At 66.1% G+C, this 55,857-nt stretch carries 57 protein-coding genes (2 of these 57 running past the window's edge); 28 read left to right on the plus strand and 29 right to left on the minus strand.

Features of this window, described 5'->3' with window-relative positions; all coding sequences use genetic code 11:
* The 3 genes in view from CRM90_RS12360 to CRM90_RS12370 are tightly spaced (at most 27 nt apart) and all read right to left on the minus strand, a layout consistent with a single transcriptional unit that may run on beyond the window.
* Positions 1-1,255, minus strand: the 5' portion of a protein-coding gene (locus CRM90_RS12360) for an acetolactate synthase large subunit (protein ID WP_102807255.1). 302 nt of this gene lie to the left of the window's left edge; 1,255 of the gene's 1,557 nt are visible here — the first part of the coding sequence; it begins with the start codon at positions 1,253-1,255; the stop codon falls past the left edge of the window.
* A gap of 27 nt (positions 1,256-1,282) precedes the next feature.
* The gene (locus CRM90_RS12365) at positions 1,283-2,413 is read right to left on the minus strand and encodes an NAD(P)H-dependent flavin oxidoreductase (RefSeq protein WP_102807256.1); all 1,131 of its coding nucleotides are present in this window, start codon (positions 2,411-2,413) and stop codon (positions 1,283-1,285) included.
* Entirely contained in the window at positions 2,413-4,065 is a 1,653-nt protein-coding gene (locus tag CRM90_RS12370; protein WP_102807257.1) for an acyl-CoA synthetase, read from the minus strand. Before CRM90_RS12370 ends, CRM90_RS12365 begins: the two co-directional genes overlap by 1 nt.
* Positions 4,066-4,133: 68 nt before the next feature.
* Here CRM90_RS12370 and CRM90_RS12375 point away from each other — a divergent pair, with 68 nt between their 5' ends.
* Entirely contained in the window at positions 4,134-4,934 is an 801-nt protein-coding gene (locus CRM90_RS12375) for a crotonase/enoyl-CoA hydratase family protein (protein WP_102807258.1), read from the plus strand.
* On the opposite strand, the gene CRM90_RS12380 is transcribed toward CRM90_RS12375, so the two are convergent.
* Positions 4,921-5,619 (minus strand): cutinase family protein, encoded by a 699-nt coding sequence (locus tag CRM90_RS12380; protein ID WP_199189884.1) that lies wholly within the window; start codon positions 5,617-5,619, stop codon positions 4,921-4,923. The two genes, CRM90_RS12375 and CRM90_RS12380, sit on opposite strands and share 14 nt — an antisense overlap.
* A 226-nt stretch (positions 5,620-5,845) precedes the next feature.
* Entirely contained in the window at positions 5,846-7,057 is a 1,212-nt protein-coding gene (locus tag CRM90_RS12385) for a cytochrome P450 (RefSeq protein WP_102807260.1), read from the minus strand.
* A gap of 59 nt (positions 7,058-7,116) precedes the next feature.
* On the opposite strand from CRM90_RS12385, the gene CRM90_RS12390 reads away from it, so the two are divergent.
* A complete protein-coding gene (locus CRM90_RS12390; protein ID WP_083118716.1) occupies positions 7,117-7,836 on the plus strand; it encodes an acetoacetate decarboxylase family protein in 720 nt (239 codons plus the stop codon).
* A 55-nt stretch (positions 7,837-7,891) separates the two neighbouring features.
* On the opposite strand, the gene CRM90_RS12395 is transcribed toward CRM90_RS12390, so the two are convergent.
* On the minus strand, positions 7,892-8,923 hold the full coding sequence (locus CRM90_RS12395) for an LLM class F420-dependent oxidoreductase (protein WP_102807261.1): 1,032 nt from the start codon (positions 8,921-8,923) through the stop codon (positions 7,892-7,894).
* Positions 8,924-8,990: 67 nt separating this feature from the next.
* Between CRM90_RS12395 and CRM90_RS12400 the strand changes: the two genes are divergently transcribed.
* Genes CRM90_RS12400 through CRM90_RS12420 form a run of 5 tightly spaced genes read left to right on the plus strand, consistent with a single transcriptional unit; the run spans position 8,991 to position 13,530 of the window.
* The gene (locus CRM90_RS12400; protein ID WP_199189874.1) at positions 8,991-9,983 is read left to right on the plus strand and encodes a Zn-ribbon domain-containing OB-fold protein; all 993 of its coding nucleotides are present in this window, start codon (positions 8,991-8,993) and stop codon (positions 9,981-9,983) included.
* 13 nt (positions 9,984-9,996) lie between these two features.
* On the plus strand, positions 9,997-11,058 hold the full coding sequence (locus CRM90_RS12405) for a thiolase family protein (protein ID WP_102807262.1): 1,062 nt from the start codon (positions 9,997-9,999) through the stop codon (positions 11,056-11,058).
* A 2-nt stretch (positions 11,059-11,060) separates the two neighbouring features.
* Positions 11,061-12,245: a thiolase family protein gene (locus tag CRM90_RS12410; protein ID WP_102807263.1), complete on the plus strand. Its 1,185-nt coding sequence runs from the start codon at positions 11,061-11,063 to the stop codon at positions 12,243-12,245.
* A complete protein-coding gene (locus tag CRM90_RS12415) occupies positions 12,245-13,123 on the plus strand; it encodes a TIGR03619 family F420-dependent LLM class oxidoreductase (RefSeq protein WP_102807384.1) in 879 nt (292 codons plus the stop codon). The genes CRM90_RS12410 and CRM90_RS12415 overlap by 1 nt, the downstream gene beginning before the upstream one ends.
* 5 nt (positions 13,124-13,128) lie before the next feature.
* Positions 13,129-13,530 (plus strand): nuclear transport factor 2 family protein, encoded by a 402-nt coding sequence (locus tag CRM90_RS12420; protein WP_102807264.1) that lies wholly within the window; start codon positions 13,129-13,131, stop codon positions 13,528-13,530.
* On the opposite strand, the gene CRM90_RS31320 is transcribed toward CRM90_RS12420, so the two are convergent.
* A complete protein-coding gene (locus CRM90_RS31320) occupies positions 13,527-13,661 on the minus strand; it encodes a hypothetical protein (protein WP_286145630.1) in 135 nt (44 codons plus the stop codon). The genes CRM90_RS12420 and CRM90_RS31320 overlap by 4 nt on opposite strands.
* A gap of 86 nt (positions 13,662-13,747) precedes the next feature.
* The gene (locus CRM90_RS12425) at positions 13,748-14,272 is read right to left on the minus strand and encodes a gamma carbonic anhydrase family protein (protein ID WP_083118720.1); all 525 of its coding nucleotides are present in this window, start codon (positions 14,270-14,272) and stop codon (positions 13,748-13,750) included.
* A gap of 120 nt (positions 14,273-14,392) precedes the next feature.
* Here CRM90_RS12425 and CRM90_RS12430 point away from each other — a divergent pair, with 120 nt between their 5' ends.
* Positions 14,393-15,535, plus strand: coding sequence for a 3-ketosteroid-9-alpha-monooxygenase, oxygenase component (locus CRM90_RS12430; RefSeq protein ID WP_102807265.1), 1,143 nt, complete (start codon positions 14,393-14,395; stop codon positions 15,533-15,535).
* A gap of 2 nt (positions 15,536-15,537) precedes the next feature.
* Complete coding sequence (locus CRM90_RS12435) at positions 15,538-15,996, plus strand: hypothetical protein (protein ID WP_102807266.1); 459 nt, start codon at positions 15,538-15,540, stop codon at positions 15,994-15,996.
* A 75-nt stretch (positions 15,997-16,071) separates the two neighbouring features.
* Here the strand turns inward: CRM90_RS12435 and CRM90_RS12440 are convergent, their stop codons facing one another.
* The 3 genes from CRM90_RS12440 to CRM90_RS12450 are packed head-to-tail and all read right to left on the minus strand — an operon-like array spanning position 16,072 to position 19,125.
* On the minus strand, positions 16,072-17,211 hold the full coding sequence (locus CRM90_RS12440; protein ID WP_102807267.1) for a sulfotransferase family protein: 1,140 nt from the start codon (positions 17,209-17,211) through the stop codon (positions 16,072-16,074).
* Positions 17,211-17,993 (minus strand): SDR family oxidoreductase, encoded by a 783-nt coding sequence (locus CRM90_RS12445; RefSeq protein WP_102807268.1) that lies wholly within the window; start codon positions 17,991-17,993, stop codon positions 17,211-17,213. The genes CRM90_RS12440 and CRM90_RS12445 overlap by 1 nt, the downstream gene beginning before the upstream one ends.
* A gap of 4 nt (positions 17,994-17,997) precedes the next feature.
* Positions 17,998-19,125, minus strand: a complete 1,128-nt coding sequence (locus tag CRM90_RS12450) for a hypothetical protein (RefSeq protein ID WP_102807269.1) — start codon at positions 19,123-19,125, stop codon at positions 17,998-18,000.
* Between the two features lie 123 nt (positions 19,126-19,248).
* Here CRM90_RS12450 and CRM90_RS12455 point away from each other — a divergent pair, with 123 nt between their 5' ends.
* Positions 19,249-20,160 (plus strand): IclR family transcriptional regulator, encoded by a 912-nt coding sequence (locus CRM90_RS12455; protein WP_102807270.1) that lies wholly within the window; start codon positions 19,249-19,251, stop codon positions 20,158-20,160.
* Positions 20,161-20,361: 201 nt separating this feature from the next.
* Here the strand turns inward: CRM90_RS12455 and CRM90_RS12460 are convergent, their stop codons facing one another.
* Positions 20,362-20,757 carry a hemophore-related protein gene (locus tag CRM90_RS12460; protein ID WP_102807271.1) on the minus strand — a complete coding sequence of 132 codons (396 nt, stop codon included), beginning with the start codon at positions 20,755-20,757 and terminating at the stop codon, positions 20,362-20,364.
* Between the two features lie 199 nt (positions 20,758-20,956).
* Between CRM90_RS12460 and CRM90_RS12465 the strand changes: the two genes are divergently transcribed.
* Positions 20,957-23,524 (plus strand): PQQ-dependent sugar dehydrogenase, encoded by a 2,568-nt coding sequence (locus CRM90_RS12465; RefSeq protein ID WP_102807272.1) that lies wholly within the window; start codon positions 20,957-20,959, stop codon positions 23,522-23,524.
* Here the strand turns inward: CRM90_RS12465 and CRM90_RS12470 are convergent.
* From CRM90_RS12470 to CRM90_RS12485, 4 genes are read right to left on the minus strand one after another with little or no spacing between them, the layout of a single operon-like run.
* A complete protein-coding gene (locus tag CRM90_RS12470; RefSeq protein WP_102807273.1) occupies positions 23,521-25,611 on the minus strand; it encodes a RecQ family ATP-dependent DNA helicase in 2,091 nt (696 codons plus the stop codon). The genes CRM90_RS12465 and CRM90_RS12470 overlap by 4 nt on opposite strands.
* 30 nt (positions 25,612-25,641) lie before the next feature.
* On the minus strand, positions 25,642-26,688 hold the full coding sequence (gene dmpG / locus CRM90_RS12475) for a 4-hydroxy-2-oxovalerate aldolase (protein WP_102807274.1): 1,047 nt from the start codon (positions 26,686-26,688) through the stop codon (positions 25,642-25,644).
* Complete coding sequence (locus CRM90_RS12480) at positions 26,685-27,602, minus strand: acetaldehyde dehydrogenase (acetylating) (protein ID WP_083118732.1); 918 nt, start codon at positions 27,600-27,602, stop codon at positions 26,685-26,687. Before CRM90_RS12480 ends, dmpG begins: the two co-directional genes overlap by 4 nt.
* Positions 27,603-27,615: 13 nt before the next feature.
* Positions 27,616-28,401 carry a 2-keto-4-pentenoate hydratase gene (locus CRM90_RS12485; protein ID WP_083118733.1) on the minus strand — a complete coding sequence of 262 codons (786 nt, stop codon included), beginning with the start codon at positions 28,399-28,401 and terminating at the stop codon, positions 27,616-27,618.
* A 154-nt stretch (positions 28,402-28,555) separates the two neighbouring features.
* On the opposite strand from CRM90_RS12485, the gene kstD reads away from it, so the two are divergent.
* From kstD to CRM90_RS12500, 3 genes are all read left to right on the plus strand, one after another.
* Positions 28,556-30,238, plus strand: a complete 1,683-nt coding sequence (gene kstD, locus CRM90_RS12490; RefSeq protein ID WP_102807275.1) for a 3-oxosteroid 1-dehydrogenase — start codon at positions 28,556-28,558, stop codon at positions 30,236-30,238.
* A 1-nt stretch (position 30,239) separates the two neighbouring features.
* On the plus strand, positions 30,240-31,100 hold the full coding sequence (gene chsH3, locus CRM90_RS12495; RefSeq protein WP_102807276.1) for an enoyl-CoA hydratase ChsH3: 861 nt from the start codon (positions 30,240-30,242) through the stop codon (positions 31,098-31,100).
* A gap of 174 nt (positions 31,101-31,274) precedes the next feature.
* Positions 31,275-31,901 (plus strand): hypothetical protein, encoded by a 627-nt coding sequence (locus CRM90_RS12500; protein ID WP_158249013.1) that lies wholly within the window; start codon positions 31,275-31,277, stop codon positions 31,899-31,901.
* Between the two features lie 67 nt (positions 31,902-31,968).
* On the opposite strand, the gene CRM90_RS12505 is transcribed toward CRM90_RS12500, so the two are convergent.
* The 7 genes from CRM90_RS12505 to CRM90_RS12535 all read right to left on the minus strand — a co-directional run bounded on the left by CRM90_RS12505 (position 31,969) and on the right by CRM90_RS12535 (position 38,889).
* Positions 31,969-32,811, minus strand: a complete 843-nt coding sequence (locus tag CRM90_RS12505) for a type IV toxin-antitoxin system AbiEi family antitoxin (RefSeq protein ID WP_102807278.1) — start codon at positions 32,809-32,811, stop codon at positions 31,969-31,971.
* A gap of 100 nt (positions 32,812-32,911) precedes the next feature.
* Positions 32,912-34,078: a 17-hydroxy-3-oxo-4-pregnene-20-carboxyl-CoA lyase gene (gene ltp2, locus CRM90_RS12510; RefSeq protein WP_102807279.1), complete on the minus strand. Its 1,167-nt coding sequence runs from the start codon at positions 34,076-34,078 to the stop codon at positions 32,912-32,914.
* Complete coding sequence (locus tag CRM90_RS12515) at positions 34,078-34,479, minus strand: MaoC family dehydratase (protein ID WP_036346359.1); 402 nt, start codon at positions 34,477-34,479, stop codon at positions 34,078-34,080. The genes ltp2 and CRM90_RS12515 overlap by 1 nt, the downstream gene beginning before the upstream one ends.
* The gene (locus tag CRM90_RS12520; protein ID WP_102807280.1) at positions 34,476-35,447 is read right to left on the minus strand and encodes a bifunctional MaoC family dehydratase N-terminal/OB-fold nucleic acid binding domain-containing protein; all 972 of its coding nucleotides are present in this window, start codon (positions 35,445-35,447) and stop codon (positions 34,476-34,478) included. Before CRM90_RS12520 ends, CRM90_RS12515 begins: the two co-directional genes overlap by 4 nt.
* Entirely contained in the window at positions 35,444-36,607 is a 1,164-nt protein-coding gene (gene fadE29, locus CRM90_RS12525; RefSeq protein WP_102807281.1) for an acyl-CoA dehydrogenase FadE29, read from the minus strand. Before fadE29 ends, CRM90_RS12520 begins: the two co-directional genes overlap by 4 nt.
* Positions 36,608-37,615, minus strand: coding sequence for an acyl-CoA dehydrogenase family protein (locus CRM90_RS12530; protein WP_102807282.1), 1,008 nt, complete (start codon positions 37,613-37,615; stop codon positions 36,608-36,610). It lies immediately after the preceding gene.
* 35 nt (positions 37,616-37,650) lie between these two features.
* Positions 37,651-38,889 carry a cytochrome P450 gene (locus CRM90_RS12535; protein ID WP_102807385.1) on the minus strand — a complete coding sequence of 413 codons (1,239 nt, stop codon included), beginning with the start codon at positions 38,887-38,889 and terminating at the stop codon, positions 37,651-37,653.
* 120 nt (positions 38,890-39,009) lie between these two features.
* Between CRM90_RS12535 and CRM90_RS12540 the strand changes: the two genes are divergently transcribed.
* The 4 genes from CRM90_RS12540 to CRM90_RS12555 all read left to right on the plus strand — a co-directional run bounded on the left by CRM90_RS12540 (position 39,010) and on the right by CRM90_RS12555 (position 41,506).
* Positions 39,010-40,173, plus strand: a complete 1,164-nt coding sequence (locus CRM90_RS12540; protein WP_102807283.1) for a steroid 3-ketoacyl-CoA thiolase — start codon at positions 39,010-39,012, stop codon at positions 40,171-40,173.
* A 6-nt stretch (positions 40,174-40,179) separates the two neighbouring features.
* Positions 40,180-40,560 carry a DUF8021 domain-containing protein gene (locus CRM90_RS12545; protein ID WP_102807284.1) on the plus strand — a complete coding sequence of 127 codons (381 nt, stop codon included), beginning with the start codon at positions 40,180-40,182 and terminating at the stop codon, positions 40,558-40,560.
* A 15-nt stretch (positions 40,561-40,575) separates the two neighbouring features.
* On the plus strand, positions 40,576-41,031 hold the full coding sequence (locus CRM90_RS12550; RefSeq protein WP_158249014.1) for a nitroreductase family deazaflavin-dependent oxidoreductase: 456 nt from the start codon (positions 40,576-40,578) through the stop codon (positions 41,029-41,031).
* A gap of 70 nt (positions 41,032-41,101) precedes the next feature.
* Complete coding sequence (locus CRM90_RS12555) at positions 41,102-41,506, plus strand: nitroreductase family deazaflavin-dependent oxidoreductase (RefSeq protein WP_102807386.1); 405 nt, start codon at positions 41,102-41,104, stop codon at positions 41,504-41,506.
* Between the two features lies 1 nt (position 41,507).
* Here CRM90_RS12555 and CRM90_RS12560 read toward each other — a convergent pair whose 3' ends face one another.
* The gene (locus CRM90_RS12560; RefSeq protein ID WP_102807286.1) at positions 41,508-42,413 is read right to left on the minus strand and encodes an SDR family oxidoreductase; all 906 of its coding nucleotides are present in this window, start codon (positions 42,411-42,413) and stop codon (positions 41,508-41,510) included.
* Positions 42,414-42,426: 13 nt separating this feature from the next.
* Complete coding sequence (locus tag CRM90_RS12565) at positions 42,427-43,242, minus strand: SDR family oxidoreductase (RefSeq protein ID WP_370507893.1); 816 nt, start codon at positions 43,240-43,242, stop codon at positions 42,427-42,429.
* 32 nt (positions 43,243-43,274) lie between these two features.
* Between CRM90_RS12565 and echA20 the strand changes: the two genes are divergently transcribed.
* Genes echA20 through CRM90_RS12600 form a run of 7 tightly spaced genes read left to right on the plus strand, consistent with a single transcriptional unit; the run spans position 43,275 to position 49,298 of the window.
* Positions 43,275-44,030 (plus strand): (7aS)-7a-methyl-1,5-dioxo-2,3,5,6,7,7a-hexahydro-1H-indene-carboxyl-CoA hydrolase, encoded by a 756-nt coding sequence (echA20, locus tag CRM90_RS12570; RefSeq protein WP_102807288.1) that lies wholly within the window; start codon positions 43,275-43,277, stop codon positions 44,028-44,030.
* 1 nt (position 44,031) lies between these two features.
* Entirely contained in the window at positions 44,032-44,919 is an 888-nt protein-coding gene (ipdA, locus tag CRM90_RS12575) for a cholesterol ring-cleaving hydrolase subunit IpdA (RefSeq protein ID WP_102807289.1), read from the plus strand.
* A complete protein-coding gene (gene ipdB, locus CRM90_RS12580) occupies positions 44,916-45,662 on the plus strand; it encodes a cholesterol ring-cleaving hydrolase subunit IpdB (RefSeq protein WP_102807290.1) in 747 nt (248 codons plus the stop codon). Before ipdA ends, ipdB begins: the two co-directional genes overlap by 4 nt.
* Entirely contained in the window at positions 45,662-46,720 is a 1,059-nt protein-coding gene (gene ipdC, locus CRM90_RS12585) for a (3aS,4S,5R,7aS)-5-hydroxy-7a-methyl-1-oxo-octahydro-1H-indene-4-carboxyl-CoA dehydrogenase (RefSeq protein WP_102807291.1), read from the plus strand. The genes ipdB and ipdC overlap by 1 nt, the downstream gene beginning before the upstream one ends.
* A 43-nt stretch (positions 46,721-46,763) precedes the next feature.
* On the plus strand, positions 46,764-47,405 hold the full coding sequence (locus CRM90_RS12590) for a SatD family protein (protein WP_102807292.1): 642 nt from the start codon (positions 46,764-46,766) through the stop codon (positions 47,403-47,405).
* Positions 47,402-48,139, plus strand: a complete 738-nt coding sequence (locus CRM90_RS12595) for a hypothetical protein (RefSeq protein WP_102807293.1) — start codon at positions 47,402-47,404, stop codon at positions 48,137-48,139. The genes CRM90_RS12590 and CRM90_RS12595 overlap by 4 nt, the downstream gene beginning before the upstream one ends.
* A gap of 46 nt (positions 48,140-48,185) precedes the next feature.
* Positions 48,186-49,298: an NDMA-dependent alcohol dehydrogenase gene (locus CRM90_RS12600; RefSeq protein ID WP_102807294.1), complete on the plus strand. Its 1,113-nt coding sequence runs from the start codon at positions 48,186-48,188 to the stop codon at positions 49,296-49,298.
* A gap of 82 nt (positions 49,299-49,380) precedes the next feature.
* Here the strand turns inward: CRM90_RS12600 and fadA6 are convergent, their stop codons facing one another.
* Genes fadA6 through ipdE1 form a run of 4 tightly spaced genes read right to left on the minus strand, consistent with a single transcriptional unit; the run spans position 49,381 to position 53,081 of the window.
* Positions 49,381-50,538 carry a steroid 3-ketoacyl-CoA thiolase FadA6 gene (gene fadA6 / locus CRM90_RS12605; RefSeq protein ID WP_102807295.1) on the minus strand — a complete coding sequence of 386 codons (1,158 nt, stop codon included), beginning with the start codon at positions 50,536-50,538 and terminating at the stop codon, positions 49,381-49,383.
* 10 nt (positions 50,539-50,548) lie between these two features.
* Positions 50,549-51,154: a TetR family transcriptional regulator KstR2 gene (gene kstR2, locus CRM90_RS12610; RefSeq protein WP_370507894.1), complete on the minus strand. Its 606-nt coding sequence runs from the start codon at positions 51,152-51,154 to the stop codon at positions 50,549-50,551.
* Entirely contained in the window at positions 51,136-51,927 is a 792-nt protein-coding gene (ipdF, locus tag CRM90_RS12615; protein WP_102807296.1) for a (5R,7aS)-5-hydroxy-7a-methyl-1-oxo-2,3,5,6,7,7a-hexahydro-1H-indene-carboxyl-CoA reductase, read from the minus strand. Before ipdF ends, kstR2 begins: the two co-directional genes overlap by 19 nt.
* Positions 51,927-53,081 (minus strand): acyl-CoA dehydrogenase IpdE1, encoded by a 1,155-nt coding sequence (gene ipdE1, locus CRM90_RS12620; RefSeq protein ID WP_102807297.1) that lies wholly within the window; start codon positions 53,079-53,081, stop codon positions 51,927-51,929. The genes ipdF and ipdE1 overlap by 1 nt, the downstream gene beginning before the upstream one ends.
* 79 nt (positions 53,082-53,160) lie before the next feature.
* Here ipdE1 and fadD3 point away from each other — a divergent pair, with 79 nt between their 5' ends.
* The 3 genes in view from fadD3 to CRM90_RS12635 are tightly spaced (each overlapping or abutting the next) and all read left to right on the plus strand, a layout consistent with a single transcriptional unit that may run on beyond the window.
* Positions 53,161-54,699 carry a 3-((3aS,4S,7aS)-7a-methyl-1,5-dioxo-octahydro-1H-inden-4-yl)propanoate--CoA ligase FadD3 gene (fadD3, locus tag CRM90_RS12625; protein WP_102807298.1) on the plus strand — a complete coding sequence of 513 codons (1,539 nt, stop codon included), beginning with the start codon at positions 53,161-53,163 and terminating at the stop codon, positions 54,697-54,699.
* Positions 54,699-55,853 (plus strand): acyl-CoA dehydrogenase family protein, encoded by a 1,155-nt coding sequence (locus tag CRM90_RS12630; RefSeq protein WP_102807299.1) that lies wholly within the window; start codon positions 54,699-54,701, stop codon positions 55,851-55,853. Before fadD3 ends, CRM90_RS12630 begins: the two co-directional genes overlap by 1 nt.
* On the plus strand, positions 55,850-55,857 hold the beginning of the coding sequence (locus CRM90_RS12635; RefSeq protein ID WP_102807300.1) for an acyl-CoA dehydrogenase family protein. Its footprint extends 958 nt past the window's final position; the window shows 8 of its 966 coding nt (coding positions 1-8); its start codon is at positions 55,850-55,852; the stop codon falls past the right edge of the window. Before CRM90_RS12630 ends, CRM90_RS12635 begins: the two co-directional genes overlap by 4 nt.

Consider the following 55,857-nt stretch of genomic DNA (forward strand, 5'->3'; position numbering starts at 1 on the left):
TCCAGAGGGCCGAGATGGTGTACATCGCCGAACCGTCGGACTCCAGGCACAGCACCGGCCGATCCGGCGCGGCGATGGCGGCACCGACCGACACCGGCAGCGCATAGCCGATCGCGCCACCGGTCAGGGTGAGCCAGTCATGCGCCGGGGCGCCCGCCGTGGCCTGCGCCAGAAGGACTCCCGATGTGTTCGACTCGTCGACGACGATGGCATGTTCGGGCAGCAGCGCACCGATCACGTCGGCGGAGGTCATCACGTTGAGCGGACCGCTCGGCAACGACGGCCGCGACGCCACGGCGGTGGCGGCGGTCTCGTCCGGTGCGATCCGGTCGGCCAGCGTGCTCAGTGCGGCCCTGGCGCCGACGGGCCCGGCCAGGGTGTGTACCGCACAACCGTCGGGCACCAGATCACTCGGCTTGCCGGGATAGGCGAAGAACGACACCGGATGTGGCGCACCGGCCAGCACCAGATGTCGGGCTCCGGCGAGCTGGGCGGTCGCCGCTTCGGCGAAGTAGGCGAGCCGTTCGACAGCCGGCAGGCCGGCCCCGCGCTCCAGGCGAGTCGGGAAGGTTTCGCACAACACCTGCGCCCCGCACGCCTGCGCGAGCCGGACCGCGGCGGACAGTCCGTCGGCCCCGGTGGCGTCACCCCCGACCATGATCACCGTCGGCTCACCCGAGCGCAGCGCCGACTCGACCTGTTCGGCATCGTGGAGGACCGCAGCCGGCTGTGCCGCAACCTCTTTCACACCGGATGCGCCCTCATCCCACGAGACATCCGCGGGCAGGATCAGGGTGGCGATGTGCCGGTGGGCGCGGGCAGACGCGATCGCGGCTGCGGTATCGGCGGCCACGTCGGCGACGGCCATCGTGCGGCGCACCCAGCCCGACACGGTCTGAGCCACCGAGTCGATATCTGACTCCAGCGGCGCGTCGTATTTCTTGTGATAGGTGGCGTGGTCGCCGACGACCACGACGGCGGGCACATGTGCCCGTCGTGCGTTGTGCAGGTTGGCCAGGCCGTTGCCCAGCCCCGGGCCCAGGTGCAGCAGGACCGCGGCGGGCTCGTCCGCGATGCGGGCGTAACCGTCGGCGGCCCCGGTGGCGACGCCCTCGAAAAGGGTGAGCACACCACGCATCTGCGGCACGGTGTCCAGCGCGGCGACGAAGTGCATCTCCGAGGTGCCGGGGTTGGCGAAGCACACCCGCACACCGTGGTCGACCAGGGTCGAGATCAGTGCCTGTGCGCCGTTCACCCGACCGAGCTTAGTCAGCCCGGCGGGCTAGCTGTCGCGGATCGCGTCCAGTTTCCGCGTCGCGGCCTCGAAGCCCGTGACCAGTTCGGCGATGATGTCGGCGACCGGGCGGATCTCGTTCATCCGGCCCACGATCTGACCGACCGGCATCGCGACGGTGGATGGGTCCTCGGAGGCGCTCATTCGCTGATGCGCCTCGGAGACCAGGATGTTCTGCAGCGGCATCGGCAACGGCTCGGGTGCACCCTCGGCGTCCCACGCCTCGGTCCACCGGCTCTTGAGCAGGCGGGCCGGCTTGCCGGTGTAGATGCGGCGACGCACCGTGTCACTCGAGGTGGCGGCCAGCAGCGCCTCCTGGATCACCGATGCTCCGCCCTCGGTGCGAACACCGAGGTCGTACTCGGCGGCGGTCAGGAACGCCGACCCCATCCAAACACCCTGTGCACCAAGCGCGAGCGCGGCAGCCACCTGGCGGCCAGTGCCGATACCACCCGCTGCGAGCACGGCGACCGGCCGGTCCAGTCCAGCTAACCCATCGGTGACCTCCGGCACGAGCACCATCGAGGCGATCTCACCGGTGTGCCCGCCCGCCTCGTGGCCCTGGGCGATCACGATGTCGACGCCGTTCTCCGCGTGCCGCTGGGCATGCTTGGCGCTTCCGGCCAGCGCGGCCACCGGAACCCCGGCCTCGTGCACCTGGTCGATGACGTCCTTGGGCGGTGAGCCGAGCGCGTTCGCGATGAGCTTGATGGGGTGCCGCAGCGCAACCTCGACGTGGCTGCGGGCCACCGAGTGAAGCCACCCGAGCACGCCTTCGGACTTCGCCTCGTCCTCGGGCAGCGGCGGCACTCCGAGGTCGGCGAGCGTCTTGGCGACGAAGTCCCGATGTGTCTGCGGGATCAGCTTGTTGATGTCGATCGACGAGCCCTCGGTGGGGACCTTCGCCGGCATCACCACGTCGACGCCGTACGGCTTGCCTTCGGTGTTGGCGTCCATCCACTGCAGCACGGCTTCGAGGTCGTCGGGGTCGTTGAACCGCACGCACCCCAGGACACCCATGCCGCCGGCGCGGGTGACCGCGGCGGCCACCTTCTCCGACGGGGTGAAGACGAAGATCGGATACTCGATGCCGAAGCGATCGCAGAGCTCGGTACGCATCAGCTAGCGGCTCCAGCGTGCTTGGCGTGCACCTCGTCGGCGGGGCGCAGCTCGGTCTGGTCCTTGGCCCACTTGTAGTCGGGCTTGCCGGCGGGTGAGCGCTTGACCTCGTCGACGATCCAGAGGCTGCGCGGCACCTTGTAGCCGGCAATCTCCTTGCGCACGAAGACATCCAGATCGGCCAGCGACGGGCGGGCTCCCTTGCGGGGGGCGACGACGGCGGCAACGTGGTTGCCGAAGCGCGGATCGGGCACGCCGACCACCAGGGCGTCGAAGACGTCCGGATGGCCCTTGAGCGCGGCCTCCACCTCTTCGGGGTAGATCTTCTCGCCACCGCTGTTGATCGACACCGAGCCGCGACCCAGCATCGTCACCGACCCGTCCGCCTCGACCTCGGCATAATCGCCGGGGATCGCGTAGCGCACGCCGTTGTAGGTCTTGAAAGTCTCCGCGGTCTTCTTCTCGTCCTTGTAGTACCCGACCGGGATGTTGCCCTTCTTGGCGATCACACCCCGCACGCCGGATCCGGGCTTGACCTCGTTGCCGTCCTCGTCGAGTACGACCGTCCGATGGTCGATGGTGACCCGCGGACCACCGTTGTGGTGTTCGCCCTTGGCCACGATGCTGGTGCCACCGAAGCCGGTCTCCGACGAGCCGATCGAGTCGGTGATGACCCGGTTGGGCAGCAGTTCGAGCAGCTTCTCCTTGAGGCTGGTGGAGAACAGCGCCGCGGTGCTGGCCAGCAGGAACAGCGACGACAGGTCGTATTCGCGGCCACCGTCCAGGGCGGCCTGCAGCGCGTCGAGCAGCGGCCGCGCCATGGCGTCGCCGGTGAAGAACAGCAGGTTCACCTTGTGCTCGTGGATGGTGCGCCACACTTCGTCGGCGTCGAATTCCGGTGACAGCACCGTGGTTTGGCCCGAGAAGATCGACATCCAGGTCGCCGACTGGGTGGCGCCGTGGATCATCGGCGGGATCGCGTAACGCACCATCGGCGGGTTCTCCGCGGCCGCCCGGGACAGATCGTATTCGTCCTTGACGAACTCACCGGTGGCAAAGTCGGTGCCGCCGAACAGAACCCGGTAGATGTCCTCGTGGCGCCACATCACGCCCTTGGGGAAGCCGGTGGTCCCGCCGGTGTACAGCAGGTAGATGTCGTCCTCGCTGCGCTCGCCGAAGTCCCGCTCGGGTGAGGCTTCGGCGAGTGCGGCGTAGAACTCCACGCCGCCGTAGCGGGCGAAGTCCTTGTCGCTGCCGTCTTCGACCACGAGGATCGTCTTGACGTTCGGTGTCTCGGGCAGCACGTTGGCGACCCGGTCGGCGTACTGGCGTTCGTGCACCAACGCGACCATGTCGGAGTTGTCGAACAGGTACCGCAGTTCGCCCTCGACATAGCGGAAGTTGACGTTGACCAGGATTGCGCCCGCCTTGATGGTGCCCAGCATCGCGATGACGATCTCGATGCGGTTGCGGCAGTACAACCCGACCTTGTCGTCCTTCTTGACGCCATGGTCGAGGAGGTAGTGCGCGAAGCGGTTCGCCTTCTCCTCCAACTCGGCGAAGGTGATTTTGTCGTCACCACAAATGAAGGCGACGCGGTCTGGCACGGCGTCGATGGCGTGCTCGGCTAGATCAGCTATGTTCAGGGCCACGGACCCAAATTAGAACGTGTTACATTTCCTGACAAGTCTGTGGCAGTGACGCTGGAAGGCAGGTACCCGTGAGCGAGTCCGAAAAAAGCCCCGATGCCCTCATTGAGCAGCGCGGACACACTCTCATCGTCACGCTGAACCGGCCCGAGGCGCGCAACGCACTTTCCACCGAGATGCTCTCGATCATGGTGGAGGCGTGGGACCGCGTCGACAACGATCCGGAGATCCGCACCTGCATTCTGACGGGCGCCGGCGGCTACTTCTGCGCGGGGATGGACCTCAAGGGCGCGACCAAGGCCCCTCCCGGTGACTCGTTCAAGAGCGGCGCCTTCGACCCGACGAAGATCGAGGGCCTGCTGAAGGGCCGCAGGCTCACCAAGCCGCTCATCGCGGCCGTCGAGGGCCCCGCCATCGCGGGGGGCACCGAGATCCTGCAGGGCACCGACATCCGGGTGGCGGGTGAGAGCGCGAAGTTCGGTATCTCCGAGGCCAAGTGGAGCCTGTATCCGATGGGGGGCTCGGCTGTCCGCCTGCCGCGGCAGATCCCGTACACCATCGCCTGCGACCTGCTGCTGACCGGCAGGCACATCACCGCCGCGGAGGCGCTGTCCTACGGGCTGATCGGGTACGTCGTGCCCGACGGCACGGCTCTGGACAAGGCGCTCGAGATCGCCGAGGTGATCAACAACAACGGCCCGCTCGCCGTACAGGCGATCCTCAAGACCATCCGCGAGGCCGAGGGCATGCACGAACTCGACGCGTTCAAGCCCGACACCGCCAACGGCATCCCGGTGTTCCTGTCCGACGACGCCAAGGAAGGTCCGCTGGCGTTCAAGGAGAAGCGGGCCCCTCAGTTCAAGATGCGCTAGTCGCCTTCGGGGTCGTCGCCATTGCCGCAACGATCTTGTCCGCCGCGAAACCGGCTGCCTGCGCGGTCATTCCGTTGACGGCGTACGCCTGGTGGGCGCCATTGTTTCCGCCGGTCGGTGAGCAGATGGGGTCTTCGGGGACACACTGGTCGATGGTCTTGGCGGCGTAGAGGCTGCCCACCGTGATCGGTGGCGCGCTCCGGTCGATGGTGTTCAAGAACCCGTTGGACGGCTTGCCGAACAACGCGACGGCCGAGACGTGCTTGGCGATCTCCGGCGCCATGGGCCCGGTGATGCCGTCGGGCGGGATGTAGCCATCCGGGATCTTGTCGGCCGTGACATAGCCGGCCACCGCCGCGCCCTGCGAATAGCCACCGAGCACCATCTTGGTGTCCGGACACCGATTCGCCATGTCGCGGACCCGGTTACTCGCGTCGATCACGCCATCGGCTGCGGTCGAAAACTGCAGCGATGCAGGGTAATTCACCGCATACACGTCGACCGACTTACCCGCCAGTTGCGGCTGAGCTCGCAGCTCGTCGACGAACGCCTGCCCGATGCCGCCGACGCCGGGCGGTTCGAAGGTGCCACGGGCGAAGACCACCTCCACGTCGGGACATCCCTCATCGGCCGAGGCGACCGGGATGCCCGCCGGCGCCGTCACCAGCGTCGCGGTGGTCAGCATCGCAGCGACAAAGAAGCGCCGCAGGTAATGGGCCTGGTCAGATTCGGTCACACTCATCTCGCCCCACAACTAGTCACGATGTCGCCCCGGTCCGGCAAGCAACCCCGCTCGCCCCGGGATGGGGTCGTTTTTCCCAGAATCGGGAGTAGTCAAACACCCGAGCGTCACCCCAGCGTCACGCTGGGCGTCGGCCGTGACTCTGGTATGACGGTCGTGCGAGTCGCGCCTAGGCCAGCACCGGCGGCGACGGAGTGAACACCACCGGCATCTGCTCGAGGCCGCTGACGAAGTTGGCGGGCCGCAGCGGGAGCGCGGACTCGTCGGCGAGCCGCAGGTCCGGCAGACGTTCGAGAACCTTGCGCACCATGGTGCTCAACTCCAGCCGGGCCAGCTGATTACCGAGGCAGAAGTGGGTTCCGAAGCCGAAGGCCAAGTGGCTGTTCGGGTTCCGGTCGATTCGAAAGTTCTCCGGGTCGCCGAACACCGACTCGTCGAAGTTGGCGGCCTCGAACATCAAGAGCATCTTCTCGCCTTGGCGCAACTGGGTGCCGTGGAAGTCCACATCGCGCATGGCGGTTCGGGCCATGTTCTTCACCGGCGAGGTCCAGCGCAGCATCTCCTCGATGGCACCGGGTATCAGACTCGGGTCAGAGACCAGACGCTGCCACTGATCCCGATGGCGGACAAGCTGTTCGGTGCCGCCCGACAGCGTGTGCCGAGTGGTCTCGTCGCCGCCGATGAGAATCAGCAGGGTCTCGAAGATGATCTCGTCGTCCGCCATGCGCTGGCCTTCGACCTCGGAGTTGACCAGGATCGAGAACAGATCGTCGGTCGGCTCCGCACGGCGCTTGGCGATGGTCTCGGTGGCGTACGCGGAATAGCCGGCGAACGCATCCATCACCGCCTGCAGTGTTTCGGCGTCAGCAGCCGAGTTCAAGCCACACACCAGGTCGTCGGACCACTTCAACAGTGTCGAGCGTTCCTCGGGCAGCACACCGAGCATGTCGCCGATCACGGCCATCGGCAGCGGCGCGGCGATGTCGCGGACGAAGTCGCACTCCCCCCGCTCGCAGACCGCGTCGATCAACGTGTCGCACAACGTATCGATCCCGGCGACCTTGTCCATCACCCTTTTACGGGTGAAGCCCGCGTTGACGAGCTTGCGCCGCAACAGATGTCCGGGATCGTCCATGTCGATCATGTAGGGCATGCCCGGGTTGTCGGGCCGGATGCCGCCGGTGTTGGAGAAGGTCTCGGGATCGCGCTCGGCGTCGATGACGGCCTGGTAGCTCGTCGCGGCGGCAAGACCGTTGCGGTCGCGAAACACCGGCTCATTGGCCCGCATCCAGCGATACGCCTCGCGCGCCCCGCCGTCGGCATAGAAATTGCCGTCAGTCAGATCAACATTCGGCTTGGCCGGCGCCAGAGTGCCTGTCATTCCGTTCCCTCCACTACTTTTCGTTCACGCTTGGTGTCAAAGCGGTTTACAGTGACCGCATGTCTGATTCGCAGCACACGATTGCCGGCACGGTGCTCACCATGCCGGTACGGGTCCGCAAGGCCGACGTCCACACGGCTATGTTCTCGGTTCCGGCCGATGCCGCGCAGCGACTTGTCGATTACAGCGGACTGAAAGTCTGCGAATTCCGCCCCGGCCGCGCAGTGGTCAACCTGATGCTGGCCCGCTACATCGACGGCGACCTGGGCAAGTACAACGAGTTCGGAACTTGCGTGATGGTCAATCCGCCGGGCTCGAATGCCCGGGGGCTCAAGGCACTCGGCGATGCCGCGGCGTTCATCCACCACCTGCCCGTGGATCAGTCCTTCACACTCGAGGCCGGCCGCACCATCTGGGGCTTCCCCAAGATCATGGCCGACTTCAACGTGCGCGAGGCCAACCCGTTCACCTTCGACGTCAGTGAGAACGGATCGCTGATCGCCGGAATCGAGTTCCACCGGGGCCTGCCAATCCCGTCGCTGCGCCCCCGCACCCAGGTGCTCAAGACCTACACCTTCGCCGACGGCACCACTCGCGAGGTGCCCTGGGAGATGAAGAATTCCGGTGTCCGCTTCCGGCCGGGCGGCGCCACGCTGCGGCTCGGCGACCACCCCTACGCCAAAGAGCTGGCCACCCTGGGGCTGCCGAAGCGCGCGATGGTGTCCGGATCGGTCGCCCACGTCGACATGACGTTCGGCGACGCCCACGTGCTGAGCTGAGCCGAGCGTCATCCGGTCAATCTAAAGCCCCGACTAGACAACTCGCAAGAAGTGTCTACAGCAGGGCTGCGGCCTCGTGGATCTGTTCGGGGGTGCGGGCGCCGATGACCATCATCGTCACGCCGGCGGCTTCCCACGCGACGATCTGTTTGCGCACGTAATCGATGTCGCCCACGATCGCCGAGTCGTCGACCAGCTCGTCCGGGACGGCCTTGGCCGCGTCGTCCTTACGGTCGCTGCGGAACAGTCGGGTGACCTCGTCGACGACCTCGGAGTACCCCATCCGCCGATACACGTCGGCGTGGAAGTTGGTGTCCTCAGCGCCCATTCCGCCCATGTAGAGCGCCAGGTGGGGCTTGATCAGGTCCATGATCGAGGCCCGGTCGTCGGTGACGACCACCTGCGCGGTCGCGCAGATCTCGAAGTCCTCGCGGCTGCGGCGTGCACCCGGCCGGGCGAAGCCCTCATCGAGCCACTCGTTGTACATCGGCGCCAGCCGCGGTGAGTAGAAGATCGGCAGCCACCCGTCGCAGATCTCGGCGGCCAGCGCGACGTTCTTCGGGCCTTCGGCGCCGAGCATGATCGGGATGTCGGCCCGCAGGGGGTGCACGATCGGCTTGAGCGGCTTGCCCAACCCGGTGGTGCCCTCACCGGACAGCGGTAGCGGGTAGTGCGGGCCGGTGCTGGTGACCGGGGCTTCCCGCGCCCAGACCTGCCGGATGATGTCGATGTACTCGCGGGTGCGCGCCAACGGCTTCGGGAACTTCTGCCCGTACCAGCCCTCGACGACCTGGGGACCGGAGACACCCAGCCCCAGGATGTGCCGACCGCCGGAGAGGTGGTCCAGCGTCAGCGACGCCATCGCGCACGCGGTCGGGGTACGCGCCGAGAGCTGCACCACCGAGGTGCCCAACCGCATCCGGGTGGTCTCACGCCCCCACCACGCCAACGGGGTGAACGCATCCGAGCCCCACGCCTCCGCGGTGAACACGGTGTCGAACCCGGCCTCCTCGGCCACGGCCACCAGCTCCGCATGGTTTGTCGGGGGTTGTGCGCTCCAGTATCCGAGTTGCAGACCCAGCTTCATCGGTGCCGCCTTTCTGGCCGGGACACGGTCCTTGCCACGATTCTTAGAACCTGTTCTACTCGATGATGTGACCACCAGCCAAAGCAGCCCGGTGCAGATCGACGCGCATCAGAAGCCCCTTTCGGCACCGCTGAAGCTGTCATTCGACTACACCCGTTCAGTCGGACCACTCCTCGGCCAGTTCTTCACCGCACTGCGTGAGCGACGCATCCTCGGTGTCCGCGGCTCGGACGGGCGAGTGCTCGTACCACCCGCTGAGTATGACCCCGTGACTTACGCGCCGTTGACGGAGGTGGTGCCGGTTGCCGGCGTCGGGACCGTCGAGTCGTGGACCTGGCAGTCCCACCCGCTGGAGGGCCAGCCGCTGGACAAGCCGTTCGCCTGGGCGTTGATCAAGCTCGACGGCGCAGACACCGCCCTGCTGCACGCGGTTGCCGCGGACTCGCCCGACGCGATCAGCACGGGCGCGCGGGTCCACGCGCACTGGATCGACGAGCCCGTCGGCGCGATCACCGATATTGCGTACTTCGCGCTCGGGGACACCGAAGAATCCGCCGAGCCGTCGTCTGACGACCGCGAGCCGGTGACCATCCTGGTGTCGCCGAGCAGCATCGAAATCCAGCACACCGCATCGCTTCCGGAGAGCGCATTCCTGCGCGGCCTGGAAGACGGCAAGCTGCTGGGCGCCCGTACCGGCAGCGACGGCAAGGTCTATTTCCCGCCGAAGGAAGCCGACCCGGCCACCGGCCTCGAGCTGGACAACTTCATCGAGCTGCCCGACAAGGGCACGGTGACGACGTTCGCCATCATCAACATCCCGTTCGCCGGACAGCGCATCAAGCCGCCGTACGTCGCGGCCTACGTGTTGCTCGACGGCGCCGACATCCCGTTCCTGCACCTGATTCAGGAGATCGAGGTCGCTGACGTGCGGATGGGCATGCGAGTTCAGGCGGTGTGGAAGCCCCGCGAGGAGTGGGGTCTGGGCATCGACAACATCGAGTACTTCAAACCGACCGGCGAACCCGACGCCGAATACGACACCTACAAGCACCACCTCTAAAGGGAATCGCCACATGACTTTTCGCGATGTAGCGGTCGTCGGCTTCGCTCATGCTCCGCATGTCCGGCGCACCAACGGCACCACCAACGGCGTCGAGATGCTGATGCCGTGCTTCAAATCGCTCTACGACGAGCTCGGCCTGAAGCAGACCGACATCGGCTTCTGGTGCTCCGGTTCCTCGGATTACCTTGCCGGTCGCGCGTTTTCGTTCATCTCAGCGATCGACTCGATCGGTGCAGTGCCGCCGATCAACGAATCACACGTCGAGATGGACGCGGCCTGGGCGCTGTACGAGGCGTACATCAAGATCCTGACCGGCGAGGTCGAGACCGCGCTGGTGTACGGCTTCGGCAAGTCCTCGGCCGGCACGCTGCGCCGGGTGCTCGCACTGCAGACCGACCCGTACACCGTCGCACCGCTGTGGCCCGATTCGGTGTCGATGGCGGGCCTGCAGGCGCGATTCGGCCTGGACTCCGGCAAGTGGACCGAAGAGCAGATGGCTCAGGTCGCGCTGGATGCGTTCGCCGCAGGCGGCCGCACCGACAAGGTGGCACCGACCGGGTCCATCAGCGAACTGTTGGCTCAGCCATACTTCGCAGATCCGTTGCGACGCCACGACATCGCGCCTATCACCGACGGGGCGTCGGCCATCGTGCTGGCGGCCGGCGACCGGGCGCGCGAGTTGCGGGAGAACCCGGCGTGGATCACCGGTTTCGAGCACCGTATCGAAACGCCGGTGCTCGGTGCCCGCGACCTGACCACCTCACCGTCGACCGCGGCGTCGGCCAAGGCGGCCACCGGCGGCGACACCAGCTCCATCGAGATCGCGGAGCTGTATGCGCCGTTCAGCCACCAGCAGCTGATCCTGACCGAGGCGATCGGCCTGCCGGAGTCGACGAAGATCAACCCGTCGGGCGGCGCGTTGGCCGCCAACCCGATGTTCTCGGCCGGCCTCGAGCGGATCGGGTTCGCCGCCCAGCACATCTTCTCTGGTTCGGCGGGTCGCGTGCTGGCTCACGCCACCAGCGGCCCTGCGCTGCAACAGAATCTCGTCGCCGTGCTGGAGGGGAAGTAGTCATGGCCAAAAAGCTCGCCGCAGTTCTCGGAACGGGACAGACGAAATACGTCGCGAAGCGCAAAGACGTCTCGATGAACGGTCTGGTGCGCGAGGCGATCGACCGGGCGCTGGAGGACTCGGGGTCGACCTTCGACGACATCGACGCCGTCGTCGTCGGCAAGGCGCCCGACTTCTTCGAGGGCGTGATGATGCCCGAGCTGTTCATGGCCGACGCCGTCGGCGCCACCGGCAAGCCGCTGATCCGCGTGCACACCGCGGGTTCGGTGGGCGGGTCGACGGCCATCGTCGCCGCCAGCCTGGTGCAGTCGGGCAAGTACAAGCGCGTGCTGACCATGGCGTGGGAGAAGCAGTCCGAGTCGAATGCCATGTGGGCGTTGAGCATTCCGGTGCCGTTCACCAAGCCCGTTGGCGCGGGCGCGGGTGGCTACTTCGCCCCGCACGTGCGGGCCTACATCCGACGCTCCGGCGCGCCGCTCAACATCGGCGCGATCGTCGCGGTCAAGGATCGGCACAACGGCGCCAAAAACCCCCTGGCACACCTGCACCAGCCCGACATCACCGTCGAGAAGGTGATGGAGTCCCCGATGTTGTGGGATCCCATCCGCTACGACGAGACCTGCCCGTCCTCGGACGGCGCGGCGGCCATGGTGATCGGCGACGAGGAAGCCGCCGACGCCCGCGTGGCCGACGGACATCCGGTCGCCTGGGTGCACGCGACGGCGCTGCGCACCGAACCGCTGGCCTACGCCGGCCGCGACCAGGTCAACCCGCAGGCCAGCCGTGATGCGGCCGCCGCCCTGTGGAAGGCGGCGGGAATCACCAGCCCGATCGACGAGATCGACGTGGCCGAGGTCTACGTGCCGTTCTCCTGGTATGAGCCGATGTGGCTGGAGAGTCTGGGCTTCGCGCCGGAAGGCGGCGGCTGGAAGCTGACCGAGGCCGGCGAGACGGCCATCGGCGGCAAGATCCCGTTCAACCCTTCCGGCGGCGTGCTGAGCTCCAATCCCATTGGGGCATCGGGCATGATCCGGTTCGCCGAGTCGGCGATCCAGGTGATGGGCAAGGCCGGCGAGCATCAGGTCGAGGGTGCGCGCAAGGCGTTGGGCCATGCGTACGGCGGCGGCGCGCAGTACTACTCGATGTGGGTGGTCGGCTCGGAAAAACCAGCTAAGCCGTCCTCATGATGCAGTACACGGTCAGCATCGCGTTCAGTCCGCTTGACCAGCTCATCGAAATTGCCAAGGCGGCAGAGGATCTCGGCTTCGACAACATCGCTCTGCCGGACTCGATTTTCTACTTCGAGAAGCAGTCCGTCGACTATCCCTACACCGCCGACGGCAAGCGGATGTTCGACGAGAACTCGCCCTGGGTCGATCCGTTGATCCTCGCGGGCGCATTGGGTGCGGTGACCTCGAAGCTGCGTTTCTACACCAACGTGATGAAGCTCGGCTCGCGCAACCCGCTACTGCTGGCCCGCCAGGTCGGCTCCGTGGCGAACCTGACCAACAACCGGTTCGGCTTCGGTGTCGGGATCGGCTGGGCGCCTGAGGAATTCGAATGGTGCGGGGTGCCGTATGCCAAGCGCGGCAAACGCGTCGACGAGATGATCGACGTCATCAAGCTCGTCCTCGCCGGCGGCATGGTCGAGCACCACGGCGAGTTCTACGATTTCGACCGGCTGCAGATGAGCCCCGCGCCGTCGGTGCCGGTGCCGTTCTACGTCGGCGGCCACACTGACGTGGCACTCAAGCGTGCGGTCCGGATCGGCGATGGCTGGACCAGCGCGATGATGACCTGCGACGAGCTGGCCGAGACGATCTCCACGCTGAAGCAGCTGCTCGCCGAGGCCGGTCGAGCCGATGACCCCTTCGAGTACCAGGCGGTCTGCATCGACAAGTTCGGCGTCGACGGTCACCGGGACCTGGTCAAGGCCGGCGTCACCGACTACATCGGGATTCCGTGGGTGTTCGAGGGGTTGCCTTTCGACGCGCCGGTGGACAAGAAGATCGACTCGATGAAGCGGTTCGCCGAGACGTACATCCACTCGGGCTGGCAGGACTGAGACCGATGAGCACACCGGCCCACGAAGCGGGGCGGCGATCCCGCGAGGCGGCCATGGCCCGTGACAAGCAGGCGTGGCTTGCGGTGTTCGCCGACGATGCGATCGTCGAAGACCCGATCGGACCGTCGCATTTCGACCCTGAGGGCAAAGGCCACCGGGGCAAGGACGCGATCGCGAAGTTCTACGACATGGCGATCGCCCCCAGCGCGCTGACGTTCAACTTCGAGAAGACGTACCAGTGCGGCAACGAGGAAGCCAACGTCGGCCACATTGTGATCGAGTCCAGCGGGTACCGGGTGATCGCCGAGGGCGTCTTCACCTATCGCGTCGACGACCAGGGCAAGATCGTCGCGCTGCGCGCGTATTGGGAACTGGACAAGGCGACCGCGAGCGCACAGAAGATCTAGGCGGCAGGGGCGGTCGCCTCGGCGTAGGCCAGCGGCCATTGCGCTGGTGCCGGTGCGGCCAAGGAGCAGGCCGCACACACGGCCGCTGCGATGGTGGGATAGCCACACGCCGGGCAGATATCGAGTGCCATCCTCAGTCCTCCACGCGCTACGTCTTGTCAGGTAGCGGGGACATACCCGACGCCGAAATCGGCCAAACGCCGGGGAGACGGGGATCTCAGACTTCGTCGAAGCCGGTCAGGTAGCGCTGAGCCAGATCTTGGTACGCCTTGGGGTTGATGTTCACCCACACCTCGGCCCGCGTTCCGGCGATCGGCCCCTTGACCTTCGCCGGTGATCCGGTGACCAGCACCTCGTCCGGAATGTGGGTGCCGCCGACCACCAGTGAGTGCGCAGCGATCATGCTGCGGGCGCCGATCACCGCGCCGTCGAGGACCGTGCAGTGATTGGCGATCAGCGCCTCGGCCCCGACGTGCACCCCATGGATGGTGCACATGTGCGCAATCGTCGCCCCGGGACCGATGTCCACCGGGATGCCCGGCGGGGCGTGCAGCACCGACCCGTCCTGCACATTGGCGCCCTCCCGGATCACGATCGGCGCGTAGTCCCCCCGCAGCACCGTGTTGAACCACACCGATGCGCCGGCCTCAACGGTCACGTCGCCGATGAGCACCGCAGTGGGCGCGACGAATGCGGTCGGATCCACCCGCGGTGAACGCCCTTCGAACGAATACATCGGCATCGTCCAGATATACCGCACTTCAGATGGGTAATCCGCAGCTAGTGGTGCTCTCATTGCGCGATGAGTCGGAAAAACTGTAACGTGTTCTAGTTAGAACCTACGAGTTGGAGGGGCGCGAGGGTGACAAGCGGCATTCGCGAGATCGACACTGGAACCCTGCCGGACCGGTACGCCCGGGGCTGGCACTGCCTGGGTCCGGTCACTGAGTACCTGGACGGCAAGCCCCACCCGATCAATGCGTTCGGGACCAAACTGGTGGTTTTCGCCGACTCCAACAACGATGTGCACGTCCTGGACGCGTACTGCCGGCACCTGGGCGGTGACCTGTCGCAGGGCACGATCAAGGACGACGCTCTCGCGTGCCCGTTCCACGACTGGCGCTGGGGCGGCGACGGCCGTTGCCGCCTGGTCCCCTACGCCAAGCGGACCCCGCGATTGGCCCGCACCCGGTCCTGGGAGACCGACGTGCGCAGCGGGCTGTTGTTCGTCTGGCACGACCACGAGGGCAACCCACCGCAGCCCGAGGTGCGGATCCCGGAGATCCCGGAGTACGCGGGCGGTGAGTGGACCGAGTGGAAGTGGAACTCGATGCTGATCGAGGGCTCCAACTGCCGCGAGATCGTCGACAACGTCACCGACATGGCGCACTTCTTCTACATCCACTTCGGTTTGCCGACGTACTTCAAGAACGTCTTCGAGGGCCATATCGCCTCGCAGTACCTGCACAACGTCGGCCGGCCCGACGTCACGCTCGGCGGCTCCGCCTACACCGAGTCGCACCTGGATTCCGAGGCGTCGTACTTCGGCCCGTCGTTCATGATCAACTGGCTGCACAACAACTACGGCGGCTTCAAGGCCGAGTCGATCCTGATCAACTGCCATTACCCGGTGACGCAGGATTCGTTCATGCTGCAGTGGGGTGTGATCGTCGAGAAGCCCAAGGGCATGGACGATGCCATGAGCGACAAGCTGTCGGATGCCATGGTCGTCGGCGTCAGCAAGGGCTTCCTCCAGGACGTCGAAATCTGGAAACACAAGACCCGGATCGACAATCCGCTGCTCGTCGAAGAAGACGGCGCCGTCTACCAGATGCGCCGCTGGTATCAGCAGTTCTATGTCGACGTCGCCGACGTGACACCCGACATGACCGACCGCTTCGAGCTCGAAGTGGATACCGCCCCGGCAAACGAGAAGTGGCAGGTTGAGGTTCAGGAGAACCTCCGTAAGCAGGCCGATTCTGAAGGACAGCCGACCCAGGTGTGAATATGAGCCCCGACGAAACGCCTGATGTCGACGATCTGGCGCGGTCCATGCTCGAGTTGCTCGGCGTGCACGAGCACGACGAGCCGCACGAGCACAGCGACGAGGCGTCCGGATCATGGTCCAAGGCACCGGGTTTCGCCGCGGATCCGCAGCGGATGGCTGCCGTCCAGGAATCGACCCGTCAGGACCGGGAACGGTACCTGTCGGCCGGCCTGGTCGAGATCGACTGCCGGTTCTGCCACATCGCGGTGAAGGTCAAGAAGCTCGGGGCCGCGCACACCGCGGTGCAGTGGAGCAGCGAAGCGCAGCAGCGCTGCGCCTATTTCGCCGAGATCCGGGAAGCGGGCGGCAGCAGCGCCCGCACCCGGTCCTGCCCGAAGTTGTCCGACAGCATCAGACATGCTGTGGCAGAAGGATGTCTGGAGGAGTACTCCAGCGCCCCGGCACCGGGCGACGGTTAGGCCGCCCCTCGCCGAAACCGACGCTTCGCCGCGAAAGTGCGAGTAAATCGCGACATTTCGTCGATCTCGGGGCTGCTACAGCCCCTTGAAGCGCTCCTTGACCTGCTCCTCGGTCAGGCCGTAGTCGGCCAGCGAGTAGGTGTGCTTGGGTGCCCGCGGGCCCTGCTTGCTCTCCTCGTCCGTCCGCTGGATCGCCGCCCGCGCCTCATCGGTCAGCTCGATACCGAAGTGTGAGTAGATCTTCTCCACCGTGCTGATCGGTTCGCGAATGAGCTCGAAGTAGTCGACATCGTAGAACTGCGCCGGATTGTGCTTGGCGCGTTCGGTGTTGAACAGCTCCAGCCCGCGCGACCAGGTCTCCAGTGAGTCGGCGCCGATGACGTCGTCTTTGAATGTGTTCGACCAGCCCTCGGTGGTGTGCTGAGCCAGCGAGCACATCGACGCCATGATCGTTTCGGCCGGCCGGTGGCACTGCAGGATCAGCGCATCCGGGTAGACGGCGAACACCGCGTCCAAGGCGAACAGATGGCTGGGATTCTTGAGAACCCAGCGCTTCTCGGGATCGTTGAGTCCGATCAGCTGCAGGTTCTTGCGATGCCGCGCGTACGGCTTGGTCCAGTCCTGCCGAGAAAGCCATTGTGCGTACGTGGGCACGTGCGCGAGCGTCTCGTAGGACACCGAGTGCACCGACTGACGCAGCAGCTGCCAGCACTCCTCCACCTCATCGGCGGTCATGTAGTGCAGGCCGGTGTAATCCGGGTTCTCCTCATGGGCTTTGGTGAACTGCGCGTCGATCTGCTGGAAGACCGGGTTGTCCTTCCAGGATTCCCGCGGCGGCCGGGGTTGCGGGAACTCCGCGAGCCACAGCTCCAACCCCTGGTGCCGCGGATCTCCGCACAGCAGCCGGTGCAATGCGGTGGTGCCGGTGCGCGGCAAGCCGGTGACGAAGATCGGACGCTCGATCGGCACGTCGACGTGCTCCGGATACTGCTTGAAGGCCGCCTCGGAGACAAGCCTGGCCACCAACGCATTTCGGACGAAGAACCGGTGCATCTTGCTGCCGAGCTCGGTCAGATCGGCATCGTTGCGAAACGACTCCAGAAGTACGCTCAGCGCTTCTTGGTAGTTGTCGTCGTCGACGCCGAAGTCGTCCATGCCGGTGGCTTTGACGGCCGAGGCGAGCAGGCTCTCGACCGAAAGGAAGTCTGAGCTCATCAGTTGTGATACTCCCCGCAGTTGACGTCCAGGGTCTGGCCGGTGATGCCGTTGGACAGATCGCTGGCCATGAACAGGATCGCCGAGGCGACCTCGTCCTCGGTGGGTAGCCGCTTGAGATCGCTGTTGACCGCGGCAGCCTTGTAGATCTCGTCGACGGTCGTGCCGTACTTACCGGCCTGATGCTCGAAGTAGCCCTGCAATGTGCCACCCCAGATGTATCCGGGCAGAACGGAATTCACCCGGATGCCCTGGGGTCCCAGTTCACTGGCCAACGACTGGGACATCGACAGCAGCGCCGCTTTGGCCAGCTTGTAGGCACCCTGTTTGGGGTCGGAGTGCCGGAGCACCATCGAGTTCACGTTGACCACCGAGCCCTTGGCCTCGACCAGTGCCGGGGTGAATCCCTGGATCAGCCGCAGGGCACCGAGCACCGTGAGTTCCACCGTCTCGCGGATGTGGTCGAACGAGGTGTTGGCGAAGGGCTTCATCGACGGCACCTTGAACGCGTTGTTGATCAACACGTCGACCTTGCCGTAGGCGGCCAGGGTCTCCTTGACCAGGTTGTCGACCTGAGCCTCGTCGGTGATGTCGGTGCCCACCGACAGCGCGCGGCGGCCGAGGTCGGTGACCTGCTTGGCCACATCGTCAAGACGCCCGACCGTCCGTGCCGCCAACACCAGGTCGGCGCCTTCCTCGGCACATCGGCGCGCCAGCGTGGTGCCCAGCGCGGGACCGACGCCACTGATCACGACGACCTTGTTCTCGAGCAAGCCGGCCATGTGTCTACCCCACCATCCTGTTGCCAATCAGCTTCTGACGCAGTGCAATTCGCTCTCGCCAGTCGTCTTCGGAGATCTTGTTCTGCTCGTAGTAGGGCAGCTTGCCCGCGACCTCGCCGAGATCGACGATCTCCATCGTCGGCCCATCGGCCTCGGTCAACGCGCGCGATACTCGCTGCCAGCGGAACTGCAGGTAACCCTTGCCATGCCCGAGCGTCTCGACCCAGTTGGTCACCCCGGGGCTCTTGTCGGCGACGACGATGCGGATCTTGCCGTCCGGATCGGCCTGCGCCTGAGTTCCATTCAGCGAGGTCTGGTGGTTGATGTAGTCGAGCGAGATGTACCAGAGGCTGCCGAGCTGGAACCCGAGGTACGGGGCGTCAGTGACCGGCAGCGTGATGATGATCGCCTGATCGGGGGTGATGTCATAGTGCCCGACCGATGAGTATTGGGTGGCCAGCCCGCCCGGGGTGAGCCGCGGCGAGGTCAGTGTGTTGACCGGCAGGTTGTCGTAAAACCACTTCGGGAACTGTAGCCACGTCTTGACACGTTGTACGAGCTGCTTTCCTGCTGTCGCCCAGCGTCTTTCGATTAGCTCCTTGCTCAGCGCCGGCGGCGCCGTCCCCGCGGTGTCGGTGCGCGCGATCGCGAAGTGTCCCCGCTGCGCCGACCAGTCGTTGTACACCTCCCGAATGACCAGCTGCGCGTTGCTATCCGGGGTGAACCGCCACTCGAAGGTGCCGTCGGCGGCGATGTCGAGCTTGCGGTCGTCGAATGCCGTTTCACTGTCCGGAACCACTTCGTCGGTGTACTCGCCACCGAGCAGCTGGAAGCTGACGTCGGTGGTGGTCCCGCGCTTACCGGTGACGACGTACTCGTTGCCGGCCACCACCCGGGTGCCGAAGTACATGGTGTCCGGATTGTCCAGGCCCATTTTGGTGAACGGGCCGGTGCCCGAGTGCAGGAAGGGATGGTCGCGGTCGTAGTCGAAGGCGACGTGCGTGCACGCCGCGACACAGCCGGCCAGGTACTGCAGTCCCTCGAGCAGGTCCGCCTCACTCTCGATGAAGTCGGCTTCCTTCACCAGCCGTTCGGACTCGGCAATGGCGTCCACCAAGGGCTGTGTGTACATGACCGCCTCGCGTTTCAAAATTGGACCGCACTGGTACGTTCTTGGGACTGAGACTAGAACGTGTTCTAATCTTCGTCAACCAACACTTGGTCCATATATGGAACACAGAGGTAGGATTTTGCAATGCCGGATGGTTCCGTTTCTGGTCGATCATCGCCCCCCACGCAGCGCGTGGTGGCGATTCTGGACTTCCTCGCCAAACACCCGCAAGAGAAGTTCGGCCTGTCGGAACTCTCTCGGCGATTGCAGCTGGCCAAGCCGACCTGCCTCGGCATCGTCACGACGCTGACCGAGTCGGGCTACCTGGTTCGCGACGCGGCCGACAAGACCTACCGGCTGGGCCCAAGCCTGATCACGCTCGGTCACCTCGCCCAGGAGTCGTTGCGGGTCAATCCGGCAGCACGGGCCGAACTCAGCAGGCTGTCGAAGGCCTTCGAGACCACAGCCGCGCTGGCCGGTGTCGTGGACGACCGGATCACACTGCTCGAGTTGGTCGGGCCGCCCGGTTCCGATGTCGGGGTGCGGGTTGGGGAGAGCTACCCCTTCGCGCCACCGGTGGGCTTGATGTTCGTGCTGTGGGACGACGAAGCGCTGCGCGGCTGGCTCGGCCGCGCGCCGACCATTCCGCTGCGGACCGAGACGGAGCGGCTGGACCGCGTCATCGCCGAATGCCGGACCGCGGGATACCTCGTCGAACGACTCACCCCCGGTGGGCGGCGGCTGTACGCGCTGATGGCGGGCATGTCCACCTCGATGCCCGACGAACTGCGTGCCCTCTTGGGCGAGTTGATCTCCGATATCGGTGAGCGGGTGTACTTGCGAAGCGAAGCCGAGGGGCCGGGGTCACGCCAGCGGCACGACGTCAGCGTCATCTCCGCACCCGTCTATGACCACCACCACCGGCAGGCGATGGTGGTGTCGCTTCAGATCGGTCGCGCTCTCACCGATTCCGAAATCGGCAAGCACGCAAAGGGTTTGGTGGCGACCGCCGACGCCCTCACCACCCAGCTCGGCGGCACTAAACCGCATTGGTGATCTCGCGGGGCCCAGCCCCGACGGCGGCGATCTCGCGGGGCCCAGCCCCGACGGCGGCGATCTCGCGGGGCCCAGCCCCGACGGCGGCGATCTCGCGGGGCCCAGCCCCGACGGCGGCGATCTCGCGGGGCCCAGCCCCGACGGCGGCGATCTCGCGGGGCCCAGCCCCGACGGCGGCGATCTCGCGGAGCCCAGCCCCGACTACAGCTCGCCGATGACGACCAGCGCCTCGGCAGGCTCCACCTGCAGGCCGCACCGGTTCTGGAAATCAACCAGCGGCGCCTTGATGGCCCGGATGTCGCTGGCCTGGTCCGGGTGGTCGTTGAAGTAGGTGTTGAACGCGCCGATCGCGCTGAAGGCCGACTGCCTGGTGGCGTCGAGCAACGCCTCGTTGGCGTCGGGGTGCACGGCGAAGTAGTCGGAAAGATCCTTGGTCACCGAGCTGATCGTGGCTGACAGACCCGCTGCCGAGCACTCGGTTGCCGCGGCAGGTGCAGGCGCGGGCGTGGGGTCGGCCAGGGCGGACGGCATCGAGACAACCGCGCCGACCACACCTGCGGCCAGCACTGCCACAACAACGGCACGACGACTGAACATTGGGTTCTCCCTTCACGGCGCGCAGCAGTACGGCCGCACAGCCACTGAATGGAACGTCGCGCCGGTGCCGCACCGTGTTACCGCCCGCGTTGCGTAGTCCGATCCCGCCGAGCGGAAAAAGCAGTAGTGCGCTACTGCATTCGCCCGGCCTTGCGCGACCGACGATTCCCTTGCACAGCAAGCCTGGGGGGGCAGTTGTATGGCATCGCACGGATACGCGCAGTATGTCGGCCGGGTGGGCACTTTGGCCGTGGCCATGGGGATCGGCGTGGGATTGGGGTACGGCTCGCCCGTCGCGTGGGCCGACGACTCCACGTCGAGTTCACCGTCGCGAACTGACAGCGGAACAGGCCATGGCGCGGGAAGTGCACGCTCCCACGCCACCGGGCCGGCCCGCAGCGGGCCGAGGCACGCCGTCACGTCCACCGGTGTGGTGCCGCCGCGCGTGCGCGCCAGCCAAACAGTCTCGACAGCTACAACTCCGCGGCGCACAACGACCAGTTCGACGCCGGAGGCTGCGCAGACCCGGGAACCCGGCACCGCCTCGTCGGTGTTCGGGCCCGGTCTCGATGACACCGGGCACAGCGGAAAACCGACATCGACACCACCACCGTCACCGTCACCGGGCAACCCCTTGACCAATCTGCTTAAGCCGGTGAAGATTTGCGCCTGCAAGCTCGTCATGAGGGTGCTCGAGACCATCGGCAAGATCGTCGGTGGTGAGCAGAGTGGCGGCGGTCCCGCTTTGCCGCCGGTCGATAATCCGATCTTGGCGGCCGTCGCCGAGTTCGCGCGCCGCAGCATCAACCAGATTCTGGCGACACCGCCGATCGCTCATGCGGTTGCGGTCGTCAACGAACAGCTCGCACTCGCGCTCGACCGACTCACCTTCGCATCGCAGGACCTGATTCGGTGCGCCAACCCCGTTCAATCCCAGCCGCTTCCCGCCGACCTGGACCGGACCACGATCGTCGACGGGCTGGACCAGCCGACTGATTTCCAGTTTCTCCCCGACGGCCGCATCCTGATTCTGCAGCGGGACGGCTCGCTCAAGATCGCCGCCAACGCCGAAGGCGCAACTGCGGTCAAGGTCGGCGAGATCCAGCCCTCGGACGCATTCGAACTGGACCCGGACTTCGCGCACAACGGGTACTTCTACACCACCTACAACTCGACGGACTCCCACGCCCGGCTGTCACGATTCACCATGGTCAACGACACCGTCGATCTCACATCAGAGAAGGTGCTGATCGATTCGGTGCAATCCGGGTCGATGCATCAGGGCAACACCATGGCGTTCGGACCCGACGGCAAGATCTATTTCGCGATGGGCGATGACAGCCTGAACACCAACGGCCAGGACCTGTCGACCATCTTCGGCAAGATACTTCGGATCAATCCCGATGGCACCATCCCGCAAGACAATCCGTTCTACAACACGCCCGGGGCGCGCCAGGAGATCTACGCACTGGGCATGCGCAACCCGTTCCGGATGACGTTCACCCCCACCGGCCAGCTGCTGGTTGGCGACGTGGGTGACGAATCCTGGGAAGAGCTGAACAACGTCGTCGCCGGCGGCAACTACGGCTGGCCGGTCCAGGAAGGGCCTTGTGCGAGTTGCGCCTACGACAATCCGGTCTACTCCTACCCGCACACTCCCCCGCCGGGGCGGGCGGGCTCGATCACCTCGGTGATCGTGTACACCGGCACCGCGTTACCGGCCGAGTACCAGAACAAGGTCTTCGTCGCCGATTACACGCTGCACTGGCTCAAGGCGCTGACTTTCGATTCCACCTACACCAATGTGATCGGCGAACAACTCCTGGACACCGACGCGGGCACGACTGTGCAGATACGGCAGGGGCCGGACGGTAATCTGTATCAGCTCAACATCTATCCCGGCGAGCTGTACCGTATCGCGGCGTCCGGCGGAAACCGTGCTCCCACAGCCGTTCTGACGGCCACCCCGACCAACGGATATTCGCCGCTGAGCGTGCAGTTCTCCTCCGCCGGCTCCAGCGATCCGGACCCGGGAACGACACTGAGCTACAGCTGGGACTTCGGTGACGGCGGCACATCGGTGGCCGCGAACCCGGTCCGCACGTACAACACCGACGGCAGTTACACCGTCACGCTCACAGTCAGTGACGGGCAGCGGACCAACACCGCGAGCCAGAACGTCGTCGTCGGCAGCACGCCGCCGGATGTGCAGATCCTGACCCCGATCAACGACTCTCATTACAACGCCGGCGATGTCATCAGCTTCAGCGCCACGGCCACCGATGCCGAGGATGGCGCTCTGCCAGACAGCGCCTACAACTGGCGGGTGATCTTCCACCACGCCGACCACATCCACCCCTACGTGGACAGCGTCGTCGGCCCCAGCGGCACCGTCTCACTCGCCACCAACGAGCACAACGTGCCCACCACGTGGTACGAGATCAGCCTCACCGTCACCGACAGCAGTGGACTGTCGACGACCAAGACGGTGGACATCAAGCCCAACCTCGTGACGTTGACGTTCAACAGCAACGACCCGAACGCGGTGTACACCGTCGACGGCATTCCGCACACGGGTACGTTCAGCCAGCAGGCGGTCGTCGGTGTGGTCCGGCACCTGGACGCGGGCTCGCCGCAAACCGTCGCCGACGGGCAACTGGTCTTCAACCGGTGGTCGGATGGCCTCACTCAGGAGCACCAGATCTCGACGCCAGGAAGCGATTCCACCTACACGGTGTACTTCGACAAGACGCCCAGCACCGCTTAGCTGACGCCCGCGAGCGCGAATGGCAGTACCTCCGATACGCCCGCCCGGCGCAGGCAGCGCGCCGCGGTGGTCAGCGTCCAGCCGGTGTCGGTGACGTCGTCGACAAGAAGCACCGTACGCGGAACCTGCTGCAGCGCAGTGAAGTCAGGCTCCTGCCAGGCGTCATGCAGTGCCGCGACCCGATAGGCCGAGTTCACTGCCGTGACCGGCCGTCGGGTCGGACGGTAGTGAAGGGTCCCCAGATTCGTCAGGCGGCCCGCCTGGCCGAGACGGTCGACGACGGAGCGGATCAGGATCGGATGCGTCGACGAGTCGAGCCCCATGACGGCCTCCGGTCGCGTCTCCCACGGCCAGTCGGCCAACACCGCGATCGCGGCGCGGACGAACTCGTCGGGGACAGGGCCATCCGGCGCATCCAGCAACCGGCGCAACCGGGTGCCCCAGCCCAGATCCGTGAGCCGTCCGATCGCGCGACCCTCAAGCGGCCCGTCGTCGATACGCCCACTCACGTCGACCCCGAGCTTGGCCATGCCGGTCGGCCATATCCGCCGTGGCGCCACCTCGACACCGCACTGCTGCAGCCGGTCGTTGGTAGCGTCGAGCGCACGCTCGTCGACCTCGGCGGTGAAGCGGGACCCGGAACAGTTGTCGCATCGGCCGCAGCGATCCTGCGCTGACAGCTCCGGATCGTCCAATTGCGCACGGAGAAAGGCCATCCGGCAGCCCGTCGAGTTCTGATAGTCGAGCATGGCCTGCTGTTCACGACGCCGGGCCGCGTCCAGCGTGCGATAGCGCTCTTCGTCATAGGTCCACTGCTGACCGGTGCCGATCCAGCCGCCCTTCACCCGCTGCACCGCGCCATCGACATCGAGCACCTTGAGCACCATCTCCAGCCGGTTGCGGCCAAGGTCGACCAGCGGTTCCAGCGCTGGCGTCGACATTGGACGGTCCGGCTCCAGCACGCTGATCACCTTGCGCACCAACGCTTCCGGCGGGAAGGCGACCGAGGCGAAGTAGCTCCATATCTCGGCGTCCTCGTGTCCCGGAAGCAGGATCACTTCGGCGCGGGCGGTGGCGCGGCCGGCGCGGCCCACCTGCTGGTAGTACGCGATCGGCGACTGTGGCGCCCCGAGGTGGATGACGAAACCCAGATCTGGTTTGTCGAATCCCATCCCGAGCGCGGAGGTGGCCACCAGAGCCTTGACCCGGTTGGCGAGGAGGTCGACCTCCATCTGCTCCCGCTCGGCAGGGTCGGAGGCCCCGGTGTAGGCGGCAACCTGATGGCCCTGCTCTCGCAAGACCGCCGCCAGATCGCGGGCGGCGGCGACGGTCAGGGTGTAGATGATGCCGGACCCCTCCAGCGAATTGAGCTGCGCCGCAATCCAGGCCGCGCGCCCGGCGGCGGTGGGTACCTTCACCACCGACAGATGAAGCGACTCGCGGTCCAGGCCGCCGCGCAGGACCAGCGTGTCGCCACCACCGACGCCGAGTTGAGCCGCCACGTCGCCGACCACGCGGTCATTTGCCGTCGCCGTGGTGGCCAACACCGGTACGCCGGAACCCAATTCGGCAATCAACGTTCGGATGCGGCGGTAGTCCGGCCGGAAGTCATGTCCCCAGTCGGAGACACAGTGCGCCTCGTCCACCACCACCAGGCCGGCGTCGGCGGCCAACGATGGCAGCACCTGGACGCGGAATTCCGGATTGTTCAAGCGCTCCGGACTGACCAGCAGCACGTCGAGATCACCGTCGGCGACCCGGCGGTGGATGTCATCCCACTCGGTGACGTTGCCGGAGTTGATGGTCGCCGCACGCACCCCGGCGCGCTGCGCGGCGCTCACCTGGTTGCGCATGAGCGCCAGCAACGGTGACACGATCACCGTCGGCCCGCGGCCCTGCTCACGCAGCAGCTTGGCGGCGACAAAGTAGACCGCCGACTTGCCCCAGCCGGTGCGCTGCACGACCAGAGCCCGCCGCCGGTGCACCACCAGCGCCTCGATGGCCGTCCACTGGTCGTCGCGCAGCACCGCCTGCGCGCCGGCCAGTTGCTCGAGGATCTTCTGTGCGTCAGCTCGGGTCGCGGTCACGGTCCCATCGTGCCCGGAGGGGACGACAAGCTACTTGGTGGCGGCTTCCTGCTCGCGCTTGATCTCCAGCGCGATGTCGATGAGCTGATCCTCCTGGCCACCGATGAGCTTGCGCTGCCCGGCCCGGTGCAGCAGCTGGTGCGCGGGCACGCCGTAGCGTTCGGACTGGCGGATGGCGTGCTTGAGGAAGCTCGAGTACACCCCGGAGTAGCCCATGATCAGCGCGTTGCGGTCCAGTAGGCATTCGGCCGGCATCGCCGGTGCGACGACCTCCTCGGCGGCGTCGGCGATGTCGAAGAAGTCGATGCCGGTCTTGACGCCGATCTTGTCGAACACCCCGATCAGCGCCTCGACCGGAGCGTTGCCCGCGCCGGCGCCGAAGCGGCGGCACGACCCGTCGATCTGCTTGGCTCCCGCGCGGACGGCTTCGATCGAGTTGGCCACGCCCAGGCCCAGGTTCTCGTGGCCGTGGAAGCCCACCTGCGCGTCGTCGCCCAATTCGGCGACCAGCGCGCTCACCCGGTCGGCCACGCCTTCGAGTACCAGCGCACCAGCCGAGTCGACGACGTAGACGCACTGGCAGCCGGCGTCGGCCATGATCCGGGCTTGCTTGGCAAGCTTCTCCGGGCTGATCGTGTGACTCATCATCAGGAAGCCCACGGTCTCCAGCCCGAGTTCGCGGGCCAGCCCGAAGTGCTGGATCGAGACGTCGGCCTCGGTGCAGTGCGTGGCGATCCGGCAGATCGAGCCGCCGTTGTTCTGCGCCTCCTTGATGTCCTCCTTGGTGCCAACGCCGGGCAGCATCAGGAAGGCGATCTTGGATTCCTTGGCCGTCTCGGCGGCCAGCTTGATCAGCTCCTGCTCGGGTGTCTTGGAGAACCCGTAGTTGAAGCTCGAGCCGCCCAGCCCGTCACCGTGGGTCACCTCGATGACCGGGACACCGGCGGTGTCCAGCGCGGCGACGATCGCACCGACCTCTTCTTTGGTGAACTGGTGGCGCTTATGGTGGCTGCCGTCGCGCAGCGACGTGTCCGTCATCCGGACGTCCCACATGGGGTTGAAGTAGATGTCGCTCATGCTTGAGCTCCCGTTCCTGCAGAGGCGCGTTCCTTGGCGATCTCCTCGCCCACCTTGGTGGCCGCGGCGGTCATGATGTCCAGATTTCCCGCATACGGCGGCAGATAGTCACCCGCACCCTCGACCTCCACGAACGTGGTGACGAGGTGATGGCCGCCGTTGTACACCGTCGGCTCGTCGAACTGCGGCTCGTTGAGCAGACGGTAGCCCGGCACATAGGTCTGCACCTCGGCGACGACGTCCTTGATGGACTGCGTGATCGCGTCGTGGTCGGCATCCTCGGGGATCGCGCAGAAGATGGTGTCGCGCATGATCATTGGCGGATCAGCCGGATTCAGGATGATGATCGCCTTGCCTCGCTTCGCGCCGCCGATCACCTCCACGCCGGCACTGGTGGTCTTGGTGAACTCGTCGATGTTGGCCCGGGTGCCGGGGCCTGCCGACGCCGACGACACCGACGCGACGATCTCGGCGTACGGCACGTCGACGACGCGGCTCACCGCATAGACCATCGGGATCGTGGCCTGACCACCGCAGGTGACCATGTTGACGTTCGGCGCGTCCAGGTGCGCACGCAGGTTGGCCGGCGGGATCACGCCGGGGCCCACGGCGGCCGGCGTCAGATCGATCGCCCGGATACCGGCCTCTTCATATCGGGGCGCGGCGGCCCGGTGGACGTAAGCGCTGGTGGCTTCGAACACCAGGTCCGGCTTCTCCGACTGGGCCAGCAGCCAGTCCACACCCTCGTGGCTGGTCTCCAGTCCGAGCTTGCGCGCCCGGGCCAGACCTTCGCTCTCGGGGTCGATGCCGATCATCCAGCGCGGCTCGAGCCACTCCGAACGAAGGAGCTTGTACAGCAGGTCGGTGCTGATGTTGCCCGACCCGACGATGGCGACAGAACTCTTCTGGGGCATGTGAAGCCTCCTCTTATTCGAATGACAGCCGGACTGAACCCAGACCGGCGAAGTCCGCGACGAACTCGTCGCCTGGGCGGCAGTCGATGGCCCTGGTGCACGAGCCCGGCAGGACGATGTCGCCTGCCTTCAGCCGTACACCGAAGCTCTCGACCTTGCGGGCCAGCCACGCCACTGCAGTGACCGGATTGCCGAGGACGGCGTCGCTGCGGCCCTCGGCCACCACCTCGCCGTTGCGGGTGAGCACCGCGTCGATGCCCCGGATGTCAACGTCTTTGGGCGACACCCGCTCCTTGCCGAGCACATAGCCCGCCGACGACGCGTTGTCGGCGATGGTGTCGCACAGCGCGATCTTCCAGTCCTTGATCCGGGTGTCGATGAGTTCGATCGCCGGGGCGAACGCCGCGGTGGCCGCCAGCACGTCGTCCTCGGTGCACCCGGCGCCGGGCAGGTCGTCGGCGAGGATGAATCCGACCTCGACCTCGACGCGCGGAAACAGAAAGCGCCCCGCGGGAACCGGCTGGTCCTCGAACACCTCCATGTCGGCCAGCAGATGGCCGTAGTCGGGCTCGTCGACGCCCATCATCTTCTGCATGGCCTCCGATGACAGGCCGACCTTGTGACCGACCACCCGGGCGCCTTCGGCGATGCGCTGCCGAATGTTGATCAGCTGGATTTCGTAGGCGTCGACCACGTCGATGTCGGGGTGATTGGCCGTCAGCGGCGTCATCGGGACGCGGCTGCGCTCCGCCTCGGCAAGGTCGGCGGCGAGCTCTTCGCGCGTCGAAACGCTCAGCATTCCGGGGAGTCCCATCGTCGGTGTGACCGGGGCGAACGGCGCCCGGTGCGGGCAATTCTAGTGCCGTCCGCAGCGCCGTGGGGTAAGCGTTCCGCTGATCGGAAAGGAGGGGTCAGTAGCGCCCGGACGGGGCAATTCTATAACGTGTTCTAGTATGACAGCTCAGGAGTTCGACGTCGTCGTCGTCGGAAGCGGTGCTGCCGGCATGGTCGCCGCACTTACCGCCGCTCACCAGGGACTATCGACAGTCGTCGTCGAGAAGGCCGCACACTTCGGCGGCTCGACCGCCCGCTCGGGTGGCGGCGTGTGGATCCCCAACAACGAGATCCTCAAGCGTGACGGGGTCACCGACACCAAAGAAGCCGCGCGCACTTATCTGCACTCGATCATCGGCGACGTGGTGGAACCCGAGCGCATCGACACCTACCTCGAACGCGGGCCGGAAATGCTGTCGTTCGTCCTCAAGCACACGCCGTTGAAGTTGTGCTGGGTGCCCGGGTACTCCGACTACTACCCGGAGGCGCCGGGCGGCCGCCCCGGCGGACGCTCGGTCGAGCCCAAGCCCTTCGACGCCAAGAAACTCGGCCCCGACGAGAAGTTCCTGGAGCCGGCGTACGGCAAGGTTCCGCTCAATGTCGTTGTGATGCAGCAGGATTACATGCGTCTCAATCAGCTCAAGCGCCACCCCCGCGGCGTGTTGAGGAGCTTGAAGGTCGGCGCCCGCACCGTGTGGGCCAACGCACGCGGCAAAAACCTGGTGGGAATGGGCCGGGCGCTGATCGCCCCGATGCGGATCGGCCTGCGCGAGGCCGGTGTTCCCGTGCTGCTCAACACCGCGCTGACCGATCTGTACGTCGAGGACGGCGTGGTCCGCGGCATCTATGTCCGGGACACCACCGGACCGGAAGCGGCTGACCCGCAACTGATCCGCGCACGCCGGGGCGTCATCCTCGGCAGCGGCGGGTTCGAGCACAACGAGCAGATGCGGGTCAAATATCAGCGCGCGCCGATCACCACCGAGTGGACGGTGGGGGCCGCAGCCAACACCGGCGACGGCATCGTTGCCGCTGAAAAGCTCGGTGCGGCGCTGGAATTGATGGAGGACGCGTGGTGGGGTCCGACCGTCCCGCTGGTCGGCGCGCCATGGTTCGCGCTGTCCGAGCGCAACTCCCCCGGCTCGATCATCGTCAACCTGTCCGGCAAGCGCTTCATGAACGAGTCGATGCCCTACGTCGAGGCCTGCCACCACATGTACGGCGGCCAGTACGGTCAGGGCGCCGGTCCCGGTGAGAACGTGCCGGCGTGGCTGGTGTTCGACCAGCAGTACCGTGACCGCTACATCTTTGCCGGACTGCAACCGGGACAACGTATTCCGAAGAAGTGGATGGAATCCGGCGTCATCGTCAAGGCCGACACCCTCGAGGAGCTGGCCAAGGTCACCGGACTGCCCGCGGACGCGTTCCTGGCGACCGTCGAGCGGTTCAACGGGTTCGCCCGCTCCGGCAAGGACGAGGACTTCCGCCGCGGTGAAAGCGCCTACGACCGCTACTACGGCGATCCGACCAACAAGCCCAACCCCAACCTCGGCGAGATCAAGAACGGCCCGTTCTACGCCGCCAAGATGGTGCCCGGCGATCTGGGCACCAAGGGCGGTGTGCGCACCGATGTGAACGGACGGGCTCTGCGTGACGACGGTTCGGTGATCGAAGGCCTGTACGCGGCCGGTAATGTCAGCTCGCCGGTGATGGGGCACACCTATCCCGGCCCGGGCGGCACCATCGGCCCCGCGATGGCGTTCGGGTACCTGGCGGCGTTGCATATTGCAGGGAAGGGCTAACATGCCGATCGATCTGTCCGTCGCGCTCGGCGCCGAACTTGAGCCCGTCGAGTTCTCGTGGACGAGCAGCGATGTGCAGCTCTATCAGCTCGGCCTCGGCGCGGGCGCCGATCCGATGGATCCCAAGGAGTTGCGCTACCTGGTGGACCGTACCCCCCAGGTGCTGCCCACCTTCGGCAATGTGGCCGCCAGCTTCCACATGACCGAGCCGCCCGAAGTCAAGTTCCCCGGCATCGAGATCGAGCTGAGCAAGGTGCTGCACGCCAGCGAGGCGGTGACGGTGCCTGCGCCGCTGCCGCCTAGCGGCACCGCGCGTTCGGTGCAGCGGTTCACCGAAATCTGGGACAAGGGCAAGGCCGCCGTCATCGTCAGCGAGACCACGGTCACCGACCCGGACGGCACACTGCTGTGGACCACCAAACGGTCGATCTTCGCCCGCGGCGAGGGTGGTTTCGGCGGCGAGCGCGGCCCGTCGACGTCGGTGGCCGCCCCCGATCGAACGCCGGACTACGAGATCTCGGTTCCGGTGCTGCCGCAGCAGGCGCTGCTCTACCGGCTCTGTGGGGACCGAAACCCGCTGCACTCCGATCCCGAATTCGCCGCGGCGGCAGGCTTTCCCAAGCCGATCCTGCACGGACTCTGCACGTACGGGATGACCTGCAAGGCGCTGGTCGACACACTGCTCGATTCCGACGCTTCAGCTCTGAAGACCTACGGCGCGCGTTTCGCCGGGGTCTGCTATCCCGGTGAGACCATCAAGGTCAGCGCATGGAAGGAAGACGGCCGCTACGTCGGCGTCGTCACCGCTCCGGGCCGCGACGACGCCGTGATCCTCTCCGACGTGGAGTTCATCCCGGTCTAAGTGTCAGCCCCGCCGACGCGGGGTGGGTACCGTCGCCGCCGCGTGCGGTCAACCGGCCAGATTACGAAGCCTGTGATTTGGACGTGATGTTTACGGATAGGTCAGCCTTTCAGCAGGCTCCAAGGTAGGACTTACGCAAAGCAAACTTTGGTGCTTCTACGAAAGGACGTCCCTATGAAGATTGCCCCTACCAAGACCGTCGGCCTCGTCGGTGCGGCGCTGCTGGTCGGCGTTGCCGCAGTCGGCTGCGGCAGCGACGACAAGGGGTCCGAATCGTCGTCGTCATCGGCGGCGTCGAGTTCCTCCGCCACCTCCTCGGCCGCCGCTTCGGAGACCACCAGCGCTGCGGACGCTGCCCCCGCGGACGACTACAGCAAACTGTTGCTGAAGGCGTCTGACATCGATCCGAGCTTCACCGCCGGCCCGCCGGAGACGCCTCCGCCCGGTATCACCGGAATCGGCCAGACCATGACCAACGCCGCGCAGAACCAGACCATCGCCTTCCAGATCATGATCGAAACGGATCCCGCTGCGGCGGCAACGAGGCTAGATGATGCAAAGGCAACGGTCTCCAAGGACGTCGACGGAGCGCCGCAGCCCGCTGACGTCGGCGACGGCGGCTTCATCGCCACCGGCAAATCGCCCGACGGCTCCAAAGCCATCACCGAGGTGTACTTCACCCAAGGTAAGGCAGTCACGAGCATCGAGTTCAGCAGCGCGCCCAACGATCCGGTGCAGTCGGAGACCGCGTTGGCCATCGCCAAGATGCAGGACACTCAGATCAAGAACAACCTGAGCTAGCTGCTCTTTCGCTTTCCCGCCGAGCGTAACGCCGCGGCGCAGAATCGATCGGTTCTCCGCCGTGGCGTTACTGTCGGCGCGCCAATGCCGCTGCCACTCTGCGCATCACGGTGCCGGCGGTGTCCTCTGACGTGAAACGCACAACGAGCCAGCCGAGTTCGGCGAGGTCTTCGAAGCGACGAATGTCCCTCTCGCGCTGGCGACGATCAACGCGGTGGTGTGCGCCTTCGTATTCGAATGCGACCTTGAGTTCTTCGTAACCCATATCGAGCTCGGCGATCAAGACGCCGTATTCGTTGCGCACCGGAATCTGGGTTTGCGGTCTCGGGAACCCGGCCCGAATGATTACCAGCCGCAGCCACGTCTCCTTCGGTGATTCCGCCCCGGAGTCGACAAGATCGAGCGCGGCACGGGCTCGCACGATCCCTCGCCGGCCCTGATGACGTTCGGCCACGAGCTCGACATCGGGAAGCTTCAGGCGCGTTGCACGCGCCAACGCATCCACGGCCGTGATCGCTACGTCGGTCGGATACCAGCACAAGAGGTCGAGAGCCGTGCGGGCCGGAGTGGTGACAGATATTCCGGCTATGTGGCACATCTCGTCGGCTTCAATACCGCAGGAGCGGGCGATGACACCCGGCGTGGGCCGACGATTGGTATCGCTGATCTCTGCCGCGCGCCTGTTATCGATCCACCTGCTGCCATGCAGAGCGGATGCCGAGAACCCGACGAGCACGCCCCGTCTTCGTGACCGCAACCAGCACGCCTTGGCCCGTCGTACTGGACCGAGCTCGGCCCCGGCCGAGATGTAGACATCCCGATGGATCGCGCGGAACTTGGTTCGCAGTTCGTGGCGCGTCACGCGACAAGCCGCGAGCGCTTCACTCCCGACGAACGGCTCGTCCTCCATGCCCGGAGTCTGCCGCCGTACACCGACAAGTCGACGACAGTAACGCCACGGCGGCGCAGTCTCCGAATTCTCGCCGCGGCGTTACGCTCGGCGAAAAGCCCTAGCCCAGGATGATGCCCGACGTCGGGACGCCGGTGCCGGCGGTGACGAGCACGTGCTCGACGTTGTCCACCTGGTTGACCGACGTGCCGCGCAGCTGGCGCACGCCTTCGGCGATGCCGTTCATCCCGTGGATGTAGGCCTCGCCGAGCTGACCGCCGTGAGTGTTGATCGGTAGCCGTCCGCCGATCTCCAGCGCCCCGTCCTTGACGAAGTCCTTGGCATCACCGGGCTCGCAGAAACCCAACTCCTCCAACTGAATCAGCGTGAAAGGGGTGAAGTGGTCGTACAGGATCGCGGTCTGGATGTCGGCCGGTGTCAGACCCGACTGCGCCCACATCTGCTTGCCCACCAAACCCATTTCGGGCAGCCCGAGTTCGGGCCGGTAGTAGCTCGTCATCGAGTACTGGTTCGGGCTCGACCCCTGCGCCGCTGCCTCTATGATCGCGGGCCGGTGCTTGAGATCCTTGGCGCGCTCAGCCGAGACGATCACCAGGGCCACACCGCCGTCGGTCTCCTGGCAGCAGTCCAGCAGTCGCAACGGCTCGGCGATCCACCGCGAATTCTGATGATCCTCGATGGTGATCGGCTTCTCGTAGAAGTACGCCTTCGGGTTGTTGGCCGCGTGCCTACGGTCCGCAACCGACACCGCGCCGAAATCACGGCTGGTCGCACCGGAGTAGTGCATGTAGCGCTGGGCGATCATCGCGACTTGCGCAGCCGGCGTCGACAGCCCGTGCGGGTACGAGAACGAGTTGTCCACGCCGGTGGAGTCCGCGTTCTCGACCAGCCGCATCTGCACCTGGCCGAACCGCGTGCCGGAGCGCTCGTTGAAAGCCCGGTATGCCACAACACAATCCGCGACACCGGTGGCCACCGCGATCGCCGCCTGCTGGACGGTCGCACAGGCCGCACCGCCGCCGTGGTGGATCTTGGAGAAGAACTTCAGATCGCCGATACCGGTGGCCCGCGCGATGGCGACTTCGGTGTTCGAGTCCATCGTGAACGTGGTCATGCCGTCGACGTCGGCCGGCGTCAAGCCCGCGTCGTCGAGGGCGTCGAGCACCGCCTCGGAGGCCAGCCGCAGTTCACTGCGACCGGAGTTCTTCGAGAAATCGGTGGCGCCAATGCCGACGATCGCGGCCTTGCCGCTCAGCTCGCCCGGCATTACGCGGCGCCGATCGTCAGCGTGGCGGTGGCGATCACGTGATCACCAAGACTGTTGCTGCCCACGATCTTCAGCGAGATCACATCGCCCTCCACTGCAGTGACCTCACCGGTGAACGTCACCGTGTCGTAGGCATACCAGGGCACGCCCAGGCGCAGACCAATCGACTTGATGACGGCGGTCGGGCCGGCCCAGTCGGTGATGAACCGCTGCACCAGACCGGTGTCGGTGAGGATGTTGACGAAGATGTCCTTGGAGCCCTTGGCCTGCGCCTTGTCCCGGTCATGGTGGACATCCTGGTAGTCCCGGGTGGCGATCGCCGTCGACACGATGAACGTCGGATCGCCGTAGAACTTCAGCTCCGGCAGCTTGGTGCCGACTTCAATTGCAGGCGCGCTCATTTGGCCGGCTCCCATGCGTAGTTGGTCCACGCAGGCCCGACGTCGTTGGCCGGGAAGTCGATATACATTGCGCGGACGGGCATTCCGATCTTCACGGTCGACGGATCGACGTTGCGCAGCTCACCGAGCATCCGCACACCCTCTTCGAGTTCGACGAGCGCGATCACGAACGGCAGGGTGCGGCCCGGCACCTTCGGCGCATGGTGCACCACGAAGCTGAAGACGGTGCCGTTGCCGCTGGCGACGACGTAGTCGGTCTCCTGCTCCTTGTCGAGCCACAACGCTGGCACCGGCGGATGGACCAGCGTGCCGTCGCCGCGCTTCTGGATGCGCAGTTCATGCGCGTTGACGCCGTCCCAGAAGAACTTAGTGTCCTTCGACGACGCCGGGCGCATGGCAGAATCGGCGTCGAGGTCATCGGGCACCGACGAAGCGGAAGCCTTGGCCCCATCCTTATCGGCGGGGATGAACTTCATGATGCGCCACATCATCTCGGCGACATCCTCATCACCGACCGACCACGTGATGGTCTGGGTGATGAAGAACGCCTCGCCCAATGCCGTCTGCTTCGGTCCGACGACATCGGTCAGCTCAGCAGCGACACTGACTTCTTCGCCTGGGCGCAGATAGCGGTGGTAGGTCTGCTCGCAGTTGGTCGCGACGACGCCGATATAGCCTGCCTCGTCGAACAATTCGATGATCTTGCCCAACGGGTCGTCATCGGGGCGGACACCGCCCAGACCCATCATCGTCCACACCTGGATCATCGCCGGTGGGGCGACCAAACCGGGATGGCCGGCCGCCTTGGCGGCAGCGTCGTCGACGTAGATGGGGTTCTTGTCCCCGATCGCGTCGAGCCAGTGGTCGACCATCGGCTGGTTGACCGGGTGCCTGCCGACCCGCGGCTTGCTCTTGCCTTCAGCCTTGACCCGCTCGGCCGCGGCCTTGATGTCGTCGACGGCGCTCACCGAGGAACCCTCGGCACCTTCAGACCGGCAGCCGCGATCATCTCTCGCATGACCTCGTTCACTCCGCCACCGAAGGTGATCACTAGGTTGCGCTTGGTCTGGCTGTCCAGCCAGTCCATCAGCTCCGCGGTCTCCGCATCGGCCGGATTGCCATGTGCAGCAACGATTTCCTCGGCGAGTCGGCCGGCATACTGGATGCGCTCGGTGCCGAACACCTTGGTGGCGGCCGCGTCCGCGATGTCGATCTCCTCGCCCGACGCCGCGACCTGCCAGTTGAGCAGCTCGTTGATCCGCCACATCGCCTTGAGCTCGCCCAGTGAGCGCTTGACGTCGGCGTGATCGAGCGGGGTGTCGCCGTTGCTGCCCGGCTTCGACGCCCAGGAATGCACCTTGTCGTAGAGCGCGGCGAACCGTCCGGCCGGTCCCAGCATGACCCGCTCGTTGTTGAGCTGGGTGGTGATCAGCCGCCATCCGCCGTTCTCTTCACCGACCAGCATGTCGGCGGGCACTCGCACGTCGTTGTAGTACGTGGCGTTGGTGTGGTGGGCGCCGTCGGACAGGATGACCGGCGTCCAGGAATAACCCGGATCCTTGGTGTCGACGATGAGGATCGAAATGCCCTTGTGCTTCACGGCTTCCGGATCGGTGCGGCAGGCCAGCCAGACGTAGTCGGCATCGTGCCCACCGGTGGTCCACATCTTCTGGCCGTTGACGATGTACTCGTCACCCTGCTTGACCGCCGAGGTGCGCAGCGAGGCCAGATCGGTACCGGCCTCCGGTTCGCTGTAGCCGATCGCGAAGTGCACCTCACCGGCCAGGATCGCCGGCAGGAACTTCTTCTTCTGCGCTTCGGTTCCGTACTGCTGCAGCGTCGGTCCGACGGTCTGCAGTGTGACCGCGGGCAGCGGCACGTCGGCGCGCTGCGCCTCGTTGACGAAGATCGACTGCTCGATGGGCCCATAGCCCAGGCCGCCGTACTCCTTGGGCCAGCCGGCGCCCAGCTTGCCGTCGGAACCCATCCGCTTGATGATCGCGCGGTAGGCCTCGTTGTGCCGGTCGGACTCCATCGCCTGGGCTTCCTCAGGCGAGATGAGATTCGAAAAGTATTCCCGCAGTTCAGCTTGCAGCTGCTTCTGCTCGGGAGTCAGCTCGATGAACATTTACGCTCCCACCAGTTCCAGACGGTGTGCCTTGCCACCCAACAGTCGGGTGAGATCCTTGATCGACGAGTAATAGCGGTGCATCGGGTAGGTGATGTCCATCCCCATGCCGCCGTGCAGATGGTGGCACAGTTGCATGACCGGCGGCGCCTGCGACGTCACCCAGTAGCCGAGGATGTCGATGTCTTCGGTCGCATCGCGTCCCTCGGACAGCGCCCAGGACACCGCCGTCGACGCCAACGTGATGGTTCGCGAGGCGATGTAGATCTCGGCGAGCTGCGCGGCGACGGTTTGGAAGGTCGACAGCGGCTTGCCGAACTGGTGCCGGTTGGCGACGTAGTCGGCGGTGAGCCGCAGCGCGCCCGCCACCAAACCGGACGCGTAGGCGCCGACGGCGGCCACCACCAGTTGGTTGATGCGCCGCACGGAGTCGCTGCCGCCCAACACATCTGCGCTGTCGACGGGGGTGTCGGCGAAGGTGACGACGTATTCGTCGGCGTGCGTCGCCGACGGTGTCTTCGCCAAGCTCACACCGGCCGCCGTCGGCGACACGACCACCACACCGCTATCGGTGCTCACGACCATCCAATCCGCTTGTTCCGCAAAGGGAACGCCGATCTTTGTGCCGTTCAGCTTGCCGTCCGTCAGCCGCGTCTCGGGTCGCTCGGGCAGGGCACGCCCCGGCTCGTTGAGCGCCGCCGTCAGCACCGCCCCTTTGGCGACACCGGCGAGGTACCGATCCTGCTGAGAGTCCGACGCCAGGTCCAGCAGCGGAAGCAGACCCAGACCGAGGGTCGCGAACGCAGGACTGATGTTGCCGAACCTGCCGATCTGGGTGAGCGCCGCGGTGATCTCGGCCAGGCCGAGGCCGTCACCGCCGAGCCGCTCCGGGACACCGAACGCCACGACGCCACCAGAAACCAGCGCGTCCCAGCTGTTGTCCCGCTCGAGTGCGGACGTCACCACGTCGGTGACTGCCTGCTGCCCTTCGTCCGGACTGAAGTCCACGAAGAATCCTCCTTGATTCTCAGGCGATACGCGTTTTAGGCCGATGCCCCGGTGTAGTCGACCTGCCAGTGCTTGATGGCGTTGAGCCACCCCGAACGTAGCCGCTCCGGGGTGCCGGCCGAGGTGAGATCGGGCATGTGGTCAGCAACGGCGTTGAAGATCAGGTTGATCGTCATCCTGGCCAGGTTGGCGCCCACGCAGTAGTGCACCCCGGTGCCACCGAAGCCCACATGCGGGTTCGGGTTGCGCAGGATGTTGAAGCTGTACGGGTCCTCGAAGACCTCTTCGTCGAAGTTGGCCGAGCGGTAGAACATCACGACGCGCTGGTCTTTCTTGATCTGCACACCGGACAGCTCGACGTCCTCGGCGGCGGTGCGCTGGAACGCGGTGACCGGCGTGGCCCAGCGGACGATCTCGTCGGCCGCGGTCTCCGGGCGCTCCTTCTTGTAGAGCTCCCACTGGTCGGGGTTGTTCGCGAACGCGATCATGCCGTGGGTGATCGAGTTGCGGGTGGTCTCGTTGCCGGCCACGGCCAGCATCATCACGAAGAAGCCGAACTCGTCGTCGGAGAGTTTCTCGCCATCGATGTCGGCGTTGATCAGCGCGGTGACGATGTCGTTGCCGGGGTTCTTACCCTTCACCTCGGCCATGTGCATGGCATAGGCCAGCACCTCCATCGACGACTGCTTGGGGTCGACGTCGAACTCCTCGTCACCGTTGCCGGTCATCTCGTTCGACCAGCGGAACAGCTTGGCGCGATCCTCCTGGGGCACCCCCAGCAAATCGGCGATCGCCTGCAGCGGCAGCTCACAAGCCACCTGCTCGACGAAGTCACCGTTGCCGTGCGCGGCAGCCTCTTTGGCGATGATCTGGGCCCGCCGGTCGAGCTCGTCACGCAGTGCGCCGATGGCGCGCGGGGTGAACCCCTTGGAGATGATCCGGCGCAACCGGTCGTGGTACTCGCCGTCCATGTTGAGCATGACGACCTTCTGCAGGTCGATGTCCTCGCGGGCCATCTCGTCCGGGAACTGTGGGATGGCCGTGTTCGGCGAGCTGAGGAAAACGTCGTTGCGGCGGGAGACCTCTTTGACGTCCTTGTGCTTGGTGACGACCCAATAACCGCCGTCGTTGAAGCCGCCCTTGCCGATAGCCTGTTCGCACCACCAGATCGGCGCGACCCGGCGCAGCTCGGCGAGCTCCTCCACCGGCAGCCGCTGCACATGCAGGTCCGGATCCAGGAAGTCGAAGCCGACCGGGATGTTGGGGGTTGGCATGATCATGCGCTCCTCAATATGACGTGTTCTAGTGCCAGTAAAACATGCCTTCACCGCAGACAAAAGGCACCATGGCATCCTCGCTTGTCAGACTAATGAAACGTGTTCTAGCCTGACCTCATGGGTAATCCTGTCATCGTCGAAGCCACCCGCAGTCCCATCGGAAAGCGGGGCGGCTGGCTGTCCGGTCTGCATGCGACCGAATTATTGGGGGCCGTCCAGAAGGCCGTGGTCGAAAAGGCCGGCATCGATGCCGATGAGGTCGAGCAGGTCATCGGCGGCTGCGTCACCCAGTACGGCGAGCAGTCGAACAACATCACCCGCGTTGCGTGGCTGACCGCGGGCCTGCCCGAGCAGATCGGTGCCACCACCGTCGACTGCCAGTGCGGCAGCGCCCAGCAGGCCAACCACCTGATCGCCGGGCTGATCGCGACCGGCGCGATCGACGTCGGCATCGCCTGCGGTATCGAAGCCATGAGCCGCGTGGGCCTCGGCGCCAACGCCGGCCCCGACCGCTCGCTGATCCGCGCCGCGTCGTGGGACATCGACATGCCCGATCAGTTCACCGCCGCCGAGCGGATCGCCAAGCGCCGCGGTATCACTCGCGAGGATCTCGACCATCTCGGCTTTCTGTCTCAGCAACGAGCCAAGCGGGCCTGGGACGAGCACCGCTTCGACCGTGAGATCTCCCCGATCGAAGCTCCGGTCCTCGACGAGAACAAGCGACCCACCGACGAGCGCCACATGGTCAGCCGTGACCAGGGCCTGCGCGACACCACCATGGAGGGCCTGGCCGGGCTCAAGCCGGTGATGGAGGGCGCGATGCACACCGCGGGCACCTCGTCGCAGATCTCCGACGGTGCGGCCGCGGTGTTGTGGATGGACGAAGACAAGGCACGTGCGCTGGGGCTCAAGCCGCGGGCGCGCATCATCAGCCAGGCGCTCGTCGGTGCCGAGACCTACTACCACCTCGACGGCCCGGTGCAGTCCACCGCGCGGGTGCTCGAGAAGGCAGGCATGAAGCTCGGTGACATCGACCTGGTGGAGATCAACGAGGCGTTCGCCTCGGTGGTGCTCAGCTGGGCGCAGGTCCACGAAGCCGACATGGACAAGGTGAACGTCAACGGCGGCGCGATCGCACTGGGTCACCCCGTCGGCAGCACCGGAAGCCGGTTGATCACCACCGCACTGCACGAGCTGGAGCGCACCGATCAGAGCACCGCCCTGATCACGATGTGCGCCGGCGGTGCGCTGTCGACCGGCACCATCATCGAGCGGATCTAGTCGAACGTGACAACGCCTGCCTCCGACGAGGCCCGGATCGCGGCCGCGCGGGCCTATATCGAGGCGTTGGCCAGTCACAGGGCTGACGATGTACCGTTCGCGCCGGGCTGCACCCGCATCGAGTTCGGGGTCAAAACCGGATTCTCCGGAGATCAATTGCGCCGCAGCCTCAATCGCGGTCCGCAGTACCTCGTCATCAAGTCGGTCAGCGAGCCGGAATTCAGTGTGAACGGCGATGAGGTCCACGCCCGATTCGAACTCCTCACCAAACCGACGCTCGCGGGACGACGAGTCGCAGCACGTATCGACGAGACGTTTCTGATCCCGGCCGCAGATGGCAAGATCCATCACATCCGGGCGGTCGTTCGCCCGTTCATCACGAGCTAGCCCGAGGAGTTCTCCTTGCCCAAGCCCCGCCCCAAGGGCCTCGACACACCGACGACGAAGTTCATCATCAGGTGGATGTCCAAAGCGCAGACCGCGCTGTATAAGGCGAGCAAGGGCAAGATCGGCGGCAGTTTCCTCGAAGGTGCGCCGGTGGCGCTGCTGACGACGATCGGGCGCAAGAGCGGTGAGCCGCGCGTCGCGCCGCTGCTCTTCCTCCGCGAGGGTGATCGGGTGGTGCTGGTGGCATCCCAGGGCGGCAGCGACAAGCACCCCCTGTGGTACCTCAACCTCAAGGCAAACCCGAAGGTGAAGGTCCAGATCAAGGACGAGGTGCTCGAACTGACGGCGCGCGATGCCACCGAGGCCGAGCGTGCCGAGTACTGGCCCAAGATGACCGCGTTCTACACCGGCTTCGAGGACTACAAGTCCTGGACCGATCGGGTCATCCCCATCGTGATTTGCGATCCGTAAAGCTGGGCACTTCATTGGCGTGAGCCAAGAGTCCCACCCCATTCGCAACTCGAGCGTGCTGGCGAAAGCCATGAAGTACTTCGCCCGCGCCCACATTGCGGTGTATCGCCGCACCAACGGCAAGCTGGGCGCGAAACTGCTGTGGTTTCCCGCCGCGCTGCTGACGACTACCGGCCGCAAGTCCGGTCAGCCGCGCACCACCGCCACGTTGTATCTGCAGGACGGGGAGCGCATCGTGTTGCCCGCCTCCTATGGCGGCCGGGACTCCAATCCCGCGTGGTACCTGAATCTGAAGGCCAACCCGAAGGTCCAGGTGCAGGTGCGCGCTGACGTCCGGGATATGACGGCGCGGGACGCCACCGACGACGAGCGCCGGGTGTACTGGCGCCAGCTGACGCGAATCTATCCGCCGTACAAGGGGTATCAGGACGCCGCGGACCGGCGCATCCCGCTGGTGGTGTGCGAGCCGCTGTGAGCTAGGCGCCGAAGACCGGCAGCGGGGTGCGCGAGTTGGCGATCAAGTCGCGCACGACCGGGCCGAGCTCGGCGGGATCCCACCGGTCGCCCTTGTCGATGGTCCCGCCGCGGTTCCAGCCCTCGGCCACCCGGATGATGCCGCCCTCGACCTCGAACACCTGGCCGGTGACGTCCTTGGACTCCACACTGCCGAGCCAGACCACCAGTGGCGAAACGTTCTCCGGTGCCATCGCATCGAAATCGCTGTCCTGCGTGGCCATCATGTCGGCGAACACGGTCTCGGTCATCCGGGTACGCGCCGACGGTGCAATGGCGTTGACGGTGACGCCGAATCGGCCCATCTCGGCGGCGGCAACCAACGTCAGGGCCGCGATACCCGCCTTCGATGCGCTGTAGGTCGCCTGCCCGACGCTGCCCTGCAGGCCGGCGCCGGAGCTGGTGTTGATGATGCGGGCATCAACGGCGTTGCCCGCCTTGGACTGCGCGCGCCAGTAGGCTCCGGCGTGCTTCATGGTGGCGAAGTGCCCCTTGAGGTGCACCGCGGTGACGGCGTCGAATTCGTCCTCGGTGGCGTTGACGAACATCCGGTCCCGCACGATGCCGGCGTTGTTCACCAGCACGTCGAGTCCACCGAACGAATCGACCGCGGTCTGGATCAGCGCCTCGGCCTGCGCCCAGTCCGCGACGTTGGACCCGTTGGCGACGGCTTCCCCACCGGCAGCGGTGATCTCGTCCACCACACCCTGCGCGGCGCTACCGCCACCGGCCGGCGAGCCGTCGAGCCCGACCCCGATGTCGTTGACCACCACGCGCGCGCCTTCAGCGGCGAACGCCAGCGCGTGCGCCCGGCCGATGCCGCCGCCCGCTCCCGTCACGATGACGACACGGCCGTCGAGAAGTCCCATTGACGTTTTCTCCTTATTTGATGTCGGCAGTGGTGGTCGACAGGTAGTGCGGCGGTTCCCCGCCGCCGTGTACCTCCAGCGATGCACCACTGATGTAGGACGCCGCTGGAGAGGCGAGAAATGCTGTGGCCCAACCGATGTCCTCGGGCTTGGCCAGCCTGCCCAGCGGCACGTTCGCCGAAATCGCCGCGATGGATTCGGCGTCACCGTAGAAGAGTTCGGACTGTTCGGTCTCGACCATGCCGACGACGACGGAGTTGACCCGGACCTTCGGCGCCCATTCCACGGCGAGCGTGGTGGTCATGTTCTCCATGCCGGCCTTGGCCGCCCCGTAGGCGACGGTGCCCGGTGTGGGCCGTCGGCCGCTCACGCTGGTGATGTTGATGATCGAGCCACCGGAGTCCTGGGTCTGCATCACGGCATTGGCGTGCTGCGAGACCGACAGCGCACCAAGGAGATTGAGCTCCACGATCTTGGTGCTGAACTTCGCCGACGCATCGGCCGCGAGTACGTAGGGTGAGCCGCCGGCATTGTTGACGACGACGTCGAGGCGCCCGTGGTCGGCGACGATCCCGTCGATGAGAGCCTTGACGGCGTCGTCGTCGCGGATGTCGCATGCCCTGAACTCGTACGGCGACCCCTCGACCGGACGCCGGGCGCACGTGATGACGGTGGCGCCCTGCGCGGCGAAGACAGCGCTGATTCCGGCGCCGACACCCCGCACACCCCCCGTCACGAGGACGACAGAGGCGCTCAGTTGCAGGTTGATACCGCTGTCAGCCGCTTCGGTCACTGTGCTAGCGTACCAAGCAAGTGCTTGCTTAGGTATTCACCCCGTCAGGAAGTGGCCCAGGTATCCCGATGACCATCACCACCAGCACCGTCGAACCGGGCATCGTCGCCGTCACGGTGAACTACCCGCCCGTCAACGCAATCCCCTCCCGCGGCTGGTTCGAACTCGGTGACGCCATCACCGCGGCGGGCCGCGACATGGACACCCACGTGGTGATCCTGCGCGCCGAGGGCCGCGGCTTCAACGCCGGTGTCGACATCAAGGAGATGCAGAACACCGAAGGGTTCACCGCGCTGATCGACGCCAACCGAGGGTGCTTCCACGCATTCCGCGCGGTGTACGAGTGCGAGGTTCCGGTGGTCGCGGCGGTCAACGGATTCTGTGTCGGCGGTGGCATCGGACTGGTCGGCAACTCCGACGTGATCGTCGCATCCGACGACGCGAAGTTCGGTCTGCCCGAGGTGGAGCGCGGCGCACTGGGCGCGGCCACCCACCTGTCCCGGTTGGTGCCGCAGCACATGATGCGCCGGCTGTTCTTCACCGCCGCGACGGTGAGCGCCGAGACGTTGCATCATTTCGGCTCGGTGCACGAGGTGGTGCCCCGCGCCGACCTCGACGAGGCGGCACTGCGAGTGGCCCGCGACATCGCGTCCAAGGACACCCGGGTGATCCGCGCCGCCAAGGAGGCGCTGAACTTCATCGACATCCAGCCGGTCAACGCGCGGTACCGGATGGAGCAGGGCTTCACGTTCGAATTGAACCTGGCCGGCGTCTCCGATGAGCACCGCGACGCGTTTGCGGGAACTGACAAGGGATCGAAATAGCATGGCAGACAAGCGGACAACCCTCGATGAGGCGGTAGCCGTCGTCGAGAGCGGGATGACGATCGGTATCGGCGGTTGGGGCTCCCGACGTAAGCCGATGGCTCTCGTGCGCGCCCTGCTGCGCACCGACGTCACCGATCTGACCGTCGTCACCTACGGCGGCCCCGATCTCGGACTGCTCTGTTCGGCGGGCAAGGTCAAGCGGGTCTACTACGGCTTCGTGTCATTGGACTCGCCGCCGTTCTACGATCCGTGGTTCGCCAAGGCCCGCACGACGGGTGCGATCGAGGCGCGTGAGATGGACGAGGGCATGCTGCGCTGCGGTCTGCAGGCCGCCGCCCAGCGGCTGCCGTTCCTGCCGATCCGCGCCGGACTGGGCAGTGACGTGCGGGCGTTCTGGGGTGACGAGCTCAAGACCGTCAAGTCGCCGTACCCCACCGGTAGTGGCTACGAAGAGCTGGTCGCCATGCCCGCCCTGAACCTGGACGTCGCGCTGGTGCACCTCAATCTCGGTGACGCACAAGGCAATGCCGCGTACACCGGCATCGACCCGTACTTCGACGACCTGTTCCTGATGTCGGCGCAGCAGCGCGTCATGTCGGTCGAGAAGGTGGTGCCGACCGCCGAGCTGGTGAAATCGGTTCCGCCGCAGGCACTCCTGATCAACCGCATGATGGTCGACAAGGTCATCGAGGCACCCAACGGTGCACACTTCACCACCGCCGAGCCCGACTACCGTCGCGACGAGAAATTTCAACGTCACTACGCCGAGGCCGCCGGATCCGACGAGACGTGGGCCGAGTTCGTCTCGACCTATCTGTCGGGCAGCGAAGACGACTACCAAGCCGCAGTGCGCAAGTTCAAGGAAGACTTGGAGGCCTCGAAGTGATCTCCGCGACCCGCGCCGAGGTGTGCGCAGTCGCCTGCGCGGAATTGTTCCGTGACGCAGGCGAAATCATGGTCAGCCCGATGGCCAACATGGTGTCGATCGGTGCCCGGTTGGCCCGGCTGACGTTCTCCCCCGACATCCTGCTGACCGACGGCGAGGCGCGCATCCTCGCCGACACCCCGGCGATGGGCGCCACCGGAGCCATCGAGGGCTGGATGCCGTTCGGCCGCGTCTTCGAGACGCTCGCCTGGGGACGTCGCCATGTGGTGATGGGCGCCAACCAGATCGACCGCTACGGCAACCAGAACCTGTCGGCTTTCGGTCCGCTGCAGCATCCGACGCGGCAGATGTTCGGCGTGCGCGGCGCTCCGGGTAACACGATCAACCACGCGACGAGCTACTGGGTCGGCAACCATTCCAAGCGGGTGTTCGGCGAGAGCGTCGACATCGTCTCCGGAATCGGCTGGGACAAGGTCGATCCGGACAATCCCGCCTACCGCTTCATGAACGTCTATCGGGTGGTGACCAACCTCGGCGTGTTCGACTTCAACGGACCCGACCACCAGATGCGGGCGGTGTCGCTGCATCCGGGCGTGGAGCCCGAGCAGGTCGCGGAGAACACCTCGTTCGAGGTGCACGGCCTCGGCGAGGCCGAGACCTCCCGGCTGCCGTCCGGTGAGGAGCAGAAGCTCCTGCAAGAAGTCATCGACCCGAAGTCGTTGCGGGACAGAGAAGTCAAGTAATGAAGCTCAAGACGCCGCTGACGGACCTGGTCGGTATCGAGCACCCGGTGGTACAGACCGGCATGGGCTGGGTTGCCGGCGCCCGACTGGTCTCGGCCACCTCGAATGCCGGCGGCCTCGGCATCCTCGCCTCGGCGACGATGACGATCGACGAGTTGGCGACCGCCATCCGCAAGGTGAAGGCCACCACGGACAAACCCTTCGGAGTCAATATCCGGGCCGACGGCGCAGACGCCGGCGACCGGGTCGACCTGATGATCCGAGAGGGTGTCAAGGTCGCGTCGTTCGCCCTGGCGCCGAAGCAGGAGCTGATCGCGAAGCTCAAAGAGGCCGGCTCCGTGGTGATTCCGTCGGTCGGGGCGGCCAAGCATGCCCGTAAGGTGGCCGGCTGGGGCGCCGACGCGGTGATCGTGCAGGGCGGTGAAGGCGGCGGTCACACCGGCCCGGTCGCGACCACCCTGCTGCTGCCGTCGGTGCTCGACGCCGTCGACATCCCGGTGATCGCCGCCGGTGGCTTCTTCGACGGACGCGGTCTTGCCGCGGCGCTGTCCTACGGCGCGGCGGGAGTCGCGATGGGAACCCGCTTCCTGCTGACCTCGGATTCGACCGTGCCCGAGGAAATCAAGCAGCGATACCTCACGGCCGCGCTGGACGGCACCGTGGTGTCCACCCGGGTCGACGGCATGCCGCACCGGGTGCTGCGCACCGAACTCGTCGAGAAACTCGAGAGCGGCTCGCCGATCCGCGGTTTCACCGCCGCCGCGCGCAATGCCGCCAAATTCAAGAAGATGTCGCAGATGACGTGGGCGGGGATGATCCGCGACGGTCTGGCAATGCGCCACGGCAAGGACCTCACCTGGTCGCAGGTGCTGATGGCCGCCAACACCCCGATGCTGCTGAAGGCCGGGCTGGTCGAAGGCAACACCGAGGCGGGTGTACTCGCCTCCGGCCAGGTCGCCGGGATCATCGAGAATCTGCCGTCCTGCGCCGAGCTGGTCGAGGCCATCGTCACTGACGCCGTCAAACACCTACAGTCGGCCGGCTCCTACATCGTGTAAAGCTATTCGCTTCATTTTGTTCAAATGAAGCTATAATCTTCATATGCCTGAAGTGAAGGCTATCGCTTCATCATGTCGGGCGGCTTTGATCGGCGACGTCGTCGACTCCCGCCACTCCGCCGACCGCGCGGACCTGCACCGTCGCGTCACCGACGCGCTCGGGGCAGTCGCGCCGGACCCTCCTGCGTTCACGGTCGGTGACGAGTTCCAGGGCAGCTATCCGACCGTCGGCGCCGCGATCGACGCCGCGTTGACCGTGCGCTTGGCGCTCGACCCCGACATTGACGTGCGCTTCGGTATCGGTTGGGGCGAGGTGGCCGTGCTCGACTCCGACACCGGCATTCAGGACGGCCCCGGTTGGTGGTCGGCGCGGGAAGCCATCGAGTGGACGGCGGCCGCCCAGCAGCAACCTGCGCTGGCGACGGTGCGCACCGCCTACCGTCGCCACGGCGACACCGGGCCCGACCCCCAGGCGGTCAACGCCGCCCTGTTGTGTCGGGACCACCTGCTTGGATCGATAGACGCCCGGTCCCTTCGGATCCTGCGGGGACTGCTCGACCACAAGACGAAGAAGGAACTGGCAGCCATGGAAGGAATCAGTGCATCGGCGGTGTCCCAGCGCACCGCGCGCGATGGACTGGATCTGCTGGTGCTGGCTTCCGAACAGCTCAGGGCCGTCCGGTGAGCGCCGTCGCGGTGTTTCTGATCGCCGTCGGCTGCGCCGATGGCCTGCGCAGGTTGACCCAGCGCCGATGGCCGGCCGTCGTCATCGGTCCGGTGGTCACGATGATCGCGGCCGCGCTGTGCGGGCTGCTGCATCCCGGCGATCTGGTCCTGGTCGGCATCGCCGCGGCAGCCTCGGTGGCCTGGGAGCTGTCATGCACCCGCGCCGAGCGGGCCGGTGGCCGCTGGCAAGCGGCGCCGCTGGTGTTGTTCGGGGCCGTACTGGCGGTGTTGATCCTGCTGTCCGGATTGGGTTCGCCGGTGACCGGCCCGGTCAAGGCCTGGCTCGGGTGGGCCCCGGTGTCCGCGGTCGATCCGACCCGAATCATGTTGGTGGTCGGCGTGATTCTGCTGCAGATCGTGACAGGTAACCAGCTGGTCCGTCTGCTGCTGGGGTCGGTGGGCTCGGTCAAGCCCGCCGGCGAGCCGCAGCCGTCCGACAAGTTGAAGGGCGGGCGGCTGCTCGGGCCGATGGAGCGGTTGTTGATCGTGGGGCTGGCCCTGGCCGGGCAGCTGGCCGTCGCGTCGGCGGTGGTGGCGGCCAAGAGCATCATCCGTTTTCCGGAGATCAATGCCCAAAAGGCCAGGGAGAATGGCGGAATCGGGATCGACGACGTGACTGAGTACTTTCTGGTGGGCAGCTTCGCCAGCTGGATCGTGGCGCTCGGTGGCCTCGCCCTGACCGCTCTCGGTTAGCCGAATCGCCGTCGCGGGACGGCGTCGGCGTCATACGTTGTGCACCATGAAAATGAATGCCGCCATCTTGTGGGATTACGGCCAAGACTGGAGCGTCGAAGAAGTCGAGCTCGATCCGCCGAAGGACGGCGAGGTCCTGGTCTCGTTCGAGGCCACCGGGCTGTGCCACTCCGATCACCACATCCGCGACGGTGATCTGGTCGCGCCCATTCCGCTGATCGGTGGGCACGAAGGCGCGGGCATCGTGCAGGAGGTCGGGCCGGGAGTTCGGGACCTCAAGGTCGGCGATCACATCGTCGCCGCATTCCTTCCCGCATGCGGACGCTGCCGCTGGTGCGCGACCGGCAAGTCGAACCTGTGCGACATGGGTGCCGAGATCCTCATGGGCCTGCAGCCCGACGGCACCTTCCGCCGGCATGCCCGCGGCCAAGACATTTACGCGGCAATCGGTTTGGGCACCTTCGCTCCCTACGGCACGGTGCCGGAGGCCTCGCTGGTCAAGATCGACGACGACATCCCGCTGACCCGGGCCTGCCTGCTCGGGTGCGGTGTCACCACCGGGTGGGGTTCGGCGGTCAACACCGCCGATGTGGCGCCGGGTGACACCGTGGTGGTGATCGGTTGCGGCGGCATCGGTAGCGGTGCCATCCAGGGCGCGCGGCTGGCGGGCGCGGAGAAGATCATCGTGATCGACATCGTGGAGAGCAAGCGGGACAAGGCATTTCTGTTCGGCGCCACCCACTTCGCGACGTCGATCGCGGAAGGCACCGAGTTGGTGCGCGAGCTGACCAAGGGCGTGATGGCCGATTCCGCGCTACTGACGGTCGGGCTGGTCGAAGGCCAGATGATCAACGACGCACTGGAACTCGTCAGCAAGGGCGGCGCCGTGGTGCTCACCGCGCTGGCGCCGATGACCGACGTGACGCCGGTGCTGCCGATGACGATGTTCACACTCTTCCAGAAGCGGCTCCTCGGCAGCCTCTACGGCCAGGCCAACCCGCGCGCCGATATCCCCAAGCTGCTCAGCCTCTACCGCCAGGGCAAGTTGCTGCTCGACGAGACCGTCACCCACGAATACAAGCTGGGCGAGATCAACAACGCCTACGACGACATGCTCGCCGGCCGCAACATCCGTGGAGTCGTGCTGCACGACCACTGACGCCGGGGCCGGTGAGCAGACACAAACTCGGGCAATTCCGGAGGAATTGGCCCGAGTTTGTGTCTGCTCGCGACGAAAGCCGTTAGAGCCGTTCGATGATCGTGACGTTGGCGGTGCCGCCGCCTTCGCACATCGTCTGCAGGCCGTAGCGGCCGCCGCGGCGCTCGAGCTCGTTGAGCATGGTGGTGAACAACTTGGCCCCGGTGGCACCGAGCGGGTGGCCCAGTGCGATCGCACCGCCGTTGGGGTTGACCTTCTCCGGGTCGGCCTTGGTCTCCTTGAGCCAGGCCATCACCACCGGCGCGAACGCCTCGTTGATCTCGACGACGTCGATGTCGTCGATCGTCAGGCCGGCCTTGTCGAGTGCGTACTTGGTCGCCGGGATCGGGCCGGTGAGCATGAACACCGGATCGGCGCCGCGGGCGCTGATGTGGTGGATGCGCGCCCGCGGAGTGAGCTTGTGGTCCTTGACGGCCTGCTCGCTGGCAAGGAGCACCGCGCTGGCGCCGTCGGAGATCTGGCTGGCCATGGCGGCGGTCAGGCGGCCACCCTCGCGCAGCGTCTTCAAGCTGGCCAGCTTCTCCAGGGTGGACTCGCGTGGGCCCTCGTCGGTGCGGAACTCGCCCACCGGGACGATCTCGTTCTCGAAGTTGCCGTTGCGGATGGCGGCGAAGGCCTTGTCGTGGCTGCCCTTGGAGAACTCTTCCATCTCCTCGCGGGACAGGCCCCACTTCTCGGCGATCATCTCCGCGCCGCGGAACTGTGAGATCTCCTGATCGCCGTAGCGGTGCAGCCAGTTCTCCGACTCGTTGGTCGGTGAGGTGAAGCCGAACTGCTCGGCGACGGTCATCGCCGACGAGATCGGGATGCGGCTCATGTTCTGCATGCCGCCGGCCAGAATGAGGTCTGCGGTACCCGCCATGATGGCTTGGGCGCCAAAGGAAATCGCCTGCTGGCTGGAGCCGCACTGGCGGTCGACGGTCACGCCCGGCACCTCTTCGGGGAACCCGGCCGCCAGCCAGGTGTTGCGGCCGATGTTGCCGGCCTGCGGGCCGATGGTGTCCAGGCAGCCGACGATCGCGTCCTCCACGGCGCCGGGGTCGACGTCGACCCGGTCGAAGATGCCGCGGAACGCCACCACGCCGAGGTCGATGGGATGGACGTGGGCCAGCGAACCGTTGCGCTTGCCGACCGCGGTGCGTACGGCGTCGATGACGTATGCCTGTGAAGCGGGGGCCATGTCGATCTCCTTACTTTGCGGCGGCTATTCCGCCGAGGACGATGGAAAGGTATTGGCGGCCAACCTCTTCGGCCGTCAGCGGGCCACCCGGCTGGTACCAACGCACGGAAACCCACGTGGTGTCCCGGATGAACCGGTACACCACGTCGACGTCGATGTCGGGCCGGAAGTAGCCCTGCTCGACGCCGGAGTTGAGCAGGTCGAGCCACATCTTGCGCTGCTCTTTGTTGCGAGCCTCGACGAAATCGAACTGCGGCAAGGTCGTCAGCCGTTTGGCTTCGTCCTGGTAGATCACCACCTGGGCGTGCCGGTCTTCGATTGCCTCGAAGGACGTCATGAACAGACCCTTCAACCGCTCCAACGGATTCGGCTCGGTGGTGATGATCTGCTGGTAACGGTCGAACAGCCAGTCCAGGAAGTCGCGCAGGACCTCCTCGACCATCTGCTCCTTGCTCTTGAAGTGGTGATAGAGGCTGCCGGACAGAATGCCCGCCGAGTCGGCGATGTCGCGCACAGTGGTCGCACGCAGGCCGCGCTCGGCGAACATCGTCGCGGCGAGCACCAGAAGCTCGTCGCGACGGCTGACCGGCTGCTCGGTCACGCGCGTTGACTCGATACCGAAATGATTTCGCCGGTCAGGTAACTCGAATAGTCACTGGCCAGGAAGGCGATGGTGGCCGCCACCTCCCACGGCTCTGCGGCGCGGCCGAATGCCTCGCCCTCTGAGAGCCGGTCGAGCAGGTCGGCGGAGCTGGTCTTCTCCAGGAACTTGTGCCGCGCGATGCTCGGCGACACGGCGTTGATGCGCACCCCGTATTCGACGGCTTCGATTGCGCTGCATCGGGTCAGCGCCATCACGCCGGCCTTGGCGGCGGCGTAGTGCGACTGCGAATGCTGCGCCCGCCATCCGAGCACGCTGGCGTTGTTGACGATCACACCGCCGTGACCGGCGTCGCGGAAGTACCGCAGCGCCGCGCGGGTCGCCCGCATCGTCGAGGTCAACGTGACGTTGAGCACCCGGTCCCATTCCTCGTCCGTCACGTCGATGACAGGGGTGGTGCCGCCGAGGCCGGCGTTGTTCACCAGCACGTCGAGGCGGCCCAGCCGCGCGGTGGTGGATGCGATCAGCGCGTCGACCTGAGCGGTCGACGTGACATCGCACACCACCGCTTCGACCCGGCCCAACCCCAATTCGGCCAGCTGGTCCCGGGTTTCACCGAGCCGGCGTTCGTGATGGTCGGAGACGACGACATCGGCACCTTCGAGCAGCGCGCGGCGCGCAGTCGACGATCCGATACCGGTACCCGCCGCCGCCGTCACGACGACGACCTTTCCGGTCAGCAGACCGTGGCCCGCGATCTCTTCGGGCACCTCCGACAATGACGCCACTAGCCCTTCGCCTCTCGAGGTAGGCCGAGCACCCGCTCGGCGATGATGTTGCGCTGGATCTCGTTGGACCCGCCGTAGATGGTGTCCGACCGGGAGAACAGGAACAGCCGCTGCCATTCGTCGAACTCGCCGCCATCCAGAAGCAGCCCGGAGCGGCCCTTGATGTCCATCGCCAGCTCGCCGAGATCGCGATGCCAGTTCGCCCACAACAGCTTCGACACGTTGTCTTGGCCCGGCTGTTCCACGTCCATGGTTGCCAAGGCATAAGAGCGCATGGTTTGCAGCCCCGCCCACGACCGGGTGAGTCGCTCGCGGATCAGCGGATCGTCAATCGCACCGTTGGACTTGGCCAGCTCGGCGACACCGGAAAGCTCACGGGCATAACGGATCTGCTGGCCGAGAGTGGACACCCCGCGCTCGAAAGTCAGCAACCCCATCGCCACCCGCCAGCCGTCGCCCGGCTCGCCCACCACCAGACTCGCATCGGTGCGGGCATCGGTGAAGAAGACCTCGTTGAACTCCGAGTCGCCGGTCAGCTGAATGATCGGGCGGATCTCCACGCCCGGCTGATCGAGCGGCACCAGCAGGAAGGACAGGCCGGCGTGCCGCTTGGAGCCCTTTTCCGTGCGAACGACCACGAAGCACCACTGCGCCCAGTGCGCCAGCGAGGTCCACACCTTCTGCCCATTGATATGCCACTGCTGATCCTCACCGTCGAGGACGGCTGAGGTGGCGACGTTGGCCAAGTCACTGCCGGCGCCGGGCTCGGAATAGCCCTGCGACCACAGCTCGGTGACGTCGAGGATCCGCGGCAGGAACCGCTGCTGCTGCTCGGGGGTGCCGAACGCGATCAGGGTGGGCCCGAGCAGCTCCTCGCCGAGGTGGTTGACCTTGTCCGGGGCGTCGGCTTTGGCGTACTCCTCGTAGAACGCCACCCGGTGGGCGACCGACAGGCCGCGCCCGCCGTGCTCCACCGGCCAGCCCAGGCAGGTCAGGCCCGCTGCTGCAAGGTGCTGGTTCCAGGCCAACCTCTCCTCGAAGGCTTCATGCTCGCGACCCGGGCCGCCGAGGCCTTTGAGTGCGGCAAATTCACCGACCAGATTGTCGGCCAGCCACTCGCGGACCTCCGCCCGGAACTCCTCGACCGTGATCACCCTTGTAGGCTAACCTACCAAGCACTTGCTTTGTTAGCCCGGGACCGATGCACCGGGTATCAAGCCTTGAGGAGTCTCGATGACGAGCGCCCCGCGCACCACACCCGCGGTGCTGGACCGGATGGCTCTCGATTTCGCCGACCACGACGCACTGGTCACCGACGACCGCACGTTCACTTTCGCCGAGCTGCGCGACGAGGTCCGCCGGACAGCCGCCGCGATCATCGGGCTGGGCGTACAGCCCGGCGACAAGATCGCGATCTGGTCACCGAATACCTGGCATTGGGTGATCGCCTGCCTCGCCACGCAGTACGCCGGTGCGGTGATGGTGCCGCTGAACACGCGGTACACCGCTGACGAGGCATCCGACATCCTGGCCCGGACCCACGCACCGCTGCTGTTCGGCATGGGCCGGTTCCTGGGCGCCGACCGGGTTGGCGATCTCGATCGCGCCGCACTGCCGGACCTCCGGCACATCGTGCGCATCCCGATCGACCAGACCGACGGCACCTGGGACGAGTTCCTCGCCGGCCCGCAGGTGCCGCTCTCGGAGGTCGACGCCCGGGCGGCGGCGGTGCGCCCCGACGACCCGTCCGACGTGCTGTTCACTTCGGGCACCACCGGCCGCAGCAAAGGTGTGCTCTGCGCGCACCGGCAGTCACTGGCCGCCCCCGCGGCATGGGCCGAGTGCGGCCAGCTCACCAGCGCCGACCGCTATCTGTGCATCAACCCGTTCTTCCACAACTTCGGCTACAAGGCCGGCATCCTGGCCTGCCTGCAGACTGGCGCGACGCTGATCCCCCAGTTGACGTTCGACCCCGAGCAGGCCATGCGGGTGATCGCCGAGAAGCGCATCACCGTGGTGCCCGGGCCGCCGACCATCTTCCAGACGCTGCTGGATCACCCGAATCGCGCGCAATACGACCTGAGCTCGCTGCGGTTCGCGGTGACCGGCGCGGCGACGGTGCCCGTCGTGCTGATCGAACGGATGCAGGCCGAGCTGGACTTCGACATCGTGCTGACCGCGTACGGGCTGACCGAGGCCAACGGATTCGGCACCATGTGCCGCGCCGACGACGACGCGGTCACCGTCGCCACCACCTGCGGTCGGCCGATCGCCGATTTCGAGTTGCGCATCGATTCCCCAGACGACACCGGTGCCGGTGAGGTGCTGCTGCGCGGACCCAATGTGATGCTCGGCTATCTCGATGATCCTGCGGCGACGGCGGCCGCAATCGACAGCGACGGCTGGCTGCACACCGGCGATGTCGGCACCGTCGACGAGGCGGGGAACCTGCGCATCACCGACCGGCTCAAGGACATGTACATCTGTGGCGGTTTCAACGTCTACCCCGCCGAGATCGAGCAGGTACTGGCCCGGCTCGAGGGAGTCGCCGACGCCGCCGTGATCGGTGTGCCCGACGAACGCCTCGGTGAGGTCGGGCGGGCGTTCATCGTGCGCCGGCCGGACAGCGACCTCGACGAGCAGGCCGTGATCGACTACACCCGCAAGCACCTGGCCAATTTCAAGACCCCGCGCTCGGTGGTATTCGTGGCGGCACTGCCACGAAACCCCGGCGGCAAAGTGGTCAAACCCACACTGCGAGAGATGGTTTGATGGACCTGCACTACGACGACGCGACCGAAGAGTTCCGCACCGAGGTGCGGGACTTCCTGGCGGCCAACAAAGACTCGTTCCCGACGAAGTCCTACGACAACGCCGAAGGGTTCGAACAGCACCGGCGGTGGGATCGCATCCTGTTCGACGCAGGCCTGTCGGTCGTGACCTGGCCGGAGAAATACGGCGGCCGCGACGCCTCGCTGCTCCAATGGGTGGCCTATGAGGAGGAGTACTTCCGCGCAGGCGCGCCGGGACGCGCCAGCGCCAACGGCACCTCCATGCTGGGGCCGACCCTGTTCGCGCACGGCACCGAAGAACAACTGGACCGTGTCTTACCGAAAATGGCCAGCGGCGAGGAGATCTGGGCGCAAGCCTGGTCGGAGCCGGAGTCCGGGAGCGACCTGGCGTCGCTGCGGTCCACGGCCACCCAGACCGACGGGGGCTGGCTGCTCAACGGCCAGAAGATCTGGAGCAGCCGCGCGCCGTTCGGTGACCGTGCCTTCGGGCTGTTCCGGTCCGACCCGAGCGCCGAGCGTCATCGCGGACTGACCTACTTCATGTTCGACCTCAGGGCCGAAGGTGTGACGGTGCGTCCGATCGCGCAGCTCGGCGGCGACACCGGCTTCGGAGAAGTGTTCCTGGACAACGTCTTCGTCCCAGACGCCGACGTCATCGGCGCCGTGCACGACGGTTGGCGCGCCGCCATGAGCACGTCGAGCAACGAACGCGGTATGTCACTGCGCAGCCCGGCGCGGTTCCTCGCACCGGCTGAGCGTCTGGTGTCGGAGTGGCACCACCGTGGCGGTGACCCCGCGTTCGCCGACCGGGTAGCCGATGCCTGGATCAAGGCGCAGGCCTACCGGTTGCACACATTCGGCACCGTGACCCGGGTCGCCGAAGGCGGCGAACTGGGCGCCGAGTCGTCGGTGACCAAGGTGTTCTGGTCGGATCTCGACGTCGCACTGCACCAGACGGCGTTGGAACTGCGCGGCGCCGACGCCGAGCTGACCGACTCCTGGACCGAAGGCCTGCTGTTCGCGTTGGGTGGTCCGATTTACGCCGGCACCAACGAGATTCAGCGCAACATCATCGCCGAGCGTCTGCTCGGGCTGCCCCGAGAAAGCTCAGCGAGCGCAGGAGCGAAGAAATGAAATT

The sequence above is a fragment of the Mycobacterium sp. ENV421 genome, assembly GCF_002887815.1.
GTDB lineage: Bacteria > Actinomycetota > Actinomycetes > Mycobacteriales > Mycobacteriaceae > Mycobacterium.

Excerpts from the sequence above, each read along its gene's own strand:
- CRM90_RS12385 (WP_102807260.1), bottom strand. The coding sequence starts at position 7,057 with ATGACAGGCACTCTGGCGCCGGCCAAGCCGAATGTTGATCTGACTGAC.
- CRM90_RS12500 (WP_158249013.1), top strand. The coding sequence starts at position 31,275 with ATGAAGATTGCCCCTACCAAGACCGTCGGCCTCGTCGGTGCGGCGCTG.
- CRM90_RS12405 (WP_102807262.1), top strand. The coding sequence starts at position 9,997 with ATGACTTTTCGCGATGTAGCGGTCGTCGGCTTCGCTCATGCTCCGCAT.
- CRM90_RS12410 (WP_102807263.1), top strand. The coding sequence starts at position 11,061 with ATGGCCAAAAAGCTCGCCGCAGTTCTCGGAACGGGACAGACGAAATAC.
- CRM90_RS12435 (WP_102807266.1), top strand. The coding sequence starts at position 15,538 with ATGAGCCCCGACGAAACGCCTGATGTCGACGATCTGGCGCGGTCCATG.
- CRM90_RS12425 (WP_083118720.1), bottom strand. The coding sequence starts at position 14,272 with ATGCCGATGTATTCGTTCGAAGGGCGTTCACCGCGGGTGGATCCGACC.
- CRM90_RS12365 (WP_102807256.1), bottom strand. The coding sequence starts at position 2,413 with ATGCGTACCGAGCTCTGCGATCGCTTCGGCATCGAGTATCCGATCTTC.
- fadA6 (WP_102807295.1), bottom strand. The coding sequence starts at position 50,538 with ATGGCCCCCGCTTCACAGGCATACGTCATCGACGCCGTACGCACCGCG.
- CRM90_RS12380 (WP_199189884.1), bottom strand. The coding sequence starts at position 5,619 with ATGCTGACCACCGCGACGCTGGTGACGGCGCCGGCGGGCATCCCGGTC.
- CRM90_RS12630 (WP_102807299.1), top strand. The coding sequence starts at position 54,699 with ATGGACCTGCACTACGACGACGCGACCGAAGAGTTCCGCACCGAGGTG.
- CRM90_RS12420 (WP_102807264.1), top strand. The coding sequence starts at position 13,129 with ATGAGCACACCGGCCCACGAAGCGGGGCGGCGATCCCGCGAGGCGGCC.
- CRM90_RS12460 (WP_102807271.1), bottom strand. The coding sequence starts at position 20,757 with ATGTTCAGTCGTCGTGCCGTTGTTGTGGCAGTGCTGGCCGCAGGTGTG.
- chsH3 (WP_102807276.1), top strand. The coding sequence starts at position 30,240 with ATGCCGATCGATCTGTCCGTCGCGCTCGGCGCCGAACTTGAGCCCGTC.
- CRM90_RS12445 (WP_102807268.1), bottom strand. The coding sequence starts at position 17,993 with ATGGCCGGCTTGCTCGAGAACAAGGTCGTCGTGATCAGTGGCGTCGGT.
- CRM90_RS12450 (WP_102807269.1), bottom strand. The coding sequence starts at position 19,125 with ATGTACACACAGCCCTTGGTGGACGCCATTGCCGAGTCCGAACGGCTG.
- fadE29 (WP_102807281.1), bottom strand. The coding sequence starts at position 36,607 with ATGTTCATCGAGCTGACTCCCGAGCAGAAGCAGCTGCAAGCTGAACTG.
- CRM90_RS12560 (WP_102807286.1), bottom strand. The coding sequence starts at position 42,413 with ATGGGACTTCTCGACGGCCGTGTCGTCATCGTGACGGGAGCGGGCGGC.
- ipdC (WP_102807291.1), top strand. The coding sequence starts at position 45,662 with ATGAAGCTCAAGACGCCGCTGACGGACCTGGTCGGTATCGAGCACCCG.
- ipdA (WP_102807289.1), top strand. The coding sequence starts at position 44,032 with ATGGCAGACAAGCGGACAACCCTCGATGAGGCGGTAGCCGTCGTCGAG.
- kstD (WP_102807275.1), top strand. The coding sequence starts at position 28,556 with ATGACAGCTCAGGAGTTCGACGTCGTCGTCGTCGGAAGCGGTGCTGCC.
- fadD3 (WP_102807298.1), top strand. The coding sequence starts at position 53,161 with ATGACGAGCGCCCCGCGCACCACACCCGCGGTGCTGGACCGGATGGCT.
- ltp2 (WP_102807279.1), bottom strand. The coding sequence starts at position 34,078 with ATGCCGGGCGAGCTGAGCGGCAAGGCCGCGATCGTCGGCATTGGCGCC.
- CRM90_RS12395 (WP_102807261.1), bottom strand. The coding sequence starts at position 8,923 with ATGAAGCTGGGTCTGCAACTCGGATACTGGAGCGCACAACCCCCGACA.
- CRM90_RS12485 (WP_083118733.1), bottom strand. The coding sequence starts at position 28,401 with ATGCTGAGCGTTTCGACGCGCGAAGAGCTCGCCGCCGACCTTGCCGAG.
- CRM90_RS12480 (WP_083118732.1), bottom strand. The coding sequence starts at position 27,602 with ATGCCCCAGAAGAGTTCTGTCGCCATCGTCGGGTCGGGCAACATCAGC.
- CRM90_RS12515 (WP_036346359.1), bottom strand. The coding sequence starts at position 34,479 with ATGAGCGCGCCTGCAATTGAAGTCGGCACCAAGCTGCCGGAGCTGAAG.
- CRM90_RS12465 (WP_102807272.1), top strand. The coding sequence starts at position 20,957 with ATGGCATCGCACGGATACGCGCAGTATGTCGGCCGGGTGGGCACTTTG.
- CRM90_RS12415 (WP_102807384.1), top strand. The coding sequence starts at position 12,245 with ATGCAGTACACGGTCAGCATCGCGTTCAGTCCGCTTGACCAGCTCATC.
- CRM90_RS12590 (WP_102807292.1), top strand. The coding sequence starts at position 46,764 with ATGCCTGAAGTGAAGGCTATCGCTTCATCATGTCGGGCGGCTTTGATC.
- CRM90_RS12505 (WP_102807278.1), bottom strand. The coding sequence starts at position 32,811 with ATGGAGGACGAGCCGTTCGTCGGGAGTGAAGCGCTCGCGGCTTGTCGC.
- CRM90_RS12440 (WP_102807267.1), bottom strand. The coding sequence starts at position 17,211 with ATGAGCTCAGACTTCCTTTCGGTCGAGAGCCTGCTCGCCTCGGCCGTC.
- CRM90_RS12600 (WP_102807294.1), top strand. The coding sequence starts at position 48,186 with ATGAAAATGAATGCCGCCATCTTGTGGGATTACGGCCAAGACTGGAGC.
- CRM90_RS12535 (WP_102807385.1), bottom strand. The coding sequence starts at position 38,889 with ATGCCAACCCCCAACATCCCGGTCGGCTTCGACTTCCTGGATCCGGAC.
- CRM90_RS12540 (WP_102807283.1), top strand. The coding sequence starts at position 39,010 with ATGGGTAATCCTGTCATCGTCGAAGCCACCCGCAGTCCCATCGGAAAG.
- echA20 (WP_102807288.1), top strand. The coding sequence starts at position 43,275 with ATGACCATCACCACCAGCACCGTCGAACCGGGCATCGTCGCCGTCACG.
- CRM90_RS12390 (WP_083118716.1), top strand. The coding sequence starts at position 7,117 with ATGTCTGATTCGCAGCACACGATTGCCGGCACGGTGCTCACCATGCCG.
- CRM90_RS12555 (WP_102807386.1), top strand. The coding sequence starts at position 41,102 with ATGAAGTACTTCGCCCGCGCCCACATTGCGGTGTATCGCCGCACCAAC.
- CRM90_RS12455 (WP_102807270.1), top strand. The coding sequence starts at position 19,249 with ATGCCGGATGGTTCCGTTTCTGGTCGATCATCGCCCCCCACGCAGCGC.
- CRM90_RS31320 (WP_286145630.1), bottom strand. The coding sequence starts at position 13,661 with ATGGCACTCGATATCTGCCCGGCGTGTGGCTATCCCACCATCGCAGCG.
- dmpG (WP_102807274.1), bottom strand. The coding sequence starts at position 26,688 with ATGAGCGACATCTACTTCAACCCCATGTGGGACGTCCGGATGACGGAC.